The sequence below is a fragment of the Aeromicrobium jepli genome, assembly GCF_047246605.1.
Lineage (GTDB): Bacteria > Actinomycetota > Actinomycetes > Propionibacteriales > Nocardioidaceae > Aeromicrobium.
Genome location: NZ_JBFOKO010000003.1, coordinates 113,141 through 166,148, shown reverse-complemented (window position 1 = coordinate 166,148; position 53,008 = coordinate 113,141). Strand labels below are relative to the sequence as shown.

Below are 53,008 nucleotides of genomic sequence, written 5' to 3'. Positions count from 1 at the left end.
CCATCCGCGACTCGCAATTGCACTCGAACACCCACTACGAGCAGGATCCGAACTGGGGCGGCAAACCGTCACACGACGACAACATCCAGATCACCGCTGGGACGAACATCACGGTCACCGGAACCGTCCTGTCCGGGTCGCACAGCGCCGCGATCATGATGGGTCAGGACCACGGGGTCATCTCGAAAGTGAACATCTCCGCCAACACGATCGGCGGCGGGGCGTGCTCGGTGAACATTGCTGAGAAGGGTCGCGGCCCGCTGCAGGGAGTCAGCCTCACGGGGAACCGGTTCCTGCCAACCCAGACGAAGCATCTCGGGTGCGGGGTCATCACCGAACGGACGACCACACCGGTCCTGCGCTCGAACACGTGGCTTGACGGTTCCGAAGTCAACGTACGCCGCGGTTGAACCCGCATACCCTCCATTCATGGGTATCGACAAGAACGGCAAGAGCGTCAACGCCAGCAAGGGTGTGCAGGGGTTCCACGAGACGAAGCGCAGCGAACCGACCGCAGGTCTCACCTCGGGCACAGATCCGGCAACCGAGCGTCGAGTCGTGTCGCTCGGGTACCTCGATACACGTCTCGAGGAGACGTTCGGCCAGTTCTACAACCAGACGCCCGGAGCGGACCCGACCGATCGTGACCGCGGTGAACGCCACGCGCTGGAGACACTTCGAGGCGAGATCGAACCCGTTTGGGGATCCCCTGAGTTCGCGCTCGGGCGGCTCAAGTTCCTCGCTTCGGACGACTACAAGACTCAGCGCACCTCCGGTGGTCAGTCCGACATCGACGACGACGAGTTCGTTGCCGGGATGAAGGCCGTGCACACCGAGTTCACCGCGTTCTGCCGCGATCACGACCTGATCGACCCACCGAAGCCACTCATCGAGAACCCGGCCGTGCACGAGTTCAACGACCCCGAGTTCGCGTACGCCGAGACGCAAACCCGCGACGACATCAAGGACGGCGACCTGCTCGTCATCAAGAACCACGACGGCACCAGTACGGTCGGGTTCCTGTGCGAAGCGTGGCCCATTGCCGTGCACGGCCCGACCGGTGGCCTGCATTCGTTCAAGAACGACGACCGTGAAGCGTTCCTTGCCGAGAAGCCGGAGTACGCGCGGGTACTCGATGAGGTAGACCGCCTCAACAACGGCATCTGATCGACAGCAGCGCCACCTGCGGGCTTGAGCAGGTGAGCGAACCACCATCTGAGAGCGAACACTTCCCCATGAACCGAATCGGCCGTCTTGCCGTTGTCGTCCTGTCCACCCTCACGATCGTTACCCTGCTCGGTGTCCCCGCGCAGGCGGCCACACCGAAGCCGAAGGCGAAGGCCGACAAGGTCACCATCGTGGCCGGGTCGTCGAAGAAGGTCGCCGTCGTGAAGAACGACAAGGTGGCAGCGAAGTCGAAGGCGAAGGTGCGACTGGTCGGCAAGCGACCCTCGGGTGTGTCCGCGCGAGTGTCGAAGCAGACCGTCGTCGTGAAGGTGTCCGCGAACGCGAAGCCGGGACGTAAGGCGTTCGTCTATCAGGTCATCGACTCGAAGAAGCGCAAGGCCAAGGCGAAGGTGTACGTCACCGTCAAGGCCAAGCCGGTCGTGAAGAAGCCCGCCCCGACCGCGGGCACGCTCACCTACTGGATCAACACTCTGCCGGTCACCGCGGAGAACCGCACCGGCTACGACCGCGACCAGTGGAAGCACTGGATCGACGCGGACAAGAACGGCTGCGACACCCGCCGTGAGGTGCTCATCGTCGAGGCTGTCGTCAAGCCGACGGTCGGCGCGAAGTGCGCCCTGTCCGGTGGCAAGTGGATTTCGCACTACGACGGCGCCGAGACGACCAACCCGTCGACGTTCGACATCGACCACATGGTTCCGCTGGCCGAGGCGCACGACTCCGGCGGCCACGCGTGGAACGCGGACCGCAAGCAGGCGTACGCGAACGATCTCGGCTACGACGCGTCCCTCGTCGCGGTGTCGGCGTCCTCGAACCGTTCCAAGGGTGACAAGGATCCGGCCGAGTGGCTTCCGCCGCTGTCGGTGTGCCGGTACGTGACCGAGTGGGTGTCGGTGAAGTACCGGTGGGGTCTGACCATCGACACGACCGAGAAGGCCGCACTCGTCCGGCAGGCTGCCCCGTGCCCTCAGAACACCAAGTCGATCTCGATGCCGCGCAAGGCGTGATCACGTACGGTCGACACGGCGAAGGGGCCACACCAGATCTCCCTCTGGTGTGACCCCTTCGTTTTCGCGCCTGTGAGGCGTTCACGCGTCAGGACGCTGCGACGGCCTCTTCGGGCGTGCTGGTGGCGTCAGCGGCCGATTCTGTGGCGCTGGGAGCCGGATCTGGGGTCGTCTCCACGGCGGGAGTGACCTTCGGCGCGTCAGACGTCTTGGCTGCCGGGACGGAGGCCTTCTTCGCCGGTGCCGACGACTTCACGGGGGCCTTCTTCGCGGTGGTCTTCTTCGCCGACGACGAGGACGTGGAAGCCTTCTTCGCCGTGGTCTTCTTCGCGGGAGCCTTCTTCACGCTCGACGCCGATACCGGCTTGGACTGGCCCGCCTCGTAGATGTCGATCAGTTCCTGCGCGAGCACGCCACGCTCAGGCACCTCATGGCCGTTCTCGCGGAGCCACTTGCGCACCTCGACGAGGTTCCTCTTCTTCCCGGTCGCCTTCTTCGCCGCGGCCCTCTTCACCGGCGAGGATGCGCCCGAACCCGGACGCTGACGGGCGCTGTCGAGGATCCGGCCCATGTACTCCTCGATCTTCGTCCGGTTCTCCGGCGAGACCAGCACTTCGGCTTCCTTGCCGTTGAACCGAACCTTCCACGGACGGGTGTTGTCCGGCAACTCCTTCCCATCGAAGTCGTCGAACTTCTTCTCGACCATCTTGTAGGCCACGTGGTTTCCTTCCGATTCTGTCACCACCCGGGGAAATGGGTGTGACATGAAACGCTATCGGTATATCGGAAATGATCAAGGCCGTCGAGAAGATCGGTCAGTAGTAGCCATCCGGTGAGTGCAGCCCTTGGTCATGGTGGTAGTAGCGGAACATCCGGTAGCGGGCGTCGCTGTCCCACGACGTACCGATCGGCTGAATGCGCACCCAATACGTGTCGTAGTAGTCGGCGTTCTGACCGCCGACCGGGTTGTTGTACTGGTCGAGTTGCTTGCGCGGGAAACGCACGAGAAGTTCCGGGTCGGACACGTACCGGTCGGCTCCCCACTTCTTGTTCTTGTCGGTCGTGAACACCGAGATCCGGTACTTCGTTGCGCCTTCAACGCCGGTCCATCGGAAGGTCACATCCGCGTACCCGGTGGTCGTCTTGGAGTCGTTCTTCTCGATCGTGTAGGTGAGCGAGTTCGGGTTGTACATCGGCAGAGGGGGACGCTGATTGTCGAAGGTGACGTTCCCCCAACATCCGATGGACCAGTGCTCGTACTGCAAGGTCGTGTACTGCGGGTCGCCGGACCTCCCGTCGACGTGCGGGAGAACACGAATCGAGTACTGGCCGTAATACGAGGTGTCCTGACCGGCGATGGGGTTACCCCACTGGGTCTTGGGTCGAGGCATCGGGAACGAGACGGTGGTCCCGACGACGGTCGTCTTGAATGACTCCTTGGCGCCGCCGGGCTGCAGCGGGGTGAGGTGTACGTCGTACTTGGTTGCCCCGGCCACCGGTGACCATTCGAAGGTGAGGTTCACGCGGGTGGCGCCGCTGGAATTCGCGTCGTTGACGATCTTCGAACCGTCCTTGCAAGCGAGCCCGGACACGACCGGGGAACGCACGAACGCGGTCGGGTTCACGATCTCGGCAACCGACGGCGCAGGCGGATCCTCGTCGTCTGTCTCGGTCTCATCACCGACACCGGACGGAGGTTCAACCGTGGCGGGCGGCTGGGTCGGCGCTGGTGCTGGCGGATCGTCGTCGGTCTCCGTGTTGTCGCCGACACCTTGAAGCGGGTCGCACGGCTGAACGGGCCCGAACCCGGAACGACACAAGCCGCCCTTCACACTGCTGTAGGACGCGTACGCGAGCGCGCTCTCGGGGTCTTCACCGCGGTACACCGACACGATCACTTCACCGTCGTACGTGTTGAACCCGGTCACCTTGGAATGGTTGGAGACGGTACCGACCTCGCGGCCGTCAAGGGTGACATCTTCGTCGTCTTGAACGACCAATCCGGTCGTCACGGTGCCGTCGGCGACCTCACGCTGGAGGGCGTCACCGATCTGCTTGGCGTCCACGCGCACGGTCGTCAGGTAGGTCTTCTCGCGCCAGTGGGAGTACTGGGATGCGCCGATGGTGGCGAGGCACCCGGCAATGAGCATGACGGCGAGCACCTCGATCAGGGCGAACCCCCAGTCGCTGCGTCCGTTCCGTGTGCTCATCTCGTGACTTCCCGCGTTCTCCCGCCGTGCCTTGTTGGCTACGCCTTGGTGTTCATATGCGGCGAGATTCCGGGTAAATCAAGGTGTCGGACTGGGTTGCCGCATAGAGGTATGCGTCACACCATGAACGCTTGGAGGTACCCGATGAACCCCGGAGTTGCGCTGTTCGCGCTGCTGCTGATGATCCCGCCGGTCGCGTTCATGGTGTGGCCGTTGGCTGCGCTCGTGAAGATGATGTCCGCGCGTGGCACCCGTCAGCGGTACGTGGCGTCCACGTTCGAGCGGGCGTTCCGGTACCCGTACTTGATCGGGCAGTTGGTGCTCGCTGGTCTGGAAGCGAAGGACCACGACTGGGCGGGCATGGGCTTGACGGTCGTCGCGGTCGCGTTGGCGGCGATCATCATCAACCAGTTCGGTTCCGACGATGACGACTTCTGGACGGGGATGAAGAAGAAGTTGCAGAAGCGGCTCCCTCAGTTCAACTTCGCGCCCGGCGCCGCGTAGGGAGTGCGCGCGGACTCTATCGCGGGAGTCTCACAGTGATGAAAGAGTCCCGATAGAGTCCCCGGCCGTTCGCGGCAGTGGCCTTCGTTTCGCCGCATGGATCCCTTAGACTGCAACACTCCCCCAACCAGAGAGGTCAACGACCATGTTCCGCATGGAGTTCCACGCCTCCGAAGGAGGCGCTGACGCAGAAGCGTTCGCGTCCGAACTCGCGCATGGTGTGGCCCGGCACGCCGGGCTCACCGTCACCCGTGCCGGTCGCGTCATCTGCGCGACCACCGAACATCGTCTTTGACCCTGCCGTCGTTCGGCAGTTGAAGGGTTTGGCTGGAGCCCATCGAATCCAGCGCGTCCCCGCTAACGAGAAACGCGGACGCAGGCATTCCTCCCTTGTCGTGGTTGCCGTCATCGAGAACACCGACACGCAGGTGCGTCTCGACAAGCGTGACGTCAAGGTGGACACGTTCCGGGCTTCCGGTGCGGGTGGTCAACATCGGAACAAGACCGATTCGGCTGTCCGGCTCACCCACGTCCCGACCGGGACCGTGGTCACCGCGACCGAGGAACGCTCCCAGCATCAGAACCGGGAGGTGGCTTGGCGGCGGCTGCGTGAACGGCTCGAGGACACCGCGGCGGCGGCCGGGGCTGAGCAGGTCAACGGAACCCGTCAGGCCGTGTTCGATGAGGGTCGCTCGTGGTTGTGGTGCGGGTGGCGTGACGAAGTGAAGAACCCGGCTGGACGAACCACTTCGATGCGTCGTGCTCTCGCCGGGCGCCTGTCACCGGTGCTCGTGTGATCAGGGTCTCGCCGCATTTTCATGGGTATGGAGATCGTTGAGAATGCCCCGTCCGTGACCGACCGGCAGGCCCCGACCGGTGAGTCGATGTGTGACCCGATCTTCGAAGCGTCCTACCCGTACCAGTCGTACTTCGGCACCCGGTATCACCGGCTCGGACTGTTCGACAACCCCGACTTGGCGTACCAATGCCTGCTCGAAGAGGGGCACCGCACCGACGGCGAGATCCACGCGATCGCGTACGTGTTCGGTGCGGGCTCCTCGGGTAGCCGCATGGTGTTCGAGCAGAAGGACAAGGTGTACGGCGCCCGGGTGAACCCGACGACCGACGAGACCGACCACGGTTGGTTGGACTTGCGGGACGTGTCCGCTGACCCGGACTACCTGCGGCTCCTCCAGTTGAGGGACCAGTTCTCGAAGTTCCTCATGTGGCGTCAGCATCACGAACGGCAGAAGTCCTACCACGCGTCACGCATGCCGAGCATCGAACCGTTCGCGCGGTTCTACGAGGCGCGCGGCGAGGCGGATCCCGTGGAAGGTCGTGGCGGGTCGAAGTCGTACGGCGGTTTCGAGACACCCGAGCAAGCGATCGCGGCCGCGCAGGGAACAGGTCTGGGTGGCTGCCCGGGGTTCGTGGTGATGGTCGAGTTGATCGAGCATCGCGGTGAGGTTCTCGAAGCGCGCACCGGCCTGTGGGGGCAACGTAAGCGTCTCGACGGGCCCGGCTACGAGTTCGGGTACTCCGACTACCGCGACTTCTACGACCGTGACGACTGGCGTGAGTTCACGACCCTGTCGGAGCAGTTCGCCGGTCGTTGATGTGGTGGGCGGCTGGGCTGTTGTGGGTGACCGTCGCCACCCTGTGGCTGGTGCGTGTCTCGTCCGGCGCCCCACACCAGTTGGTCGTCTGGTTCTTTACCGCGTGCGCGCTCTGGTTCACGTTCTCCACCGTCACCGAGATGCGTCTGCAGTCGACCCTCGGTGACGCTGCCTCGAAGGTCGCTGGTCGTGACGTTCACGTCCACTGCAAGCAGGAGTACCTCGGCCAGTTCGCGACAGGGAACCGCACCGGGTACGTGCCTTACTCCCCCACTGACCCGTTCGGCACGGGACAGGACGTGTTCCTTCGTCAGTCCGTCTGCGATTCGCTGTCCAGCGCGATGAGCGACTGGGACTCGTCACCAGAGGTGGCGGCGGCGGTGCAGGTGCTGACCCATGAGGCGATGCACGTCAAGGGTGAGAAGAACGAAGCGACGGCCGAGTGTTCAGCGATGCAGTACATGGGGGCGGTGGCTGAGGCGTTGGGCGCCGACCCGGAGACCGCGAGTTCCCTGTCGGTCGTCTACCACCAGATGATGTACGACAGGATGCCGACCGAGTACCGGTCGGGTGAATGCGTCCCGGGCGGCGGAATGGACCTGCGGCTCGGAGACGGGCCGTGGTGATCAGGAACGCGGGAGCGGATCGTCGCCTCGTGTGAGCGCACGCTGATACTCGCGGGCGTCCTGCAGGTCGATGCGTCGCACGATGCGGGCGGCCGGGACGCGCCCCTCCTGCAGTCTCCAGTTCTGCCCGCAGTTCGCGAGCATCGACCTCCACTGGACGATGGGGCCCTCGGGTTCGATCTCGTACACGTACACGGGGTCGTCAGTGGACTCGTTCGCCCAGAACAACGCCGTGTCCGCCTCGGAGGTGATCGATACGGCGTCCTCGGCCGACTCGGTGAAGTTCGCTTCAGAGCGACCGGGCTCGAGCATGTCACCGTCAGCGAGTTCATGTCTGGAACCGTGGAAGAGGCGCCCACCGTACACGTCCCCATACGTGAACTGACGACCTTCAACGGTCACCTTACGGGATCGCCAATCCTCCTGTGTGACCATCGGGTCGGCTTCGGGGCGACGTTTGGCGATGAACGAGCCACGGTTCGTTCCGGGTTTCGATGCACCGCGTGCCTGCTGTCCCATACCCCAAGGTGTGCGGTTCGCAGACGCGCCCTGCGACAGATCGAGCCGAGAGTCCCTGAGGGCTTGAAACGGGCATGACTGCACTCACTGCTGTTGACGACGTTCGTGACCTCGTGACCCTCGAACGGATCTCCGAGGTCCGTCCCATCCCCGGCGCCGACGCCATCGAGCAGGCCATCGTCAAGGGTTGGTCCATCGTGATCAAGAAGGGCGAGTTCGGTGTCGGTGACGCCGTGGTCTACTTCGAGGTCGACTCGATGCTCCCGCTGGACGACGACCGGTTCGCGTTCCTCGCCCCGCGCGGCACGAAGACCGTCGACGGTCGCGACTACCACCGGCTCAAGACGGCTCGCCTTCGCGGTGTCTACTCGCAGGGCCTCGTGATCGGGCTCGACCAGTTCCCCGAGATCCTCGACGTCCTCCTGCCGACCGACGAGCACGGCAGCATGCTGACGCTCGTCGACGAGCCGAAGCCGGACCTCGCCGCCCTGCTCGGCGTGTTCAAGTACGAGCCGCCCATGCCGGACAACCTCTCGTTCATCGGTGAGTTCCCGACCCACATCGTGTCCAAGACCGACAGCGAGCGCGCCCAGAACCTCGCCAACGACTGGGACAAGATCCTCGCCGCGGGACCGTGGGACGCGACCGAGAAGGTCGACGGCACCAGCGCCACGTTCATCATCGACGCTGACGGCTCACGCCGGATCGCGGGACGGAACTGGGAGATCGACCCGACCGCCCAGAACGTGTACACGCGCGCCGCCGCGCTCTCGGGCATCTACGACCAGATGGAGCCCGGTGACGTCGTACAGGCCGAGATCGTCGGCCCCGGTGTCCAGAAGAACGGCCTCGACCTGCCGGACCTGACCGTCGTCGTGTTCACGATCAAGCGCGACGGGCGCCTCCTGCCCCGCGACGAGTGGTTCATCGAGCAGTCCGACCGGCTCCGTGTCGCGAACCTGTACCTGACGATCGAGCCGCTCGCGACTGCCGAGCAGACCATCAACGCGATCGACGGGATCAAGTCCCTCATCAACCCGAAGCGCCTCGCCGAGGGTGTCGTGTTCCACCACCGGGAGGGTCGCGAGTTCGACTTCCTCGGCTACCGGTCCACGTTCAAGGTCATCAGCAACAAGTGGCTGTTGAAGAACGAGTGAGTTGAGGTCGGCGTGTTTCCCTCACATGAGGGTCGAAGCGCCGATATCCTGCCCGGTGAAACGGTCGCAAGTGCGTGGGGAAGCGCATCTTGCGGCCGTTTCTTCATGCCCGGGTGGTGGGTGAAAGAACTGTCTCAAATAGCGAAATCTGATCGGGCGATGGCGGGGTCCGGGGCTTAGTTCAGGTGCAGGGAACGCCCCGGTATCCCAGCGAAAATCAGCTATCAGGAGTTCACATGAACGTCGTCGCCGCCCGCTACTTCATCCTCTCGCTCGTGTTCCTGTCCGCCGTCGCTCTCATCTCCATGATGGGGATGCGTGTCGCGGTCGCTTCGGCCGCCGACACGCAGGTCACGTCGGTCTCGAACACGACGTGCTCGTTCACTCCGGACGTCGAGAACATCGCCTACCAGTCCGAGGCGCTGGGTGTCTCCCTGACCGCCGGTGAGGCCTCCACCATCTACGATGCGCTGTTCGAGGCTGGTGACGCGTCGGTCGCGATGAACGTCCAGACGACCGAGGGTGTGAAGAACGTCGTCGTGGTGTCGAGCCACGGCGCAATCCAGATGTTCGACGCGAACACTGGTGACCCGCTCCCGCAGCAGATGCGCATGATTCACACCTGCTGAACCCGCTCGCGGTTTCTTATGGGGTCCGGTCCTTTTGGGGTCGGGCCCCATAACTTTCTGCGACGTTTCTTATGGGTCTAGCCCTCCGGCCGGGTTGGACCATAACTGGCAGGGGCTGTGACTGGCGAGTCGTCGCATCTGACGGGTATGGCACGCGCAGAAACGCAGGGACATGGCCGCGGCTAGGAACGCCTCCGCGAAACCGAAGCGATCGCCCGCGAAGGGCAAGTCGACCGGCAAGAAGTCCGCCGTGAAGTCACCGGCGAAGAAGGCCCCGGCCAAGCCAGCACCCAAGAAGACTGCCGTCGCGAAGGGCAAGACGACCGGCAAGACGACGGCCGCGAAGGGCAAGACGACCGGCAAGAAGACGACCGCGAAGAAACCCTCCCCGGCCGCCAAGACGAAGGCTCCTGCGAAGAAGACCGTCGCGACCAAGCAGGTGAAGACCCCCGTCAGCGGGAAGAAGACCGCCGTCAAGGCGACCCGGGCACCCGCGAAGAAGACCCCACCGAAAGCCACCAGCAAGCAGGTCGCGAAGAACACCACGACCCGCAAGTCGGCATCCAAGACCCGGAACCCGAACGGGAAGTTGGTCGCGCCAACCGTCTCGTGCCAGCGAGAAGAGGCATGGTCGGCGTTCTGGATCAACGTCAAGCCCGTCCACGGCGCCACCGCTTACGAGATGCAGATCGCCCGCGACACCGCGTTCACCGACATCATCGACACCCGCTTCATCAAGCGCGCCAACCAGCGGGCATGGTTCGGTGACCTCGACGACGGACAGACGTACTTCTACCGGGTTCGCGCCCACGCCGGACCCAAGCAGGGCCCGTGGTCGCGAGTCGGGAAGCGAACCCTGTCGTTCTACGGGATCCAGACCCCAGCATCGGACGTCGAAGCCGCCGGGCACCCCAACCACGTCGACGTCACATGGACGGCCGCCGAATCCCGCACCAAGCATCCACTCACCTACCGGGTCGTCATGTCCACGGACCGCGACGGCAAGAAACCGACCGCTGAGCAGACCACCACAGGCACCAGCGTCCGGTTCACCGACGTCGATCAGGGCCGCCGCTACTTCTTCCGCGTGTACGCCTCCAACCGAGGGATGCGCGAACGAGGAGATGACGTCCCCAAGATGGAGCGCGCCGAAGCGCAAGTCATCCCGATCGACTCAGCGAAACTCATGCGGGTCACGAACACCAGCCCACGCGGGTTCACCGTCGGCTGGCCCGTCCGCGCATCCAACGCCGGACACTGGATCGAAGTGTGCGAACACGAGTTCCGTGCCGAGTTCGCGACCGCGCTCGCTGTCCCCTACCGCGGGTACAAGGGCTCGACGAAGATGACGATCAACGACCTCGAGCCGAACACCGAGTACTGGCTGCGAGCCATCAACCCGGACGGCACGAACGGGCAACAGGTCAAGATCGTCACCGAACCGGCCAAGTCGAAGTTGCGTCTGGGCACCTACAACGTCCGCTACATCCAGTTGGACGGCCCCCGGTCGGAGCATTCGTGGGGGAAGCGTCGCGAGCACGTCGCCAAGATCATCGGCGAGAACTTCGACATCCTCGGCGTGCAGGAAGCCGCATCATGGGCGTCATCTCGGACGTACCGCAAGCGCAGCCAGATCGACGACCTCCTGTACCTCCTGCAGGACGCTGGCCCATACGAACGGTTCGAGGCCGTTGGCGAGAGGTCACCGGGTGCGCATGTCGTCTACCGGACCGACAAGGTCAAGACCCTCGGTGAAGGTGAGCATCTGCGTTGGAAGGTCGGAACCGAGAACCGCGGGCAAGCGATGATCGCGATGATGCAGACGATCGAAGGCTCGCAGCCGTTCTGTTTCGTGTCGGTGCACCTGTCCCCGTTCGTCGAACACCACGAGCGACTCGAGCACACCGCCGAGTTGGCTGAGGCAATCCGGCGGGTCAACAGACACAACACCCCGGTGGTCGTGGTGGGTGACATGAACTCCCACGACGGTCGCACCGAGGAGACGCCGCGCGAGTACCTGACTGACACGTCCCGGTCCGGTCTCACGCTCGTGGACGCCGAGGACTGGTCGCCGGGTCGGGAACGGACGATGATCCATTCGTCGAACACGAAATGGCTCGCCAAGGTGACCGACCATTCGGGGTTCAAGATCGACTACGTGCTCACCGACGAAAGGATCGCGGTGACGGACTGGTCGTACGTCGTCACATGGACCAAGGGCGGCAAGATTCGCCAGCCGTTGGCGTCGGACCATCACGCGATCGTCGTGCAAGCGACCCTGTAGCGGCCGAGACTGTGGCGGGGTTTTGGCCGCATACCTACAGGCATGAGCATCGACAAGAACGGCAACACGGTCAACGTCACCCCCGGCAAGCAGGGATTCCAAGAGGTCAAGCACCCCGAACCGTCCACCCTGTCCCTGAACGACGCCATCGAGTCGGTCGCCGACCTGAACGACGGCGACGTCGTGTGGGACGCCGAGAATGACCGCCATCGGACCGTCAAGTTCATCGACTCGGGCCCAGAGTCCACGCACATCGAATGGGAAGACGGCGAGATCGAACTCCTCGACAACGACCACCGGTTCCCCGTCGTCACCGACCAGATGGCGTCCGCGTCATGACCGGAGACCGGCTTTCCGTCCTGCAGCGCATGGCCAGCGACCCCGACAGCATCGTCGCGGACATGTTCGCCATCACCGACAGTGTCCGGCCGAGCGAACTCGAACCCGGCGACACGGTGTTCAACCCGCACACCGAGACGACCCACACCGTCGTCACTGTCGAAGGAGACGACATGGTGACCATCGTCCACTACCTCGACGGGTTGGTTCTCCCCTACTACGGTTCCGCGCTCGTCGAACGTCTACCGTTCTGATCGGGCCAGATGACCGGGAAGGCTTGAACAGGCATGGGACGTAGGTACACGAACGCCGACGAGATGCTGATCTCTGCCGCGCAGAAGATCTCCGTGCGTGAGCACGCAGGCGTGTTCGACAAGAACGGCGACCCGTACTACTGGCATCCCCTCGCCGTCGCCACGCTCGCTCGCAACGCCGGTGAGGACGCCGAAGTCGTCGCCCTGTGCTTCCTGCACGACGTCGTGGAGGACACCGACCGCACCCTCGACGACATCCGACTCGAACTCGAGCCGATCGCCGCCGAGACCGGCCACAACCTCGACGGCATCATCGACGGGCTCGACGCGATCACCCACCGCAAGAACGAGCCCCGAGTGAAGTACTGGGGCCGGGTCCGCGACCACCGCTACTCCCGAGCCGCGAAGCAGTACGACATCATCCACAACACGTGGCCTGAGCGACTCGCTCGCCTCGAACCTGAGGACAAGGCCCGCAAGGAGTCCAAGTACGGCGACGCACAGGACTTCCTCGGGTACGCGAGGACCGTGTGAGCCCTTTCTCCCGGCACACCACCGCGTTCCCGAAGGTGTTAACTGCCTGCTGCACCGTCGCGTTCATCGCAGCGGGCGTCGCAGGGTTCCTCTACGCCACCTGACATGCTAGCGCGGGGCGAGTAGGCCCACACACCATCTCGACATGACGAAGAACGGCAAGATGGACAACCGCGGCCACAACGCCATCAAGGGCAAGCAAGGGTTCCAGCCCGTCCGGAACCCCGAGCCGACGTCGCGAGACCTTCCCTCGGCCGACACCGCCGACACCGCCGACCCGTCCTGCGCGGAATGCGGATCCCCGATGATCCTCGATGAGAACGAGGTCTCCCACCACGTCGACGAAGACGGACGTATCGACTACGGCGCGGACGCCGACCACGTCGCTATCGACGACACCGGCTACGACCCCGTCGGTGGGGAGCCCGCACCCGACCCAGTCATCGACATGTGGCGCGAGACCCCCGGTAACGTCATCATGTTCGAGCCGATGCCGCCCGGTACCCCGCCTGAGTGGAAGGGCGCTTACGTGATGAGCGCCAACGGGACACCGTTCAACGTACGGTTCATTCCGGCCGGGTCGAAGGAGTACAACTTCGCGACCGGCGAGTACACCCGCGACGCGGACCATGATGTCATCGCGTTCTTCGACGCCCGTTACGGGTTCACGCCGCACGGTCAGCACGTCTCCACCTACCGAGCCGAAGACCTCATCGAAGGTGACCGCGGTGTCGGCCTGAACCTTCACGGCGGGATCGACGACTGGACCCTCGACGCCGAATCCACCGACGGGATCAAAGGTTGGGCGGGGCTCGTCTCCGAGAACAAGTAGCCCCTGCCTCGACGGCCCCGACACCCGCCACCGGGTTCGGGGCCGTCCCCCATGTCACGGCGACGCCCGACCGCGAAACAATGCGTTTGGCCGCGACGCAGGGTGCGTCTGGCCGCCACACACCTTCGGGCATGTTCAAGTTCAAGAAGCGGAACACCGGCGGCACCCGAGCCGACCTCAACGTCCAGAAGGGCAAGCAAGGCTTCCAACCCACCCCGCCCAAGGCTGAGGCCGCCCTGCGCCCACTTCCCGAGATGGACAGCGCCCCGGCCCCGTACAACCCCATCGGTGTCCCGTCCATCGGGCACTCGAACGTCACGCCGTCCGGCCCAGTAGATGACGCGCTGGTCGAGAAGTTGGCTGGCGAGTTGCACGAGGCAGAACTGGACTTCGCCGCCGAGTACATCCACGATCACGACATGCCCGTCGAATCCGTCACCTTCGCGGTCCTCGGCGTCAAGGACAACCACTTCGTTCCCGCGCATCAACTCGACGACGAGTGCGAGATGCAGGTCGTCATCAACCACATCCAAGGCCTCGACTCTGACGACGAGGCCCAGTTCTCCGACGAGGACTGGGACGACTACGCCTCCAAGATCGGCGGCGTGATCAGCGAACCCACCCTGCGAACCCTCGCCAAGACGCAAACCCAGACCGTCCTCAACCCGACCCCTCGCTACGGGCACGAGCGCGAGGACAAGGCGCTCGACCTGTACGCCGACTGGGAACGCGCCACCCGCGGCCTGCCCGTCGAACGCTGAGAAGGAGACCCCGTGAACAGTCAGCCACGCAAGGGTGAGGTCGGGCAGCCGACCACCAACAAGGGCCACTTCGCCCAGACCGCCAAGAGCGCCCCCGCGACGACGAACCTGCCCGTCGAGGCGGACGGGTACACCGAAATGGACGTCGCTGTCACCGACGTGTTGCCGCGCGACCTGATCCTCGACCCGGAAGACAACACCTTCCGTACCGTCGCCAGCGTGGACACCCTCGTCGACGACGTGACTGTCCACGTGTTCAACGACGACACCGCCGACAACACCCGGCCGCAACTCTGGCACGCTTCCGACACCGTATTCGTGCGGCGCCCCACCACCCCAGAACTCGCGTGGGACGCCCCAGACGGGTACATCGACGAACACCTCGAAGCCTCAGCGGTCCCCGACGGCGCGTACGTCCTCGACGAAGACACCAACGACTACGTCAAGGTCAACGGTGACGCGTTCACCGACTACGGCACCGGGAACACGTACCTGTCCCTCGGCCCCGACGAGCGACTGGTGCAGTTCAAGTCCGACGCGACCGTGTCCGTCCGACGAACCAAGACCGAAGCCGAAACCCTCCGTGACGAGGCCGCCGCGAAGGAACGCGAGAAGCACGACTCGTTCGAACGATCCGACACCGACGGCGCCGTCTCCCAGTGGGCGTCCGGTATCTCAGCCGACCGTCTCCGACTCGAAGCGCAGGTCGTCGAACAGGGTGGCGTGCACGAGTTCCGTGCCCTGTTCGACCTCGAGGGGAACCTCGTTCCCGCCAAGAACGTCCAGACACGTTACGGGTACGCGTGGGCGATCCTGTCCGACCCCGACGACCCGAACAGTGACGTCACCGCGTGGGTGAACGAATCGAAGGCACGCAAGGGCGCTCAGCGTCGCAAGACGATGGAGAAGAAGGGCTACCGCGAAGGCATCGTGAAGGCGCCCGCGAAGGTCATGACCGGCGGATCGGGAACCGGCCTGTCCGGAGCCTTGACAGTGTCGAACTACATCGGACGCGCAGACGGCGGGTTCTCCCGCGACGTCGAGATCGTGTCAACCGACGACCCGGGTAAGGACTACTGATGGCAGGCAAGCAGGGACACAACGCAGCATCGGGGCCCGGTGAGGTCGGGTTCCAGCCCGTCGCCCGCCCCGAACCGAACAGCGACGTCAGCGTGCTCGACATGAGCCGCGCCGCGGCCGACATGCTCACGTTCGCCGACCGTCAGATCCACTGGTTGGAAGACATCAAGGACCGCGAGAACCCCGACACCAACGTCTACAACACGATGACCGCCGAGTCGTACGGCTACCACCAGTTCCAGCAGGCCATCGAATCTGGGTACTCCGTTCGTGACGCGATCGACGTCCTCGACCAGCACGGCGGCGAGATCGCCGAAGAACTCGTCGAGATGGCCTCCCAGCCAGAGCAGCAGCGAGTCCGCCCGCTCATGAAGGACGTCTGGTGGGATACCGGGCAGGACGCAGCGATCGGCAACGCGGTCATCGGCCTGCGGTACGCCTCGGACCGGCTCAAGGAGCAGGCCAAGGAGACCGACATCATCGACCGGCTCACCGTCGAATCCGTGACCGAGCAGTACGGCGACATCACGAACGGCCTTCCCATGCCGGTCGCGCGGGAACTCGCCAAGGACACCGGCCAGCCGGTCCTCATCGAGCACACCGGCTCCCGCTACTCCGGGAACCAGATCGCCGGAGCGACCATCGCCCGCTTCCGGTTCGCGATGCCCAACGGTGTCGTCCGCACGAGCGAGGTCGCGTTCAACGTGTACGCAGCCGACGGTTACACCGTGGATGAGCCTCGCTACGAGGCGCACAAGAACATCCGGTTCGCCGACCACACGCCCGAGCACACTCCCACGACAATGGATCTGGTCGGGCCGACCGGGCACACTCAGTACGAAGGTCGCGTCGGTGACGTGTTCACCAGCCGCGACGACGCATGGGAGTTCATCGACGTCGCCGCCAAGACGGTCACCGCAACCGACGCCCACCCGTCCCGTCACACGACCGGCAACTGAGGAACGACATGACCCACATCAGCGACGCCGCCGAGGCACGACAGCGGGCAGCACGACGCCCCAACGGCCAGTTCGGCGAGCAGCACAAGCCTGAACCCTCGCCGTTGTCGAAGGCCCAAGCGAAACGGCTCGCGCAAGAGGAACGTCGCAAGTCGCAACCGTTCATCCCGACCCGTCAGTTCATCGAGACGATCGAGGGCATCGAGTACGCTCACGTCGACGGCAGCAACGGCCCCTTCTACATCCGAATGGACGCCATCACCGACGAGACTGTCGAGGCGTACCGGACCGGCCAGTGCCTCGCGTTCGCAATCGAAGCGCACCGTCGCACCGGGTGGCCCATCGTCGCTCGCATCTGGACCGCCATCGAGTACGACGAAGCGGTCAACTACCCGATCCACTTCTACGTCCGCTCTCCGGACGGCCGCCTCCTAGACGTCGGCGGGTACAACGACGAGGACGTCGTGCGCGAGGACTTGGCTGCGGAGGAACAGTTCAAGGAGTTCACCGACCCGAACATCGCCCACGAGTTGTTCCACCGCGACATGCAAGAGCAGGACTACTCGACCGCCCACCACATCGTCCCCGCCGCACTCGTACGCGCTGACTCCATCGACTGCGGAGAGTTCGATCCCCTCGAGGAGTGGACCTTCACCGCGTAACATTCGGTCACACCCTTCGAAGGAGACCGAATGAGCGACTGGCCGACGCTGTCCGACCTGCTGGACGAGATCGCCGACGACATCAAGGCCGAACTCGCCAACAAGCCTGAGGTGAAGGACATCGACCCCGAGTCGTTCGATGTGAAGAACCTGCCGATCCAAGCGCGTCGCTGGCATCGCCTCACCGACATCGTCGCCGTCGTCGTGGACCTCAAGGGTTCCACCCGGTTGAGCACGGGCAAAGAACACGCCGCGAACACCGCGTCTGTGTACGAGGCCGCCACGGACAACGCCGTCCGGGTGTTCAACCAGTTCAAGGCCGACTTCATCCAGATTCAAGGGGACGGCGTGCTCGCCATCTTCTGGGGCGACCGGCGCTACGAGCGTGCACTCTGCGCGGGCATCACCGTGAAGACGTTCGGCCTGACACTCGGGCAGAGGATCGCGAACAAGTGGCCGACCATCGAGACCGGTTACAAGGTCGGGATCTCCAGCGGCCGTGTACTCGTGAAGCGCATCGGCACCCCGCGCAACCCTGCCGAGCAGGAGCCCGTCTGGGCCGGGAAGCCCGTCAACTTCGCGACGAAGGCTGCGCAGCACGCGAACCTCGGGGAACTGATCGTGACCGCTTCGGTGTGGGCCGAGATCGAGAAGAACGACTACCTCGTCACCTCGTGCGGTCATGGAGACGGCAAGATCACCGAACCGACGGCCCTGTGGACCGACGTGTCTATCGACACCATCGCCGACGAGGTCCAGTCGAAGGGCCAGAAGTTGAAGTCCGCGTGGTGCGGTTGGCATGGGGACGAGTTCTGCCAGAAGATCCTCGAAGGTGAAACCACACGTGAGGAAGCCGAGGACGTCACACTCGAACACGCGACCAAGGCGCGGCAGTTCCTCGGAGCACAGTTCGAGGAACTGATCGAGATGAAGAAGAAGCAGAAGCGCCGGTGGCCACGATGAGCGTAGACACAGAAGATGCATGGAGACTTCTCGACAACGCGGCCGGATGGTTGCGCCACGCCGAAGCGAAACTGACCGCTGCGCTGGGATTCCTTGGATTGCTCGCCGCTGGCCTGTTCGCCGTCGTCAGAATAATGGAACCATCACCGTGCGCGTTCATCGCGGCGGCCCTCGCATCGATCTGTCTCGTGGTGTCCGGTTACTACACCGTCGACGGACTACTGCCGAGACGGGCGGCCGTGAACAACAACGACAGCACAGTCTTCTACGCCCACATCGCATCGAGGGCCAACGCCTCCCGATACCTGAGCGACATCGACGCTCCAACGCATGACCTACGCCGAGAGGTGCTACGTCAGGTGTACAACGTCTCGAAGGTCGCCGACAAGAAGTACGACTCCTGCGTCAACGCCTACAAGTGGCTGGTTGGTGCGTCCATTCTCACCGTCGCGCTCGCCGCTCTCATCTCGATCGACGTGCTTTGACCAACGAATCCAGCGCCGCGATCGTTCTCCAAGTGGACTGCCTCGTCGGAAACGCCATCGAGTTCCACCCTCACGGCGAAACAGACCGTTACCTCACCGACCGAACCAGATACCACCTGTGCGAAACCGTCATCGAGATCGCTCGGTCCCTACGAGCCGACGACACCCACCCGTGTGAACACCTGTTCACCCGCGAGCACTTCCCCGAGCAGGTGTACAGGCAGCCGAGTAGATGGTGGGCCCGGTTCGCGAGTGAAGCGGAACTGCTGACCCGGGACCTAGCCTCCGGGCGCCTCTACTGCGCGACAAACACAGCCCGCCGCGTCATCACGATGACCGCCGTTTGGTATCTCGCCCGTGAGGCTGAAGACCCGTTCATGGATGAGAAGTTCGACGAGTCGTGCCCCACTCAACTTGCGGCGCAGGAGCATGACCACGACTTCCTGACAGCACTGCTCGACATTGTGCCGGTCGATGAACTGGACTCGCTCAAGCGAGGCGTGTTCGGTCCGCCAGACGACTGGTTCTTCCCCTCCGCACCATGAGAGATTGCTGCCCTGATCGAGTCCTGAGACGTTGCGGGCTTGCGCAGGCCCGGTCATCACGATTCGCCTGACGCTCCACATCGTCGCCGCATGTTCCCCCGCATGATCACCAAGCAGATAACAAAGGTCCGAAGAGACAGTGACGGCGACATCACTGATGTGTTCGCGTCCTCGGCCCGCCACAAGGACTGGGAGAGCATCTCCTACGCCATCAGAGCGATCGAGTTGCGGCTCGCCACGTACTTCGTCGTCGAAGACGGCACCCGGGCCGAGGTGTACGCACTACCCCGCGAGAACCCGCGCTACCTGACAACCAGCCCAGACGGGACCACCAGCAACAATCTGGACTGTCTCCCCTCCGCCTGACCCCCGCACACCCTCATGTCATGGCACAGATGACATCGACAGGCGTGGAAGACCGTCGCGACCCTCTCTACCGCAAGAAGCACGCAGGCGTCCCCGGCAACGGCGGCCAGACCGCTGAGCACGAGCGCACCGAGACCGGCAAGTCCGTCCTGAACACCACACTGGCCGACCTTGGCGCCGACGACGCGGCCAAGCGTGCGTTCGCCGAAGCCGCCATGAACGCGACCAGCCCGCTCGACCTCATCGACCGTCGAGTCGAAGCCGTCCAGACGTACATCGCCGACAAGTACGACGGACAGGTCACCAGCGTGTCCTTCGTGTCCGACGGCGACCGGCTCATGGTCATGTCCGCGTCCGACGCCAACGAGGCCCCCGTCGAGACCGAGATGCTCGACGCCATCGAAGCAGACCTCAACGACGTCATCCCGACATCCGCCATGCCGACGTTCTCCGAAGGGATGACGCTGTTCGCGGGTAAGACCGTCGAGACCGAGTTCGACCGTTACCCCGCGATCGGTGACGAGTCTCTCGCCGAGTTCACGGATCGGATCGTCGCGAAGTGGTCCGTCGGCCAGCACCCCGACAACCTCCCCGAGGTCGCCGCGGCAGCACGCGAATACGCGTACGACACGTACAACTCCGAGTTGAACGAACACGCTCTCTCCGGCGGTGAGATCACCCCGGCGATGCTCGACGGGCTCAACGAGCCGAACACCCGCTACTTCACCCAGCACTACCCGGTCACCATCCCTGACGCGCCCGAATCCCTCGCCGCAGACATCCCGGGTGTCACACGCCCTGTCGAGACGTGGAGCGAACTGACCTCCAAGCCGTCCCAAGACCGTATTGACGGTCAGGGACGCACGGCCGAGCGTCGTTGGCTCCTGCACGAGCAGGACGGCAAGAAGGTGTACGCCGAAGTGTCGGTTCGTCACATGACCTCCATCCCCGGTGACTACTCCGGTCGCAAGGTCTCCGCGATGGCGTCGCACTTCAACGTGTACACCGAGGAACCTCACGGCATGTTCGTGTCCAAGGTCAGCCACCCGCTGCAGGACGGTGTACGTCTCGACGTCACCCCGATCGGCCGGTACAACGCCAAGCGACTCGGCGAGGATCTCGACATCGCTGAGGAGATGGTGAAGAACCATTTCGACTCCGGACAGATCCGCCAGATCATGTCGAACGCTCACGCGAAGGCCGAAGCGATCACCTTCGGTCTCGAGGATTGACCTTCTGATCGGATGCAGGTGCGCTCCATGACTTACGAGTCATGTGAGCGCACTTCTGCTTCAGGATGACCTCGATCTTTTCCTCCTCCGGTTCGGTCACATGCCGAAGATCGACCTGAGGGTCACCGACCTGACCCGCTGGCACATCCACCAGTGCGACCCGTACGCCTTCACCAGCGGCCCCGTGAGCGAGTTCCACGGCGAGACGACCCTCTGGCCCGAAACGCCCCTGTTCGTCCGCCAGCGGCACCTGTGGCCTTCTCAGGTGGAGCGTTACGCCGCCATGATGAGCCTCGGCGACACGATCGCCGCCGTGCAGGTGACCGACGTAGAACCCGGAGGCCTCTGGCACATCAACGGCTTGCATCGGATGGTCGCCGCACGACTCCTCGGGCGCACCCTGACGGCCGAGATCTGGCGGTGACAGGCATGTGCGAGTACACCCGCCTCGACCCGCGTGTGTCAGTACGGGCAGATCCGAGAATCTGGCAGTACCGACACCTCGCTGTCCGCGAACGAGGACAAACCTCATGTGTCCTCGAGCGAGGACACGTCCCGATCTCGCGCCGACACCTCGCATAGAAGAGGTGTGCACTACTACGCCTTCTGGTCTGTCGTCGGCGGGCTCATCTACCTGCAGATGAGCGCCGTAGCGGCCGTCATGTACGAGAACCACCGTGTGACCGCGGAAGACCTCACCCTGACCGAACGGCAGCGTCAGGTCGGGCTCGTGAAACGGACCCTTTGGTTCAGCATCCTGCCCATCACCGCATCAGTCAGTATCGCCCGCGCCGGAAGGAGCAACCGATGAACAGAACAACTTCCTCGCCCACTCGAACGGAAGTCCTGTGGGTCGTCCTCGCGATCGTGTGCGCGGCGTGCACGGTCGTCTTCTGTGTCACGTGGCTCGTCGGCGAGACCCTGCTCGTGCAGGTCGGCATGTCTCTCGCCATGACCGGCTTGATGATGTTGAACTGGAACATCGAGCGCCGGGCCCGCCTTTCGACCGATGTCGCACGATGACCTCATCCGCGAACCACCCGTGGGTTGAGTTCTGGATTCTGCGTGTTCTTGAACTCACCGCGAACGCATTCGACAACCGTACCCGCGGCGAGGGGTCGACCGGCGGGAGAGGAGATTGGGACTCCTACTTGGAGCGAGAGTTTGCCATGCCGATCCTCGCTTCTGCGGCTGCTATAGAGAGCCTCCTCAACGAGGCAGATGAGGTCACTGGCTTTCGGGCCCCGAAGTCCTGCGCTTGCCGAGGATCACATGGCGCTTCATGCCACAGGTCCGACCGATCGGAACATCGGGTACTTCGTCATTTCGAGGATGTCGATCAGATCACGTATCGACAGATTGAGACCATCAGGAAGGCACGTAACGCGATGGTTCACTCATCCGGTGGCAACAGTCTGCGCGCCTATCAAGACCTGATCCACAACAAGGAACTCCTCGTCGAACTTCTTTCCCCAATCATGAATCTCCTGCGAGCCTTCGTGAACCATCCCGATGACGTTGTAGCCGCCCGGTTTTTCGGCATTTATCGAAGGGTGAACGAGCAGATCAGAGCAGACAACCGAATCCGGGTAAGGGAGGAAACGACCGACGTTGGACCCGAGTTATCCTTCGGGCGAGTCTGAGCCGCAGCAGCGAGGGAAACTCGAGGCTAGCGGGTGCCCTTGCGGCCGAGTCCGGCTGCGTACCGTTCGGCGTACTCACGGCCCTCGGGGGTGTCCAACTGGTCCTGCCGGGGTGGGGTCATGGCGCCGTCCATGAAGACCGTCCGGAGTACGAGGTTGGGGCCTCGGTGGTCGGCGGTGATGCAGATGCCGTTCCCGGTGAGGCGCCACTGGTCGGGGTACTTGGAGTTCGGGCCCGACTGGTAGACCCGCTCGGGTTCCTTGAGAGTTTCGAGTACGTCGTCCGGGTCGATCCGCAGAGCGTTCATCTTTTCGATGAAGTGTTGTGTCGGGGCGGCCCGGAGGTGCTTGATCCGGTCGTACGGGTCAGCGGTGAGCGCGTCATCTCGCTTGGTCGTCTCAGCGTGACGGCGTGGAGCGAACCGTGTCGGATGCCCGGGCAGGCGGGCGTCACGGTTGCGTAGTTGCTGCGGAGTCGGGGCCATATGTGTTGGGTGTGCGGGGCGCAGGTCAGAAGTTCGGGAGTTCGTCGAGGTTGTTCCCGCGACGCCGGTCGGCGTGCGTGCGCAGGTAACGGCCGTGACGGGAGTTCACCACGGAGACGGCCGAGGAACCGTCGACGCCGGGCCCTTGCACGCGGTACTCGAACGACGGGGCCACCGAGGTCATGTCGTCGATGACCTTCTCGACGGGTTCACGCCACAGGCCCTCGTTGCCGACCTCGATGATGTTGTCCCGCTCGTCCTTGGTCACGTGGGTGATGACTCGCAGTTCCGTCATGGTGCTCCCTCGAAGTCGTTTGGGCGTCCGTGTTGTCTTGCCCTGTCTCCTGTTCACATGCGGCGAGCCCTACCGGACATGCGAGAGGGCCCGAACCAGAACGACGTCCAGTACGGGCCCTCTCGGGGTTGTTGACGGTTACGGCTTGGGGGCATCGCTGGCCGGTGCGTCCTCGGCGGGCTTCTTCCCGTCGACCGCGTCGGAGCACTCCTTGACCGCGATGGCGAACTCGTCACCGGTGAGGACGGCCGCTGCTTCGGCAGCCGTCGCGTCGAGGGTCTTCTGCTGCGCGAGGATCTGGGCACCCCGGGCCTTGTTGTTCGCCTGACCGGCCTTGAACGTCGGTACGATCAACTTGGAGTAGTCGCCAGTGACCTTGCTCATCGACGCGCCAGCACCAGCGACACTGGCCGCGAACTCGTCCATCATCCCGCACGCCTCAGGCGCCACGGTGACCGTCTTCGTCTCGGTGACCGTCTCGACGGTGGGTTCGTTCAGGAACCCGGCGCCGAGGAACCCGACCGCGAGCGTACCGATGGCGACAGCGGGCAGCAGCAACTTCGCCAGCAGTCCGGATCCGTCCTCGTCGTCGTCATCCTCCGAGGCAGATGCGGGGGCGGGTGCGGTTCCAGCGACGACCGGGCCGGTTCCCATGACGGCTTCGGCAGCGTCACGGTGAGGGTCACCGGCGGGCTGACGCTCCACGGGCGCGACGGGAACAGCAGACGCGAACGGGTCGAACGTCGGCGCGTTGCCCGCCTCGGCGGACAGGTCCGGGTAGGACGACTCATCGACCGGGGCTGGGGGTCGCGGGGTCGGCCGGAACGCCTCGTCGAACGGGTCCGCGTCGGACACGGGCGGAGGTGGCGTCGGTGTCGGACGCGGGGGCACGGACTGACCTTCGAACGGGTCCACCGCGGGACGGTACGGCTCGTTCTCGGGCAGGTAGGAGTCAGACATGAGGGGTTCCTTCTCAGTTAGGTACTCCACCTCATATGCGTCGAAACCAGCCCCACATCACGACCACGTTCGAGGACGAGGACGTGATTCAGGGGGCGGGCGTGACGTCGGTGTCGGGCTTGGGTTGGGTCTTCCCGATGGCGGTGATGCATGCGTCCACGTCGGCGGATGCGGCGTCCGCGACGGCCGCCTTCTTGGCTGCGTCGAGGGTCGCCTGTTCCTTGAGGATCTGGGCGCCGCGGGCCTTGTCGTTCGATTGACCGGCCTTGAACGTGGGACGGATCAGAGCCGAGTAGTCGTCCACGACAGCGCCGAGGTCAGTGACCGAGTTCTGGATCTGCACGAGCGCCAACCCGAGACCGAGGCATTCCTTCGGTGATTCGATGACGGTCCGGATCTCCGGCTCGACCACCGGTGCAGGCTCGTCCTTCGGCGCGAAGTACATCGTTCCGCCCAGACCAGCACCGACACCCACGGCGAGAACTGCGGCCGCCCACAGGAAGTTCCCGACCGGCCGGAAGCGGGAACGCTTCGATTCCGGTTCGCGCACCGGTGCGGCGGGCGGCTCGGGAGACGACGGGATGGTGCCGAACGGGGACGGCGGGGGCAGGTCGGTCATGGGTTCCTCACACGAAAGGGGTAACTTCTCCTATGCGTGAGGCGCGGCCCACATCCGCTGTCAGGCGACCCGCAACGTCACCCGGATCGGGCAGTGGTCCGACCCCATCGGGCCCGCGTACTTGGAACCGCGACGCGGCTGGATGTTCGCCCACGCGACGACACCAATCCGGTCACCCTTGCGAACCCACACCTTGTCCACGTGATCGCCGTACGTGTACGACTTCACGGGGGTGAGACGACCGTTCGCGCCGCTGTTGTAGTTCGGGCGCGAGAGACTCTTGGCTTGGTCGTACGCATCCACGTACCCAGAAGCACCCATCACCCGGGCTGGCGTGTCTTGGGCGTACCCGCGGGACTTGTTCGAGTTGAAGTCACCGAGGTACACGACCCGCGCTTTGTTCGTGTTGACGGCGTTCACCTTGGCGATCAGGTTCCGGGTCTCGACCTTGCGGCGGGCGTCGAACTTCGCGCCCTTCTCCGGGGTGACGTGCGCTGACACGAAGATGATGTGCTTGCCGGTGCGCTTGTCCCGCAGTTCAGACCACGTTGCCTTGCGACCGTTGCCGATGTCGATGGTCTGGGCGCGGGTGGTCGTTTCGGTCGCGACGCCACCTTCGGCGGCCGGGTCGGGGAACGTGACCGTGTCGATGACCTGCTCGAACCGGCTGGTTCGGTACAGCAGGCTCGACGTCCGGTAGTAGCCGTTGTCGGGGACGGCCGAGTAGATGGAGCGAACGTCATCGGTGACGGTGGACCAGCCAGAGGACTCCTGCAGCGCTACGACGTCGGCGCCGGACCCGAGGATGGTGCGGGTGACGATGGGGCGTCGGGTCGCCCAGTTCTTCATCCCAGCCTTGCGGGCGTCAGCGGACTTGTCGCACGCCTTGGAGCAGATGTTGTAGGTGAGCGCGGTGACGTTCACTCCGGTCTTCGGGACGGCGATCGCGGCGGCGGGCTTGCAGGTGCGAGCGCTGGTGGCGAGATGCTTGCCCTTGCGGTTGTAGGCGCGCACCTTGAAGCAGTACTCGGTTCCGGCTCGCAGACCCTTCACGGTGACCTTGTTGGTGCGCGCGCCGACCGTCTTCCTGCCCTTGGTGAAAGCGTAGTTCGATGCGCGCTCCACCTTGTACTTGGTTGCGCCCTTGTACTTCGGCCACGACAGCGTGACCGTACTGGACGTGACACCGACCGCCTGCACGAGACCGACCCGTGGGGCGGCGTGAGCGGGCGTCGGGGTCGCGAGAACGAACGAGGTGACGGCAGAGGTCAGGAGGGTGGCGGCGAGCGCTCGTGTGCGTGAAGGCATCTTGTTGTTGAACATGCGGCGGCGCTCGAATCTTCCTTGGTGGCTTGTACCCTCTGTTCAAGCCCGCGTGAGCATACCTCGCCGATCAGGTGGTGTAGCGGAGAAGTTCGCGGTGAACCGTCATGAGGTCGGTGCGGGTGATGTTCACGCTTCCGCCGCCGTTCGTGGCAGCGATGATGGCCTTCTCGATGATGTCGAGCGCGTTGTTCGCGGTGACGTCCTCGACGGTCCATGCACCGTTCTCGAGGTAGGTGACTTCGACGGGCCAGTCGCCGACGCCTCGACGTACCGCGATCTGGTTCATGGCGGCCACACCGTCGAGGGTGGCCGTGGCGCCGCACATGCCAGTGTCGATACACCAGACGCCTTCGATGGCATCGTGGGTGACTCCGTGGCGGACCGTGCTGTTCCCGTCGGGGATGTCGGTGCACGCCGAGCAGGGGCGCAGGACGACGCACTGACGGTCGTGTCCGTCGATGGTCATGTCGGCGAGGTGCTTGCCGAGACCGGTGACGTGCAGGGTGTGCGTCATCATGTGTCCTTCGTCGGTGCTGATCGGTGCTGGTTCACCATAGTCAAGCCCGGACGGGTGCCACGGGTCGATCAGGTGCGCGGGTGCAGTTCGGTGCCGTCTTCGGTGTAGACGCGTAGAGTCTCGTCCTTGACGGTGACCGTGAACCGTCCGGTCTGGCCGTCGCGGGTGCCGGTGAACTTCTGGCTGGTCTCGTGGTGGATGTTGGGGATGCCGGACAGCCAGACGACCCCGGAGACGTCCTCGGCGGGGGTGACGCCGTAGGTGGCGAGGACACCGGTGAGGTACTCGTGGGCGGCGAAGGCTCGACGTGTCACGTCCTCCAGTTCGACGATCGTGCCGAGGTTTCGCAGGTGCAGGGTGACACGCACGTACGCGACGAGCACGACGAGCGCGAGCGCCCCGAGCAGCCATCGTGCGGGGCCATCCAGCAGGAGCGCGGACGCGAGGGCGGTCGAGAATGTGACGAGGTAGGCGACCATAACGGCGACTTGGAGACGTCCGTAGGTCTTCTTCCGGGCGTCGAGGTCAATGACGTCAGGTTGAACCCGATCGATGATGGTCACGACGCCTCCTCCGTGGTGGCGCGGGTGATCGCGAGCCAGCGGTAGCCGGTTCCCCACTGGCAGGAGTTCTCGCGGAACGTCGAATGCGGTTCGGTGAAGATGTCGAGTCCGGGATGGTCGTTCTGGATGTGCTGGGCCCACGTGATCGCTTCACCGATCGTGTCGGCGGTCGTCTCGTAGAACGTGTGCTGGCCGAGGCAGAACTCGGCCTTCCACGGCCCGGGTCCGGTGGGGAGCCGGTCAGCGTCGTCCTTCACTGCCACCTCGGCCGCGGTCTCGAGGGTGGGGATCTCGTTGAACTGGAGGTCGAACAGGCGGAACTGGTTGTTCTCTCGGATGGCCTTGAACTGACGTTCGGTGCCGTTGCGGGTGCCGGTGAACGTCGCGACCGAGTTGTCGGCAGAGACCAGTCCGTCGAGCGAGTCGTCGGTCGTGACGCCGTACTTGGCGAGCAGGCTTGTTACGTCGAGGTGGTCCCGGTTGATGTACATGATGGTGGGTTCCGTTCTCGTTCAGGCCGCGGCTGGGGCGGGGGTGATCTCGCGGGAGTTCTGGTCGAAGATCCGCAACTCGAAGCCTTGACGGACGGCCTTGAGGAGGACGTTGGAGCCGTTGTGGGTGCCGAGGAAGTCGACGGTGCGCAGGGCAGATGAGGCGGGCTTGCGGATCAGAGCGGCGACCTCATCGATCTCCCCACCGACACCGATCGACGCGAGCAGGTCTCGCGTGTAGGTCTGGACTGACTCACGCATGGCGTTCTCGGCCTCGACCCGAATGGTTCGCTCCTCGCGGCCTGCGGAGTCTCCGGCGTGCAACAGCAGGAAAGTCACGACGGCCAAGACCGCCCCCGACCGCGATGGCGGCAGGCACTGAGATGTGGCCGCCGAAGGCGAGACCGAACAGAACGGATCCACCCATCAGGAACAGGGCCGCGCCGACCGAGTGGCAGAGGAAGGCTCGGGTGTCCAGCCGCATGATGCGGTCGTTCTTGTCGGTCAGGTCGGGTGCCCGCCAGTTGATCTGCACGAGGGGGTCAGTCCTTGACGGTGGTGAGGGTGACGTAGGAGATGTCGCCGTCGTCGTACGTGTACTGGATGAGGCCGCTGGTGCCGTCCGTGTAGGTGACGATGAACTGGTTGGAGCCGGGCTTGTCGTACTTCGACGGGCCCCTGCCTCGGATGAACCCCTTGGCGGTCTTCACGTTCTCGACGCTCTTGAGGTGGTCGATGAACTGTGCGGTGTACGAGTCGTTGACCGCGTTGTCCATGTCGTCGGTGGCCGCGATGAGGAACGCGAACACCCCGGACACGAACATCAGGAACGCGCCGACGAACAGCGGCATGCAGAAGTGGTCGAAGAACGCGCGGAGCCAGTCCTCACGGTCGTAGAGGTACCCGGTAGCGAAGACGAGAAGGGCGACTCCGATGAGCACGAGTCCGACGTGCACTGACGTCAGGGACCAGAAGGAGATGTCCGGGGTAACCGGGGTGAACGTGGCGGTGGAGATCATGGTTCAGAGTCCTTCCGCGGCCGTGACGGGCAGGAACCGGTACGTGACCTTCTTGCCGTCGAACTTGTAGAGAACGAGCCCCTCGGAACCGTCCTCGTAGGTGATGAAGATCTGGTTGGTTCCCGGCAGGGAGTTCGCATCGATCCTCTTGACCTTGCCCTCGAGCCCGTTCACGTTTGCGGTCTCAGCGAGGTGCTTCTCGAATTCGCTGGTGTAATGCTCGGTCTGCGCGTCCGACTGCGCGTCCTGTGCGAATGCGGCGGTGCCAGCACCGATAACGGTAGACGCGAGGGCTGTCACCACGTACCAGCCGATGTACCGGTTCGCGAACTTGGCGTACTCCGACTGGCTGGGTGCGACGATCCCTGACGCGATGAGCGCGATGGCGAACGCCACGAGGGCGATTCCGAGGTGCGCGTACCAGACGTCGAAGAAGGAGATGCCGGGGTCGGTCGGGGTGAAGGTGCCGGAGGCGAACATGCGTGGTCCTTGCAGGTGGTCTGTCAGTACGGCGTGGTCAAGCCCGCGGGCGGGCTCGTTTCGATCGGCCCGCTCCTCGCCGCGCGTTCACGCAGGGCCGGTGCGGTTCAGGATGCGTAGCGCGTCTGTTTCAGGCGGCGATCTTGGTGAGGATGCGGGCTGCTTGGCCGACGTCACCGAACTCGGGCAGGTCGATCTCGACGATGGCGAGGGTGGACTGGCCGGTCTCGGTGGTGAACTCGTACGGAAACACGGCGCGGGCGAGGCCGGACCCGTTCATGATGCGCTTGCACCCGTCGCAGGGGGCGTCGGTGCAGTAGATGGTGGCGCCTCGCCGGTCGGCGGGCTGGGAGAACATGATGGCGTTCGCTTCGGCGTGGTTCGCGATGCACGCACCGGCACCGGTGTCGTAGGAGGACAGGGGTGCGACCTCGGTCTTGGACATGCGGCCTCGAGGGCAGGCACCGGCGGTGAGGCAGCCGGGCTGACCGGGAGGGGCGCCGTTGTAGCCGGTGCCGACGATGCGCCGGAACTCGTCGATGATGACCGCACCGACTCGACGGCGGGTGCAGTCGGCTCGGAACGCGGTCGCGCGCGCCATCAGGATCCCGTACTCGTCGAGGGTGGACCGGTCGCGGGCGTCGCTAGCGGCGAGGAGTGCCTCCAACTGGTCGAACGCCGCCCATGCGGCAGCGAACTGGTTGGACGGGGCGAGGGACGGAATGTTCACGACCGCTTCTATGCCCGTCCCGGCTGGGACATCGGTCGAGGAACGCCGCACCGACAGACCACAGCATCGCCTTGACGTGGTTGAACACGACCGGCGTCGGCGGTGTGGCTGGGACGGTCGAGAGAAGACCAGCGGTGAGAGCGGTATCGCAGCGGGGATCGAGGCGTGGGTTCGTGGAGGAGTCCACACCCGTCAAATGCGGAGAAACGGACCCCTACTCGATGTCCTCGTCAGGCCAGAACCCGCCGAAGTTCTGGGTGTAGTACTTGCCGGACGCCGTGAACCCGACACCGATGTGCGTGACGCGCGGGTCAAGCATCGCCGCCCGATGGCCGGGGCTGGCGAACCACGCGGCCACCACCTCGTCGGGTGAATGACCCATCGCGATGTTCTCACGAGCGAAGTCGTAGCCGAGAGCCCTGATCTGATCGTTGTAGGTCTTGCTGTGCTGGAAGTCGCGCGTGCGCGCCATGTGATCAGACCAGTCCTGCGCGATCTTCGAGATGCGCGAGTCAATCGTCACCGGGTTGAGCCCCTGACTGACCCGGAAGGCGTTCGTGTCCTTGACGATCTGTGCCTGTGCTCTCTCGACTGTCCACGGAATGTCCCTCGGGTCGGGCTTCGTCTTGACTCGAACCGTGCGGGAGTAGGCGATACGGATCTTCTTGTTCGCGTGAACCTTGACGCGGTAGAGGCTGTTCTTCGAGTTCGTCTGGAAGTGGAGCGTGTACGTGCGCTTCTTGGTGACCTTCCCCTTCTTGATGTCCTTCCAGCCCTTGGTGGTCTTGCGCTGCACGGAGACCTTCGCGCCGACGGCCTTCTTGGTGTTGACCTTCCCCTTGAAGGTCGACGTCGACCACTGGATGACGGTCGCTTTCGGGGTCGAGAGGGACACCTTCGGTGTGACCTTCTTCGGTGCAGCGGTCGCGGGGCTGACGACGCCGAGCATGAGGGCGGCGGTGAGCAGCCCCGTCACGAGGGCGATGAGTTTACGGGGCATGCGGTTCCTTCCGGTCACAGCACTATCTTCTATGCGATGAAGGTCTGAGGGATGGTTTCGTCGATCTCGTCGCTGCGAGTTGCCTACGCCGATCATTGGGAGGCGGCGCGGATCGAGTCCATCTTCGACTTAGCCTTCTGCACCTCTTCGGCGAGCCACTCGAGGGTCTCACTGTTCGGCATGTCCGGGTCCATGACGTCGTTCAAGCCCATCTGGATGGTCTTGATGGTGTCGATACGGAACCGCTCGGCGAGGGCGAGCCGCGCGGTGTTGGCCGGGTTGGACGGACCGACGTCGACGAGAGTGTTGAGCAGTTCGTACGCCGCCCAGAGGATCTTCCGTTCGGTATTGTTGAGCGCCATCAGACGAGTCCCAGCCGGGCAGCGAACTCGTCGGGGGTGATGGTCTCGACGCCGAGGTCGTCGGCCTTCTTCGCCTTCGAGGAGGTGGGGTCGGCGCACACGAGGAGGCTGGTGTTCTTCGAGACGGAACCGGACGCCTTGCCGCCGTTCGCTTCGATGAGTTCGTTCATCTCGTTGCGGCTCTTGCCGTCGAGCGGGCCGGTCATCTTGCCGGTCACCACCACCGACATGCCCGTGAGAGCCGAACCACCCGCGGAAGCGTTGTCGTCGCTGTCCGGGGCTGGGGTGCCCATGCCGAGCGCGATGAGTCGTTCGATGGTCGGGCGAAGCATCTCGATCTCCCAACGAATCGTCTCAGCGCGACCGACACCGACACCCTCTACGTCCAGCAGGTCGATGGTCGTGGCGTCAGCGAACGCGGACAGCGAACCGAAGTGAGTGGCGAGACGACGGCTCATCGTGCGTCCGGTCATGCGAATGCCGAGCGAGGTGATGACCCGGTTGAGGGCGGCGCCCTTGGCCTTGTCGATCTCGGCCATGATCTTGCCCGCGTTCGTGGCACCGAGGCGGCGGATACCGCCCGTGGTCGTCTCGCCGAGCGCGAGGTCGGCCAACTGGTCGGCGGTCAGGTCAAACAGGTCGGCGACCGTGGTGACGAGTTCGGTCTCCACGAGTGCGGTGACGATCGCGGTGGACATGCCCTCGATGTCGAGCGCGTCACGGGACACCGCGTATTCGATGCGACCCTGCACGGAGCACTCCGGCGACGTGCAGCGCCACAGTTCGGTGGTCTTGTCGAACTCGCCGCCGCACTGCGGGCACACCTCGGGAGCGGTCCACGGCTGGCTGTCGGCGGGGCGCAGGGTTAGGTCCGGGGACTCGACTCGCGGGATGACGTCGTTGGCGCGCAGCACCTTCACCGTGTCACCGATGCGGATGTCCTGCTCGGTCAGCCAGCCGACGTTGTGCAGGCTCGCGTACGTGATCGTGGTGCCGGACACCTCGGTCGGGTCCACCTTGGCACGCAGTGCGAGACGACCCGTGCGTCCGATGGTCAGTTCGATGTCACGAACGACCGTAGTGGAGGACTCGGCCTCGTACTTGTACGCGACGGCGTACCGCGGGACACGCGAACCGATGCCGAGCCGGTCCCGGTCGGTGTCCTCGTTCGCGGTGATGACGATGCCGTCTGTCGGGTAGTTGACCGTCGCGCGGGCCTCACCGAACAGGGCGATGGTCTTCTCGGCGCCGCCGACACCCATGAGCATGGCCTGCTGGCGGGCGAGGATGTGGACGGTGTTGAAGCCCATGTTGAAGAGGTGCTCCATGCGGCCGACGTGGTTGGTCGAGCCGAGGTTCTTAGCGTCGTACGCGGCGAACGACAGAGGCATCCGCGTGTCACCCTTGCGCAGCACTCCGGCGACGGCGTTACGGGAGTTCTTGAACGGCTCCTCACCGTCGGCGATACGCACCGACTGGGCGACCTCGAAGTCCTCGGTGGTCATGTAGACCTCGCCACGGACCTCGAAGTCGCGGTCCCAACGCACGTCCTTGGGCATACCCACGATGTTCACGTCGCTGGTGATGTCCTCGCCCGTGGAGCCGTCACCGCGGGTGACCATCTGGACGAGACGGCCGTTCTTGTAGACGACGCGAACGGCGAGACCGTCCATCTTCGGCTCGAACACGACGCTGTTGATGCCTCCGGCGGACTCGATGAACTTCTCCACGTCCGCGAGCGTCTTGACCTTGCCGAGCGACAGCATCCGCTCCGGGTGGGAGACGTCGCCACCCTTGGACGTTCCGGCGGCGACCAGACCGAACAGGCCGTCGGTGATCTGGTTGGACCAGCCGGGGTTCTCGGCGAGCGCGATCTCGACCTGTCCGAGCAGGTTGTCGTACTCGGCGTCCGTCATCAGTTCGGTGGTGCCGTTGTAGTAGGCGTCAGCGGCCTCGAAGAGACGGTCGGCGGCGGCGTTGAAGTCGGTCCGGTTCATGGTTGCGCTCATACTAGATACAAGCCCGCAGCAGCCACGAACTCGATCGTTTCGAGGCGCGTTTTGGCCCGCGATTCGTGCCCCGTTTAGAGGTTGCGCGATCTAGCGACCCGGTTCGCGACCTCGACGACGTTCGGGTTCGGGTGGGTGCGGAGCCGTCGCGTGGTTTCGGGGTTGGCGTTCTCGTGAGCGAGCGCGACCTCGATCGTGGTGCGGCCGAGTGCCGTGCGGTACGTGTGGTCCGAGACGCTCTGCGGGTCGGAGGGGTCGAGGCGTCGTTCCTGCTGGTCCAGCAGTTCGATCTGCTTGCCGATGACGCGTTCAAGCGCTGTCGTCGGGGTCTTCTTGTTGAAGATGAGCGCGGCACGGATCGAGTCGGTGACCGGCGGGATCCGGTCGAGGAGTTCGGGGGTGGCGTTCATGTTCTTCGGGATCTGCGTCATCGCTTGTTCGTGAGCGAAGGCCGTGTTGGGGTTGTCGATGTTGATGGCGTCCGCGATCAGGTTGAGCGCCTCGGGACTCTTCGCGCAGTCGACCGCGAGACCGAACGCCCATTCTGCTCGCGTGCTGCCGAGGTCGATCTTGTTCTGGAGGATCCACGCTCGATCCTCGTCGGTCGCGACCGGGTTCGTCAGGATGTAGCGGTAGTGGGCGGTGACCTGCGCCTTGGTGAGCGACTCGAGGACGGTCCGGTAGTCGTCGTGGCTGATGACCGGGGACTGGGCGACGTCGACGCTGGTGACGCGGCCCTTGCGGTACTCGTCGATCACCCAATCACGAGATGGGAGGTTCGAGCGGGTGAGAGCGGCGAGGACGATCGGGTTCTGCTCGTGCTGCAGCAGATGGTCGACCGCCTCCCACGCCATCATGTTGTCGAAGTAGCCCTCGGACGCGAACGCCACGGCGTTCTCGCGGATCAGGTAGTCGTCATGCTGGACGATCGCCATCCACTGCTCAGCAGGGATTCGCTCGTCGAGCATCAGGTCCATCAGGTTCTCGTGGGTCACCGGTCGGACGGGGCTGACCAGCGGCCGGGTCGCCTCCTTGCGCTTGACCGTGGCGAACTGGCCGCCGTTCGCGTCCTTCGGGGTGCCGGGAACGTCCTTGACCCGCTTGAACCATCGCTTCATGCGATGACGGTGTGTGGCTCCCGCACACCTGACGGTCATGACCGAACTCGTGACGACCCCCGTGTCCGACAAGATCTGGGACGCATTCGAGGCGCTCTCGGACCCCGATGGTTTCATTCCGGCGAACCGGCTCGCGTACCTCGGCATCAACGTGCCCGAGAGTCGCCCCTCCGGCTCCATCTACTACTCGCCCACGTCGTCACGCAAGATCCTTCGGTCGGCTGAACCGGTCCTTGTGCAGCCGGTGCGGGTGTCGGTGTCGCTCGTGCGGGAACGGTTCACCGAACTCTTGGACGGTGAGCGCGCCGATGGCCTCTCGGCCGCTTGTCTCGACCTGTACCCCGGCGGTGTTTTCATCTTGTCCGGCACCCCGCGCGTCGTCGCGTCACGGCTCCTCGGGCTCGACATTCCGACACGAATCTGGTCGCACGCCTCGATCTCGCGCCGTTCCGTCGCATAGAATCTGCGATCCCGAGACCAAGCGGCGTCAGTTTCGCCGCATATGAGAAAGCATGAGCATGTCCGTCAAGTTCGCCGAGCAGTACCCGGTTCACGCCGCGACCGCGGCGACCCGACCCAACCTCTCGGTCGGCACCGATACGAACCACTGGGGCGTTCCCCGGACCTGACGTACATCTTCACGTTAGAACCCGGCCACACGTCTCCGTGGCCGGGTTCTTTCGTATGCGCCCACTGATCGTCTCGGGCGCCCAATCCACCTTGTATCCAACTGAATCGTTACCCAACGAGACCCCGCTAGAAAGGGCGGAACACGAAATGACTGTCCTGACAGGAGACGTGCTGGTGCTCAACGCCAGTTACGAACCGATGAAGACCGTGTCAATGAAGCACGCGATCAAGATGATCGTGCGTGAGGTCGCTGTCATCGAGGAGGCGCTGGATTCGGCGATCTCCGGTTTCGTGCTCCCCAAGGTTCTGCGGCTCGTGAAGTACGTGAACATGACGTGGCGGTACAACCGCGAGGCCGTCTGCTCGAAGCGCGCCGTGCTGGTCCGCGACCGGTACAAGTGCGGCTACTGCGGTGGGAAGGCCAACACGATGGACCACATCATGCCTCGGTCGAGGGGTGGTCTGGTCACGTGGGAGAACTCCATCTCCGCGTGCTTGAAGTGCAACAGCAAGAAGGCCAACCGGACCCCCGAGGAGGCTCGGATGCCGCTGCTGTTCGCTCCGACCGTCCCGACCGTCATCGAGATCGCGACACGAAGGCGTGACCGCGCCTTCTAACCCCAAGTGCAACCCCAGAACATCAACCATCGAACCGAGGAGGTTCACATGTCGAAGACCCTGCACCCGGCCCACGCTGCACGACTCGAGGCGAAGAACCGCGAGGCGATCAAGCGGACCGCGCGTGTCGCCGAACTCGTCCGAACGGGCGTGGACAGCGACAACCCGGCGTTCCAGAAGGCGTGGGCGTCCCTGTCCGAAGCGGACCGTCAGGTGTTGCTGAACGTGAGCAAGACGAACTGACGTATCGCCCCGTCACACATAGAAGGCCCCCGGTGTTCGCCGGGGGCCTTCGTCATTCCTGCTCGATGCTCACATCCAGTCGATGCGAGTGATCTGGAAGCGCAGCGACTGGTCGTCGTCCTGAGCGGCCGACGCGGACGCCGTCGCGAAACCGAACAGGCTCGCGGCGACAAGGGCGACAACAGCAAACTTCTTCTTCATGGGTTCCTCTTCCGAGATTGGGGTGGGCCGATCACTGGCTGACATGCTCAGTGTCGTATGCCGACCCGTCATCGGGGAAGAAACGCGGGCTCGACCTCGGTAGCGTACCCCCTCAAGTTCCGTCACCCTTGCGGACCTTACGTGGCCCGTGGATGGGGTTCGTGATTGTAGTGACAGGGCAGATTCTCGTTACCTGCCAGTACAGAACGCTAGGCGGAGAGAGCCGGATCACACAGGCAACGACAGGCTCGAACGTCCCGGGATCCACGAAGGGCCCCGGCGAACCGGAGCCCTTCGAGTCGGTCAACCCTCACGGGTCGAGGCTGGTCACATCCAGTCGATGGCTGCCTGCGCCGGAGCGGATGCGAGGACGAGTGCGATGGTTCCGGCAGCGACGAACGCCGCCGAGGTGATCTTGCGCTTCATAGGGCCTCCCGAAGGGTTGTAGGGCGGCTGTTCCGCCCTTGCCTACTCCTATGCGGCGACCCGACGTGAGACACCGATCTGTGTCCTGTGACAGCCCGGACTCGCATAGAGAACGGCATGGGACATCACGGCATCCGGTTCATGCTCGACGACCAGCATCCCGCCGTACGCTCCGACTTGTCCGACCGTGACCAGATGCACAAGACCGTCATGAGCCTGTTCGCTGACCATCAAGGTGAGCAGCCGCGCAACGAACTGGACGTGCTGTGGCGAACTGACGAGATGTTCGACGGGACGAAGTTCCTGTTCGTCACCGCTGCGACGAGCCCCGATCCCTCTCCCCTACCGGACGGGTACACCCTCGGTGCGGTCGAACGGTACGACTACGGCAAGCACATCGACTCGTTCAACACCGGCGACCGCATCTACTTCAAGGTGACCGCCAACCCCACCAAGACCAAGACGGTCGACAGGAAGACCAAACGCATCGCCCTCGACGAACACTCCGCGGCCGACTGGTTCCGGGAGCGGCAATCCGACCTCGGCTTGGAGACGTCAAACCTGATCGTGTCCGCGAACCCGCTCGAGAAGGTCAAGCGGCTCAACCGGCGCCGCAACGACTTCACCCTCGCCGCCACCGAGTTCGAAGGGAACGCCACCGTCACCGACCTCGACGCGTTCACCCGCACCCTCACCGCCGGGTTCGGCCGCGGGAAGGCATACGGTCTCGGGCTCATGTTCGCCACCCACAGCAACGCGTGACCGTACACCACAGGTCCATGAACGACATGCGTGGTCACAACGCCGTCAAGGGCAAGCAAGGGTTCCAGCCCGTCGCACCGAAGCCCGAACCGACGTCTGGGCTCGAGGGCGAGACCCTCCCGGAAGGGCTCATCTTCGACCGTCGCGGTGACCTGATCTCCCCAAACGCGTGCCGGTTGTGCCAGTTCACCGAGGTCTACCACCCGCGGTTGTGGATCGATGGTCACGGATCCCACGGATTCATCGCCCCGGACGACGCTCTGCGGCTCGAACGCATGAAGGCCCGACGCGCCGCCCGCGCCTGAATGTCGTCACGTCTCGTCGCATAGAAGTCCTCGTTGGAACGACCCGCGTTGTTCCCCGCTGAGGTGGGGGTGAACCGAGGATATGAACGTGCAAGTGCCAACACCCATCCCCGCTCCGGTGGGGGCAACCAACACCGAATGATGGAGCACTCGTGCAGCAGTATCAGGATCTCGTCCGCCACATCCGAGACAACGGCGTCGTGAAGTCCGACCGCACCGGCGTCGGCACCACCAGCGTGTTCGGCTACCAGATGCGGTTCGACCTCGCGGACGGGTTCCCGATGGTGACCACGAAGCGCGTCCCGTTCAAGAGCATGGCCGCCGAACTCGTGTGGTTCCTGTCCGGTTCGACGAACAACGACGACCTGAACGCGCTCGGCTCGACCATCTGGGACGAGTGGGCCGACCCGGAGACCGGCGACCTCGGCCCCATCTACGGACTGCAGTGGCGTTCGTGGCCGAACTACGACGGCACCTACACCGACCAGATCGCTGACGTCATCGAGCAGATCAAGACGAACCCCGACAGCCGTCGCCTCGTCGTCTCATCGTGGAACGTCGCGATGCTCGACGACATGGCGCTGAACCCGTGCCACGCCCTCTTCCAGTTCTACGTCACCAACGGGCGTCTCTCGTGCCAGTTGTACCAGCGGTCCGCAGACGTGTTCCTCGGCGTCCCGTTCAACATCGCGTCCTACGCGCTGCTCACCCAGATGGTCGCGCAGGTCTGCGACCTCGAGCCCGGCGAGTTCATCCACACGATGGGTGACGCGCACCTGTACCTGAACCACGCCGAGCAGGTCGAGGAACTCCTCTCCCGTGAGCCGAAGACCCTCCCGACACTCTGGCTGGACCCGGCCGTTAAGAACATCGACGACTTCACCATCGACTCGTTCCGTCTCGACGGCTACGACCCCCACCCCACCATCAAGGCACCGGTCGCCGTCTGATGACTGCTCTGTTCATCATCGGTGGCCACGCCGGAACCGGGAAGACCACGTACGGGCACAGGCTCGCCATCAAGACCGGCGCCGTCCTCCTCGACAAGGACACCCTGTCGCTGCCGTTCGTGAACGTGCTGTGTGAGCAGTTGACCGGAGACCCGGACGACCGTCACACCGACACGTACCGGGAACTGGTTCGCCCGTTGGAGTACCAGACACTCATGGCCGCCGCATGGACGAACCTCACCGTGTCGTCGGCTGGCGTGATCGTGGTCGCCCCGTTCATCGAAGAGTTGAACGACCCGACATGGGTTGCCGGGCTCCAAGCCCAGTGCGACGCCCGCCGGATCGGTCTCGCGAAGGTCTGGATGCACTGCCCCGAGGACGTACTCCGCGACCGGCTCATCCGCCGCGGCGCGAAGCGTGACCACCACAAGATCGCCAACTGGAACCGCTGGTACTCCGACGCGGACCCGTCGACCGCCCCCGAAGGCTGCATCGCGTTGAACTCCGCACCCCGCAAGAAGCCAGCCCCGGTGTTCATCCCGTGACCGTCATCATCGCCGTCGCCGTCGGTGCGAACGGTGTCATCGGCCGAGAGAACCAGATGCCGTGGCCTCGCACCGGGGACATGCGCCAGTTCAAGGCGCTCACCCTCGGGCATCCCGTCATCATGGGCCGGTCGACCTACGAGTCGATCGGTAAGCCGTTGCCCGGCCGCACCAGCATCGTCCTCACCCGACAGGCCGACTGGGATCCCGGCCACGACGATGTGGTCGTCGCAGCGAACTTCGGCGAGGCTCTCGTGCGCGCCTACGCCGTCAACCCGGACGTGTTCATCATCGGTGGCGCCGCCGTGTACTCCGAGGCGCGCGCCCGCGACCTCGTGGACGTCATGGTCGTCACGCACGTGCCGCTCTCACCGGACGGCGACGCGTTCTTCGAGCCGATTCAGGCATCCCACTGGACTGAGGTGGATCGGGCGGCCCACTTCGGGACACCGAACTACGAGATCGCGACCTACGTGCGAGCCTGAGTTGTGAGCGTGCCTGCCGGGCCGAGCACACCTTCACGGCGACCCTTCCAGAGCACCCACAGGATCAGGACCATGCCGGGTGCGACGAACGTGTTCGGTAGGACGCCCCACCAGTTCTCGATGGACGCGTTGTAGATGATCCACAGGGTCGCGTTCGAGAACATCATCATGATGGTCGCGGCGCTGACACCGGCGAGCGCGGCCGGGTTGTTGCGGGCCTTCCATGCGACCACGATCTGGGGTAGGAACGCGAACGTGGACAGCAGGGCGGCCGTACCGCCGATGAGTTGGAAGACGATACTCATGAAGTCTCCGTGGCGACGAACGCCGGGTTGAGGGGCAGCAGTCCGGCACGACGGGCCCGCCACAAGACGATGATGATGAGGCTGAGACCCGGGATGAGGAACGCGTTCGGGACGAGCCCCCACCAGTTGTGGATCGCGCCGTTGTAGAACGTCCACAGCGCCGTGTTGAAGAACATCAACGCCATGCTGGAAGCGGACAGGCCCGACAGGGCAGCCGGGTCGTTACGGGCCTGCCACGCACGGAACACCTGCGGGAGAAACGCGACTGAGGACAAGATGGCAGCGAGCGCACCGACGAGTTGAACGATGAGGGTCAAGAGGGGTTTCCGTATCGGCGCGGCAGAGAAGATGACCCTTGAGACATGCGGCGAGCGACGCCACACACCTCGCTGTCATGAGTACACGAGACGTCAACGTTGAAAAGGGCAAGCAGGGCTTCCAGCCTCGCGCGCCGAAGCCCGAAACCAGCAAGGGACTCCCAACCGAACCGCACGACGCGAAGTTCGGCCCGCACGCCGACACGGTCAAGTCCATCTGGACGGACTACCACGCCGACGAACTCGACATCGACAAGATCGACCAGTACTACCGCGAGATCTCCAAGACCCACGTCCGTTCCAAGGATGACGACGGGTACGACCCGTCGAGCCGGTTCGCCGCCACCAGCGAGGTCAACGAGGTATTCGCCGAGTACCTGTTCGATCGGTACCCCAACGGGTCCACCGGGTCCAAGGCGGAGAAGAAGTTCCTGTTCGAGCACGCGTGGGAACGTGGACATTCGGACGGCATCCGCGCCGTGGAGAACGAGTACATCGACATGATCGATTTCCTCGACGGACTCCACAAGGCCCGCCAGACCCACACTCCCTGACCGTCAGGTGACCTCGGCCTCGATCTTCGGCATCCGAGCCGTCTCCTCGAACATCGGGCCCTCGTACGGGGCGATGCTCGCCTGCATGACCTCGGGGATCCGGTAACGGCGGTCCAAACGAGCCGCGTGCGCAACCAGCATGAGTGTCAGGGCAGTACCCGGAACGACGATGATGTTCGGGACGATCCCCCACACGTTCGCGATCGACACGTTGTAGTACGTCCACATGAGCGACGACACGAGCACCATGAAGGTCGTCGGGACGTTGATGCCTGCGAGGGCGCCGAAGTTGCCGCGCTTCGCCCACGCTTGGATGGTTTGGGGAACGAACTGGACGGTCGAGATGATCGCCGCGAGAGCACCGACGATCGTCACGGTGACTGGCATGAAACTGCTACTCCTAAGTCGGGTGGGGACATAGGAGGACATGCGACAAGCGCAAGACGAAACCCCCGAAACTTGAACGTTTTCGGGGGTTTCGTGATCAAACTCACTCAGACGGTGGTGTTCAGCGGGCCTTCCAGTTCGGCCGGTTGATGACCTGTGCCTCGAACTTCGGGGCCTCGCGGTTCAAGTTCAGCATGAACCAGCCGGAGATCTCGTTGTTGCCTGCGAGGTTCGGGTGAGTGCCGTCCACGGTCATCTTCTGCGGCAGGATGCCAACGTTCACCCAGTACAGGCCTGCCTTCTTCACCTCGTCGGCGTAGATGAACGCCACCCGGTCGCGGTCGGCTCGAATGGCGGGCCCGCGCGGGTACATGAACGCGATCTGTGTGGTCGGGAGCCCGGCGGCCTTCGCCTCGGTCTTCAACAGCGCGATGTAGTCGCGGACCTTGGCGCGGATGAGTTCGTTGGAGTTCTTCGCGGTCGTGCCGACCTTCACGGTCTTGTAGGAGACCTTGTTCACGGTCTTCGTGACGGTCTTGGTTACCGTCTTACCCTTGACCTCCACCTTGACCTTGGTCTTCTGCCGCACCTTCGTGACGACCTTGACCTTCTTGTTCACGGTGGTGCAGCGACGCCAGTCGTTCGCGCCGACCTCCACGATGAGCGCGTCGAACTTCTTCTTCCGCAGGGCATTGCGGGTACGGACGCCGTGGTTCGTGAGCGGGTTCTTGTCCATCAACTTGCAATGCTCGACACCACCCCGTGCGATGATGCCGGTTCCGGCTTCGGCTGAGGTGAGCATGGTCGCGTTGAGCCGCTGCCCGACCATCGACCACCAGCCTTGGTTCGCGTGCCCGGGGATGTTGTTGTAGCGGGCGGTGATGGAGTCACCGACAACCATGATGGTGGGTTTGGCGGCCGGTGCGGCACCGTCAGACACGGTGGTGGCCGAGGTGGTGGCTGCGATGGCTGGGCTGGCGGCGGTGAGGCTCGCTCCGAGCGCCGCCACGGCAGTCATGGACAGGACGGCACGCGCGAAGCGAGTCAAAGTGTTCACGCCTAGAGGTATGCGGCGAGAAGCCCGTCACGTAACCACATGATTCGGCTGCCATCCGAGTTCAGATGCGGCCTGAACCCACCCCGCACACCATCTGGCATGACCCTTCGTAACCGTGACACCAACGGCAGCAACGGCCGCCCCTCCAGTAGCCACCCGACCCAGTTCGCCGAGAAGGCCCTCGCCGAGTCGAGCACGGGGATCGCTGTCGCCGACGACACCTATTGGGGTGACACCACGAACATCCGTGCGGGTTCACGCACGCCGTGGGGTTCGGCGCAGGTCGCTGAACATGTCGCCGACGGCATCACTGTCGTTCACTGCGGCGGTCACGGCGGCATCAAGTTGAGCCCCGAACGGAACAAGGCCGTTCCCGCGCCGCTGCGTCAGAAGTCCGGCTGGTACGAGGAGGACTGCGAAGCGCAGATCGTCGGCTGGGTTCACCCCGAAGCGTTCGGCCACTACCTCGACTCCGACGACGAGCGCCGCGACTACTTCGAGGCCAGCATCAAGAACTGGTACCCCGACGAGTACGCCAAGGCGACCGGCAACCCGGTCACCGTCGAGGAGTCGTCCGTCCTGCGTGAACGGATGCAGCGCGAGAACATCTCCGCATTCCGCGCCCAGCACGGCAACGACTTCATCACCACGAACGTCGTTCGCGACACCCTCGACGACGACTGGCTCCCCGACGGCTACCGTCTCGCGGCCGCCAAGCGTGACGCCACCGGCGAGGAGCGGTACTTCCTGCTTCCCGAGCACGAGGCCGTCAAGGACAGCATGATGCAGCGGGACGTCCTCATCGACCCGAAGCGTCACCTCGACGTCACCGACGTGGTGAACACCCAGATCGACGCGAAGTGGCCGTTCGCTCGGGAAGAGGACATGCCCGTCATCAACGACCTCGGCATCTCCTACGACCACCTCACCCCGGCCGCGGCGGACCGTGCTCGCAAGGAACTTGACCAGCGGTTCCGATTCGACGACGGCAACGGAGGCAAGGTGGTCGAGACGTTCGGCGAGCACCTCGCCCGTGTCGGCGTGAAGTCCAAGTCCGTCCATCACGCCGGTGAGGGCAAGTCCGACATGACCGTCACACTCGCCGACGGTTCCCACTACGGCGTCAAGAAGGCAGCGTTCGACGCTCTCACCGGAGTGCCTGACGTCACCCGCCGCACCACCCGTGAGGCGATCGCGTTCAGTGCGTCAGCGGCCCGGATGAACAAGATGAACCGGTGGGCTGACCCGGACAAGTACGACAAGGCCTCCGCGAAGCACGAGGCCCTGCACGCCGAGTACCGCAAGGTGCTCGCGGAAACCGACGAGGAAGCCAAGGTCTGGCAGGACCAAATGCGTGCTGCCCGCAAGGCTGCGTTCGACCGTCTCATCGCTGAGCGCGGCATCGAGATCTGACCCGGGTTCCACCGATCCGGGCGGCGGGCTGCAGATATGCTTGACGGCTCATGAACACTCACGAAGCGAACATGGTGTTCGTCGCCATGCAGCAGTTCGCCCGCCCGGTCATCAGGCAGTACTTCAACGCGGACTCTTGCATCGCGTCCACCCGCGTCGGGATCAACGTGCTCCGCCACTTCGGCATCGGCGCGAAACCTCTCGCGTTGAGTGTGCTCGTCATCAACGCCGAAGGCTCCCGCCTCATGAGGGACGAAGGTGTCGAAGCGTTCCAGCGTGCCATCCGCGCTTCCCAGCCGGAGGACGAAGGTGGCCCGTGGTCCATCGGCGTCGGCGCTCAACGCAGCCCGCTCGACATCGCACTCGACGCATGGCAAGGACATCTCATCGTCGAGATCCCTCAGTTCCGCACGTTCATGGACCTGTCGATCGATCAGGCGAACCGGCCGTTGAAGAACATCGACCTGACACCCCACTACTTCACGCTCGAACCCGGCGACCCGTGGCTCGAGGGCACCGAACCGGTCATGGAGATGTTCGCCGCCGACGGAACGACGCTCGTGCTGGATCGCAGGGCGCCGGACCCGGAGGGGTTCCGCAAGTCCACGAACTGGACCGGGAACAACGGCCTATCGGCGGCGCTGGCCGAATGCACGGACGAGATCATCGCTGAGGTGGAGAAGTTCTTCATCGAGGCCGGTCGCGTCTACGGTCAACCCTGACGTCTACTTCAACGGGTATTCGGGGTCCATTCGGTCCCAGTCCCGCACGAACGTGTACTCCGACTTCGACACGTACACCTGACCTCCCGGCAGGAGCGGGAGATGGTCGGCGAACGCTGCCGCTCCTGACTCGCTGAACTCGCCTGTCGTGTACATCTCGATACCCCCGTGACGTTGGCGGGCGATCTCGATGGCCCGGGCGCCGTACCCCTTGCCTCGTTGGTCGGGTCGAACTTCGATGTCACAGGCGGCGAGACCGTAAGGGTGCTCGGACGGGTGGAAGCGGTAGTGCAGCATCACGACGGGGGTGTCGTCGATGAGAAGCCACTGGTGATGGACGCGTGAGTCTGGTCCGCGCCACCCGGGGGCGGAACGGTCCACAATCTCTGTGTGGTCGTCGATACGGAGGCGTTCCTCGAACGGCGTGTACCGCGAACCTGACGTGTAGACCGGTCCCGCTGGGGCGCTCTGGTCGTCGTTCACGAGAGCGACGGTACTCGGCTCGACCCTCGGAACGGTCACGAACCGGCCACTGTTGCCGCGCGGATGTTTCACCTTGTCGAAGGTCATGCCCGGGAGGTATGCGGTCCGGTGCCGATACGACTTTTCGCTCCAGTTCCGGGAAACCGACACGCGCCGTCTCAACATGCGGGACAACTCCGAAAACTTCCTGACGACCCTCACACCCAGTCCTGTGTACGGAACAACAGGAGGAGACACCCCCATGAACACCACCGACACTGGCCTGCGAGAGATCCTGAGCATCGAAGACCTCGCCGCGGAGTTGCAGATCCCCAAGCGGACCATCTACAACTGGCGGGCCGAGTCCCCGAAGAAGGGGCCCAAGGGGTTTAAGGTGGGGAAGCACCTGAGGTTTCACCGCGCCGATGTGGATAAGTGGTACGAGTCGTTGATGTGAGAGAGGCGAGAGACCCCGGCCCATCACACGACTACGACCACTGAGAGAGCGACTCAATGGCGCGACCACAGACACCCCTGAACGCTTGGGGCAAGATCAGCGTTGACAGGAGCCCCGGCGGCTGGACGGCGCGCGGCATCTACCGGGACTTCACCGGCAAGAAGCACGACTGGTCCTCCACCGCACCCACCAAGACTGAGGCTGAGCAGTCCCTTCGAGCCAAGTCCGATGCCTTCGTCGTGGGCAGTGGGGACACCTTCCACTCGGAGATGACCGTCGAAGCCCTCTTCCACGCTTGGATCGACGACAAGAAGAAGAACGAAGGACTCGGCAAGCACGCCGCCGACGACTACGAGCAGGTGTGGCGCCTCCACCTGTGCGAACGGTTCGGACGCCTGTCGTTGCGTGAGGTGACCACCGGCGCCGTCCACGACCACATCAACTCCCTGTCGAAGTCGAACTCCCGACGCGGGCGAGTCGTCCTCAACGGCATGTTCGACCTCGCCGAACGACTCGACGCCATCCAACGGAACCCTGTCCGGGCGACGAAGCGGAAGAAGGAACGAGCCAAGGCCGTTCAGGCGCTGTCTCTGGAACAGATCGACCGCGTCCGCTCGGTGATCTACAAGCACGACAAGACCCGCCGCGGACCCAAGTCCGGGTACACCCTGTCGGACTTCTTCGACATCATGATCGGCACCGGGCTGCGACCCGGCGAGTTACTCACCCTCCAATGGAGCGACATCAACCTCCGCTACAAGGGCAGCAAGGTGACCATCTCGGTGACCGGCACGCTCCAGCATCGCGACGGGAAGCAGAAGGGTCCACTCGTCAAGAGCGAGTACCCCAAGACCGACGCGGGCATCCGTACGTTCATCGCTCCCGGATACGTCGCGACCATCCTTCGGCGCCTGCACCGGAACCGCTCCATCACCCCGACGAACGCTGTCTTCCACACGCGCTCGGGCGGGTTCGTGTCCCTCAACAACATCGACCGCGCACTACGCAACATCCGAGAGGATCTTGACCTCGAATGGATGACCGCGCACACCCTCCGAAAGACCGCCGCGACACACATCACCGAGGAACTCGGTGAGGAGCAGGCAGCACGCGTTCTCGGTCACAACGACCAAGCGGTCACCCGCAAGTACTACATCGACAAGACCCGCTTCACCGGCGACGCGACACCTGCGCTGGAAAGGCTCGGACCTGACTACCGGGCGAGCCACCTGCGGGTCGCGTCCGAAGGTGAGGAAGTCACCGGCTGAAACCGTCCGTCCGCAGGCCGAGTGTGAGTGCGTCAGAGATGTCTCTGGCAACCCACACTCGGCCTCTCTTCTTTCCAGTGACCTCCGTCAGCAGGCCGAGACCCTCGAGTGTCTCGATGGCTGCACGAGAGGACGTCGCCGGGACACCCAGAACGGTCGACGCGGTGAGCACCGTGGTTGCCGGGATGGTGAACAGGGCGTCGATGAGACGGGTCGCCGCGGAGTCCGCCCGGGACATGTTCACACTCCTCATCCGGTCGTGTACAGCGGCCAGTTCATCGACCACTTGGCAACCCCACTGGGAGGCTCGGGAAACGGCTGTCGAGAACACCTGAACGATCGGCTCGACCTCACCGTCACGAAACGCCATCAGGGCGTCGTAGTAGGACCGCTTCATCGTGTCGATGAAAGGCGAGATCGGAAGCACCGTCCGCTGGCTGACTCCGGCGCTCGCCAGCATCGCGTGAACGAGTGCACGACCGGTCCGTCCGTTGCCATCGGAGAACGGGTGGATCGCCTCGTACTGGGCGTGCGCGAGAGCGACATGCAGCAGTGGCGGGATGTCGTATCGGCCGGTGAACGCCACAAGGTCTTCAAGCGCGTCCGGCACCCTTTCGGGCTTCGGTGGAACGAACACCGCAGCGCGGGGCCCGGACCAGCCCCCGCCGATCCATGAGACGGATTCACGAACGAACCCGGCACGCGGATCGACACCATCCATCAGGGCCGAGTGGAACGTCCGAAAGGTCTCGAACGTGATGTCGTCACGCGTCCAGAATGCCATCTCGGTGAGGGTCCGGTTCTGGTGCACGAGCAGGGTTGCGTCGGTGAACTTTCGGGTCGCGCGAGCGACGAGCAGTTCCTCGACGGTGGCGTGGATGTTCTCGATTCGAGATGACCCGATGGCCTCGACGGTCGCCATGAGCCCGAGGGCGTCGGCGCCGAGTTTCGCGTGCGCGTACTCGTCGAACCGAGAAGCCGAAGAGGTGGCCGAATCGAGTGCGGTGAAAGCGGCGAGGGAGACGTTCGGGGTCGCCCCGGCGATGGGCGGCATGACTGCCGTGGAGATGGACTCGCGTCCCTTGTACGGGTGCTCCCACGAGTACTTCTCCGTCTTCACCTTCGGCCATTTTGAGGTCGTCAACGGTATGTCACCTAACTGAGAATGCCCTACATCGTTACGCAGACATATGCGACTAAACCTGCACAACGGGAACGACATGCCAAGTCTTGCGACATGACGATCTCGATCGCGAGAAGCGGGTCGCAAAGCGGCAAGGAGAGTCACGCGACCACCCACAAAACACCCACAAAACCCCGGCGTCGAGCACCCACAAAACCCTGCACTTGAACCACCCACAAAACCCCCACCGGCACCCATAGAACCCGAGTCGAGCGCCCACAAAACCCATGCCGTCGCCGCCACATTCGCTGCAAACACTGGCCAAAAAGCACCCACAGAACTCACTGCGAGCACCCACAAAACCCCGGCTGCGAGCACCCATAAAACCCTGCAGGATCGGTAGCCGGTGACAGCCCGCCCTCAACCCCTCAGAGGGCATCGAAGTAACGACCGGAGAGGACCGGAGCGATCGCTCAGAACAGCCTTCAACTCATGTCGTTGCACGCTTGGTGTTGATCGTTTCGTGGGTGTTTTCTGGGGATACGGCCCTTCTGGACCAATTTCCACCCTCGAAAAACCCTGCAACCCCAGCAAAAACTGCTGAATTGAACCTGCGACCCCTTGTTGCAGGTTCAATTCCCAGAAAGACGCCCGATCTGCCCTGCAATGACAGGCATTCTTCCCTGCAATGCCAACAAGAACGGCTCATCCCAAAACTCATGTCCGTTCCGGTTCGATACCCGTTGAGGGCCAACTACACTGGGTGTTTCGTGGGTGTTTTACGGAGTTTTGTGGGTGTAAAGTGGGGATGGTTCAATTTCTGAACAGACCGATCTGCCACCCCGCCGGAGCACGCAACGAGCACCCGCGCGGCGACCACAAGAGTGCCCCAGTCAGGCCGCCACAACCCTCATCGCGGTTGGTTCAATTTCGCCCCATCCAGTGACGGGCCGTTGGTTCAATTTGTGGACGTCCGCACTGCAACCCCGGCGCCGACCGGGTGCCCAGTACACCGGCTGGACTTGGTCAGTTTCGTGCACGTAGACCGCCACGACGATGGGTCAATTTCAGTCCGCAGGCAAGGCGCCCCGGCTGGTTCAATTTCAGGCCCGCGAATCAGGTCGAAGAGTCCCTCGCCAGAGCACCCTCGAGGACCGGAGCGAACCGGGGCGCCAACGACTTCGAGAACGTCTTGGTGAAGTGCAGCGTGTCACGGAACACGACCCGACGATCCGCGACGGGGACGCACTCGCCGTCCTTGCAGTACGCGTTCATCGTCGGGATGTACGCCACGTTCGGAAGCACCTTCGCAACCTCGTCAGTGGTCCGCAAACCAGCCGATGACCACGAGCACTTCTTCACGCTCAAACGCTTCGACAGGCACTCGGGAACCTTGAACGGGGCAATCACCGACGACTGCACCAGAGCGGTCTTGATGCCCGCCTTCTGGAACCGGCGGAGGCTCGACGCCATACCCCGGGTCGCGTCTGCGACGTTACGGGCCGAAGCAGTTCCGTCGGTGCCGACCATCTTGGTGAGGCTGTTCTCCGAAGCGCCGATGATCACCAGATCGGGGCGCTCGTCGAGCACCACGTCGATGACGTCTTCACGCCATGTCGCGCACTCGGTCCAGAACTCGTCGGGATGCTCGGGCCGGTACCGGTTGATGTCGGCGATGGTGCAGGCCGACTTCGCGAGCACAGTGATGGCCCACTCTCCGCGGGCGGCCTTTTCGACGGCCGGGAAGACAGCCGAGGAGATGGAGTCACCGATGATGAAGACGCGATTCGTGGAGGTCTTGTTGCCGAACGTGCACGCTTTCACGTCCGACACATTCGGGTCCGGGTACGCGATCTGGCATCCGGCCGTACGCATGTCCTTTTCGTCCTTCGGTGCGGTCGCCAGAGCGGGCTTCACGTCGGTCACCGAATCGTCGAAGACGGGCTTGTTCGGGGCGGCTGGCTTGGACCCGATCTGGTCGAGCGTGGCGTGCCTCGTGGTGTCCAATTCAGAGGACCGAATCTGGGTCGAGATCTGGACGGTCACGAACACCATCGAAGCGGCCATCGCGACCGACACGATCGGGCGTGTCATGACCCGTAGTCCGTTGCTGTTCCGGATGGGGTTCTCGACCCCGTGGAAGGTCACCACCGAAGCCGCGACGGAAGCCGCCACGAGGGCCAGTCCGGTGGTCAGCGAATCACTGCCGGTGATGTGCCAACCGAGGGCGAGGAACGGCCAATGCCACAGGTACAACGAGTAGGAGATGTCGCCGACGTAGGTGACCGGGCGCAGCGACAGAAAACGCCCCAGCAGACTCGTCCCGGACCCGGCAGCAATCAGCGCGAGGGTCGCTACCGTGGGGGCCAGCGCGAGCACCGACGGATAGGTGAGACCAAGCGCACCGGACTCACTCAACCCGAACAGCGAAACGGTCAGCAGGACGACTCCGGCGCCGCCGAGGACCGTCGAGGTGCGGGCCGTCAAAGTACGTCCGGTCATGGCGATCGCGAGGAGTCCCCCGGCGGCCAACTGCCACGCCCGGGCGCCGGTGTCGTAGTACGCCGACGCGGGGTTCGTGAACGACAACCACACGCAGTAGGACAGCGACACGATGGCGACGAGGGTGAGGAATGCACCGGCAAGGAATCGCGGGTTCGGGCGGCCCTTGCGGAACGCGACCCATCCGATGACGGCGAGGAGAACAGGAGCGAGGAGGTAGAACTGCTCCTCCACGGCGAGAGACCAGAAATGACGGAACGCCGATGGTGTCCCGTCAGCGTTCATGTAGTCGTCCCCAGCGAACGCGTAGTTCCAGTTCGCGGAGAACAATGCCGACCACATCGCGTCGGTGGCGAGAGCCTTCCTGTCGAAGTACGACAAGACGGTCGAACCGACAGCGAGAGTAGCGACGAGCACCAGCGCGGACGCGGGAACGAGACGTCGCGCCCGCTTGGCCCAGAACTGCCCGAAGTCGATTCGTCCACGGGTGGTCAACTCGTTGACGAGCAGCCCGATGATGAGGAACCCGGACAGGACGAAGAACACGTCCACACCGACGAACCCACCGGGGATGGGTACTCCTGCGTGGTAGAGGACGACCACGAGGACCGCGACGGCTCTCAATCCCTGCAGGTCCAGTCGTTTCGGGGTGTGGGCGGCGTTGTTCGACACGTGTGGCTCTATGCGTCCCGGGACGACAACACCGGCGCCACCACGAGGGTGACGCCGGTGTCAGACGGTACGTACTCCGGTCAGCGGGGCGCTTCGACACCACCTCGCGCGAGCAAAGCCTGACGCATCTGCACCAGTTCCTTCCACGCCTGCTTCTCGTCCAGTTCGGAATCCGGGTCGCCGACCGCCTTGGCGTACTTCTCCAGCGCCCGCGTGAACTCGTAACGGAGCGAACGATGCTCCTTGGTCTCGCGGCGGGGCGGCTGGTAGGTCAGCAGGGACGCGTCATGCACGACGACCGGCGGGTCCATGCTCTCGAGCCGGGTGACGCTCTCGGTGTCGCCACGGTCAGCCGCAACGTCGACGGCGTGAGCGCGCGCCTCCTCGAACTCGTCGAGACGGTACCGGTTGCCGTTCGTGCGGTCGGGGCTACCGATGGACAGGGACGTGCCGCCGTGGTTGTGGCCCATCCCGAAGGTCTGCGCGTAGAAGACCGGCTCGCTGGCCTCGGACCACTGGATGTCGTCGATGAACAACAGGTTGTCGAACACCTCGACCTCATCAACCCAGTTGCTCAGGTCGGCCTCATGCGGGACCGGGCCCTCGACGTACACCGTCCGCGCGGGCACCTTGTAGGTCGTCGACGTCACCGGGTTCTTGCTGTACGCGACCGGCTCGGGGTGAACCGTCCAGAACTTCCCCTCGAAGTACCGGTATTCGCGGTCGTCGATGGTGAACGCGACGGGCGCGTCCTCCGGGCGAACCGCACGGACACGGACCTTCGTCTCGAACGTCTGACGGTCCCAGTTACCTCGGCCGCCGCGTGGGCCAAGACGTTCAGCGGAGACGATCACGGAGGCCGGGTACTCGAGGTAGAAGAACGGTGCATCATTCATACCTGTTTAAGCCCGGAACCGCGGCCAACTTCGATCTACGGGAAGGGCAGATGACCCCACCGATGTGCGGGTCTTGACATCCTCCCCGCCCTGAAGGACGGGGATTCCTCGGGCCGTCATGCGGCGGCCTTGGGTTGGTTCCTGCGGCCACCAAACTGGTGGTGGGCTTGTGCAGGCGATCCCCCGATGTCCTCGGGTTCTGGGCTCAACTGGGCTCCTCGGTGGAGGATGTTGAGTGCTGCGTTGATGTCCGCGTGGTTCGTGTGACCGCATCGGGTGCAGGTGAAGACCGCTTGGCTCTCGCGGTTCTCTCTGCTGATGTGGCTGCACTGGCGGCAGGTTTGGCTGGTGTAAGCGGCCGGGACCGTGACAACGGCGGTCTTGTGTCCGAGGCGGGTGGCGAACTCGGACCAGCGGGACGCGTGGATCGCCCGGTTCAGGGCTGCCTTCGCCTTGGCCCGGTTCGGCAGGAACACCCCCGCGTTGTCGGGGTCGGGTTTGGGTTTGGGGCGCCGGACCATGTTCGAGACCGTCAGGTTCTCGAGGACCACCAGATCGTAGGTGCGGGCAAGACGGGTGGTTTCCTGTTCGATCCAGTTGGTGCGACGGTCGTCCAACTTACGTCGCAGGCCCGCGAGCCGGTCCAGAGTCTTGGCGCGGTTCGCCGCCTCGGTGTGGATGTTGCGTCCGGCCTTCTTCGCCGCGCGGGTCTGACGGGCCAGTTGTTGTTCGAGGGCCATGAAACGGGCTCGTTCACCGGGTGTCCAGTCGGGCATGTGCGCGAACTCGCCGTCGCTGGTGGCGTAGGTGTTCGCCACGCCCCGGTCGATACCGACCACGGCCCCGGTCCCGGCGACGATCTTGTCCGGGACGCTGGTGGTGAGGCTGACGTGCCAACGGCCGTTCTTCAACGACACCCGCGCGGACGTCGCGGTCTGGATGTAGTGCCAGCCTCGGGTGATGCGGAACTTCACTGGCCCGGCCTTCGGGACCACGATCTGGGCCCACCGGCGGTTGAGTCGTTTCATCCGCACATCGCGAACCACGAACGAGCCAGCGCGGTCGTCCCGCCGCTTGAACGTCGGCCGGTCGGCTCGTCCGGCGAAGAAGTTGGAGTAGGCGCGATCCAGATCCCGCAGAGCGCCCTGTTGCACGATGGTGGACCCGGCACCGAGCCAGTCCAACTCCCCACGCAGAACCGTGAGTTCACGCATCTGTGTGGTGACGTTGACCCGGGGCGCGTTCAAGTCCGGGGACCGGTCATGCTTGGACCGAACCCACCGCTGCCGCTGGTCCAAACCGAGGTTGTACAGGAACCGGGCATGGTCAGCGTGCATAC

At 64.1% G+C, this 53,008-nt stretch carries 70 protein-coding genes and 1 pseudogene (2 of these 71 cut by a window edge); 42 read left to right on the top strand and 29 right to left on the bottom strand.

Annotation, left to right across the window (positions count from 1 at the left end; translation table 11 throughout):
- From AB3M81_RS07590 to AB3M81_RS07580, 3 genes are all read left to right on the top strand, one after another.
- Window positions 1-410 carry the 3' portion of a hypothetical protein gene (locus AB3M81_RS07590; RefSeq protein ID WP_412903324.1) on the top strand. Its footprint begins 289 nt before the window's first position, so only the last 410 of its 699 coding nucleotides appear in the window; its start codon lies off the left edge, out of view; its stop codon occupies window positions 408-410.
- On the top strand, window positions 376-1,167 hold the full coding sequence (locus tag AB3M81_RS07585; protein ID WP_412903323.1) for a hypothetical protein: 792 nt from the start codon (window positions 376-378) through the stop codon (window positions 1,165-1,167). The genes AB3M81_RS07590 and AB3M81_RS07585 overlap by 35 nt, the downstream gene beginning before the upstream one ends.
- A gap of 68 nt (window positions 1,168-1,235) precedes the next feature.
- A complete protein-coding gene (locus AB3M81_RS07580; protein ID WP_412903322.1) occupies window positions 1,236-2,195 on the top strand; it encodes an HNH endonuclease family protein in 960 nt (319 codons plus the stop codon).
- An 88-nt stretch (window positions 2,196-2,283) separates the two neighbouring features.
- Here the strand turns inward: AB3M81_RS07580 and AB3M81_RS07575 are convergent, their stop codons facing one another.
- Together AB3M81_RS07575 and AB3M81_RS07570 are read right to left on the bottom strand one after the other, a co-directional pair.
- Window positions 2,284-2,913: an Lsr2 family DNA-binding protein gene (locus tag AB3M81_RS07575; RefSeq protein WP_412903321.1), complete on the bottom strand. Its 630-nt coding sequence runs from the start codon at window positions 2,911-2,913 to the stop codon at window positions 2,284-2,286.
- A 97-nt stretch (window positions 2,914-3,010) separates the two neighbouring features.
- Window positions 3,011-4,405 carry a pilus assembly FimT family protein gene (locus AB3M81_RS07570; protein WP_412903320.1) on the bottom strand — a complete coding sequence of 465 codons (1,395 nt, stop codon included), beginning with the start codon at window positions 4,403-4,405 and terminating at the stop codon, window positions 3,011-3,013.
- A 123-nt stretch (window positions 4,406-4,528) separates the two neighbouring features.
- Here AB3M81_RS07570 and AB3M81_RS07565 point away from each other — a divergent pair, with 123 nt between their 5' ends.
- From AB3M81_RS07565 to AB3M81_RS07540, 6 genes and pseudogenes are all read left to right on the top strand, one after another.
- Window positions 4,529-4,909, top strand: coding sequence for a hypothetical protein (locus AB3M81_RS07565; protein ID WP_412903319.1), 381 nt, complete (start codon window positions 4,529-4,531; stop codon window positions 4,907-4,909).
- A gap of 145 nt (window positions 4,910-5,054) precedes the next feature.
- On the top strand, window positions 5,055-5,204 hold the full coding sequence (locus tag AB3M81_RS07560) for a hypothetical protein (protein WP_412903598.1): 150 nt from the start codon (window positions 5,055-5,057) through the stop codon (window positions 5,202-5,204).
- A pseudogene (locus AB3M81_RS07555) lies at window positions 5,161-5,298 on the top strand (PCRF domain-containing protein); the annotation flags it as partial. The gene AB3M81_RS07560 and the pseudogene AB3M81_RS07555, both read left to right, overlap by 44 nt.
- Window positions 5,299-5,304: 6 nt before the next feature.
- Complete coding sequence (locus tag AB3M81_RS07550) at window positions 5,305-5,706, top strand: peptide chain release factor-like protein (RefSeq protein WP_412903596.1); 402 nt, start codon at window positions 5,305-5,307, stop codon at window positions 5,704-5,706.
- 54 nt (window positions 5,707-5,760) lie between these two features.
- Window positions 5,761-6,525, top strand: coding sequence for a hypothetical protein (locus AB3M81_RS07545; RefSeq protein ID WP_412903318.1), 765 nt, complete (start codon window positions 5,761-5,763; stop codon window positions 6,523-6,525).
- A 26-nt stretch (window positions 6,526-6,551) separates the two neighbouring features.
- A complete protein-coding gene (locus tag AB3M81_RS07540) occupies window positions 6,552-7,151 on the top strand; it encodes a hypothetical protein (RefSeq protein ID WP_412903317.1) in 600 nt (199 codons plus the stop codon).
- Here the strand turns inward: AB3M81_RS07540 and AB3M81_RS07535 are convergent, their stop codons facing one another.
- Window positions 7,152-7,670: an NAD(+)--rifampin ADP-ribosyltransferase gene (locus tag AB3M81_RS07535; protein ID WP_412903316.1), complete on the bottom strand. Its 519-nt coding sequence runs from the start codon at window positions 7,668-7,670 to the stop codon at window positions 7,152-7,154.
- A 74-nt stretch (window positions 7,671-7,744) separates the two neighbouring features.
- Here AB3M81_RS07535 and AB3M81_RS07530 point away from each other — a divergent pair, with 74 nt between their 5' ends.
- From AB3M81_RS07530 to AB3M81_RS07435, 20 genes are all read left to right on the top strand, one after another.
- Window positions 7,745-8,827: an RNA ligase (ATP) gene (locus tag AB3M81_RS07530; RefSeq protein WP_412903315.1), complete on the top strand. Its 1,083-nt coding sequence runs from the start codon at window positions 7,745-7,747 to the stop codon at window positions 8,825-8,827.
- Between the two features lie 236 nt (window positions 8,828-9,063).
- Entirely contained in the window at window positions 9,064-9,456 is a 393-nt protein-coding gene (locus AB3M81_RS07525; RefSeq protein ID WP_412903314.1) for a hypothetical protein, read from the top strand.
- 250 nt (window positions 9,457-9,706) lie between these two features.
- Window positions 9,707-11,740 (top strand): endonuclease/exonuclease/phosphatase family protein, encoded by a 2,034-nt coding sequence (locus AB3M81_RS07520; RefSeq protein WP_412903313.1) that lies wholly within the window; start codon window positions 9,707-9,709, stop codon window positions 11,738-11,740.
- A 42-nt stretch (window positions 11,741-11,782) separates the two neighbouring features.
- Window positions 11,783-12,079, top strand: a complete 297-nt coding sequence (locus tag AB3M81_RS07515; protein WP_412903312.1) for a hypothetical protein — start codon at window positions 11,783-11,785, stop codon at window positions 12,077-12,079.
- On the top strand, window positions 12,076-12,333 hold the full coding sequence (locus AB3M81_RS07510) for a hypothetical protein (protein ID WP_412903311.1): 258 nt from the start codon (window positions 12,076-12,078) through the stop codon (window positions 12,331-12,333). The genes AB3M81_RS07515 and AB3M81_RS07510 overlap by 4 nt, the downstream gene beginning before the upstream one ends.
- A 33-nt stretch (window positions 12,334-12,366) precedes the next feature.
- On the top strand, window positions 12,367-12,867 hold the full coding sequence (locus tag AB3M81_RS07505; RefSeq protein WP_412903310.1) for an HD domain-containing protein: 501 nt from the start codon (window positions 12,367-12,369) through the stop codon (window positions 12,865-12,867).
- Between the two features lie 304 nt (window positions 12,868-13,171).
- Window positions 13,172-13,699, top strand: a complete 528-nt coding sequence (locus AB3M81_RS07500; protein ID WP_412903309.1) for a hypothetical protein — start codon at window positions 13,172-13,174, stop codon at window positions 13,697-13,699.
- A gap of 131 nt (window positions 13,700-13,830) precedes the next feature.
- Window positions 13,831-14,460, top strand: a complete 630-nt coding sequence (locus tag AB3M81_RS07495; RefSeq protein WP_412903308.1) for a hypothetical protein — start codon at window positions 13,831-13,833, stop codon at window positions 14,458-14,460.
- Between the two features lie 12 nt (window positions 14,461-14,472).
- A complete protein-coding gene (locus tag AB3M81_RS07490) occupies window positions 14,473-15,540 on the top strand; it encodes a hypothetical protein (RefSeq protein WP_412903307.1) in 1,068 nt (355 codons plus the stop codon).
- The gene (locus AB3M81_RS07485; protein ID WP_412903306.1) at window positions 15,540-16,499 is read left to right on the top strand and encodes a hypothetical protein; all 960 of its coding nucleotides are present in this window, start codon (window positions 15,540-15,542) and stop codon (window positions 16,497-16,499) included. Before AB3M81_RS07490 ends, AB3M81_RS07485 begins: the two co-directional genes overlap by 1 nt.
- Window positions 16,500-16,507: 8 nt before the next feature.
- Entirely contained in the window at window positions 16,508-17,161 is a 654-nt protein-coding gene (locus tag AB3M81_RS07480; RefSeq protein ID WP_412903305.1) for a hypothetical protein, read from the top strand.
- Window positions 17,162-17,191: 30 nt separating this feature from the next.
- Window positions 17,192-18,124 (top strand): hypothetical protein, encoded by a 933-nt coding sequence (locus AB3M81_RS07475; protein WP_412903304.1) that lies wholly within the window; start codon window positions 17,192-17,194, stop codon window positions 18,122-18,124.
- On the top strand, window positions 18,121-18,609 hold the full coding sequence (locus AB3M81_RS07470) for a Pycsar system effector family protein (protein ID WP_412903595.1): 489 nt from the start codon (window positions 18,121-18,123) through the stop codon (window positions 18,607-18,609). Before AB3M81_RS07475 ends, AB3M81_RS07470 begins: the two co-directional genes overlap by 4 nt.
- A complete protein-coding gene (locus AB3M81_RS07465; RefSeq protein ID WP_412903303.1) occupies window positions 18,606-19,154 on the top strand; it encodes a hypothetical protein in 549 nt (182 codons plus the stop codon). The genes AB3M81_RS07470 and AB3M81_RS07465 overlap by 4 nt, the downstream gene beginning before the upstream one ends.
- 102 nt (window positions 19,155-19,256) lie before the next feature.
- Window positions 19,257-19,520, top strand: coding sequence for a DUF3892 domain-containing protein (locus AB3M81_RS07460; RefSeq protein ID WP_412903302.1), 264 nt, complete (start codon window positions 19,257-19,259; stop codon window positions 19,518-19,520).
- 20 nt (window positions 19,521-19,540) lie between these two features.
- Window positions 19,541-20,752, top strand: a complete 1,212-nt coding sequence (locus tag AB3M81_RS07455) for a hypothetical protein (RefSeq protein ID WP_412903301.1) — start codon at window positions 19,541-19,543, stop codon at window positions 20,750-20,752.
- 43 nt (window positions 20,753-20,795) lie between these two features.
- Window positions 20,796-21,176: a hypothetical protein gene (locus AB3M81_RS07450; RefSeq protein WP_412903300.1), complete on the top strand. Its 381-nt coding sequence runs from the start codon at window positions 20,796-20,798 to the stop codon at window positions 21,174-21,176.
- Window positions 21,177-21,341: 165 nt separating this feature from the next.
- Window positions 21,342-21,563, top strand: a complete 222-nt coding sequence (locus AB3M81_RS07445) for a hypothetical protein (RefSeq protein WP_412903299.1) — start codon at window positions 21,342-21,344, stop codon at window positions 21,561-21,563.
- On the top strand, window positions 21,560-21,775 hold the full coding sequence (locus tag AB3M81_RS07440; protein WP_412903298.1) for a hypothetical protein: 216 nt from the start codon (window positions 21,560-21,562) through the stop codon (window positions 21,773-21,775). Before AB3M81_RS07445 ends, AB3M81_RS07440 begins: the two co-directional genes overlap by 4 nt.
- Window positions 21,772-22,395 (top strand): hypothetical protein, encoded by a 624-nt coding sequence (locus AB3M81_RS07435; RefSeq protein ID WP_412903297.1) that lies wholly within the window; start codon window positions 21,772-21,774, stop codon window positions 22,393-22,395. Before AB3M81_RS07440 ends, AB3M81_RS07435 begins: the two co-directional genes overlap by 4 nt.
- A gap of 26 nt (window positions 22,396-22,421) precedes the next feature.
- On the opposite strand, the gene AB3M81_RS07430 is transcribed toward AB3M81_RS07435, so the two are convergent.
- From AB3M81_RS07430 to AB3M81_RS07355, 16 genes are all read right to left on the bottom strand, one after another.
- Window positions 22,422-22,703, bottom strand: a complete 282-nt coding sequence (locus AB3M81_RS07430) for a hypothetical protein (protein WP_412903296.1) — start codon at window positions 22,701-22,703, stop codon at window positions 22,422-22,424.
- A gap of 202 nt (window positions 22,704-22,905) precedes the next feature.
- Entirely contained in the window at window positions 22,906-23,175 is a 270-nt protein-coding gene (locus AB3M81_RS07425) for a DUF3892 domain-containing protein (RefSeq protein ID WP_412903295.1), read from the bottom strand.
- Window positions 23,176-23,313: 138 nt separating this feature from the next.
- Entirely contained in the window at window positions 23,314-24,135 is an 822-nt protein-coding gene (locus AB3M81_RS07420; protein WP_412903294.1) for a hypothetical protein, read from the bottom strand.
- Between the two features lie 88 nt (window positions 24,136-24,223).
- Window positions 24,224-24,754, bottom strand: coding sequence for a hypothetical protein (locus tag AB3M81_RS07415; RefSeq protein WP_412903293.1), 531 nt, complete (start codon window positions 24,752-24,754; stop codon window positions 24,224-24,226).
- A 60-nt stretch (window positions 24,755-24,814) separates the two neighbouring features.
- Window positions 24,815-26,062: a fibronectin type III domain-containing protein gene (locus AB3M81_RS07410; RefSeq protein WP_412903292.1), complete on the bottom strand. Its 1,248-nt coding sequence runs from the start codon at window positions 26,060-26,062 to the stop codon at window positions 24,815-24,817.
- Between the two features lie 85 nt (window positions 26,063-26,147).
- A complete protein-coding gene (locus AB3M81_RS07405; protein WP_412903291.1) occupies window positions 26,148-26,594 on the bottom strand; it encodes a hypothetical protein in 447 nt (148 codons plus the stop codon).
- Window positions 26,595-26,665: 71 nt separating this feature from the next.
- On the bottom strand, window positions 26,666-27,160 hold the full coding sequence (locus tag AB3M81_RS07400) for a hypothetical protein (RefSeq protein WP_412903290.1): 495 nt from the start codon (window positions 27,158-27,160) through the stop codon (window positions 26,666-26,668).
- The gene (locus AB3M81_RS07395; RefSeq protein WP_412903289.1) at window positions 27,157-27,651 is read right to left on the bottom strand and encodes a hypothetical protein; all 495 of its coding nucleotides are present in this window, start codon (window positions 27,649-27,651) and stop codon (window positions 27,157-27,159) included. The genes AB3M81_RS07400 and AB3M81_RS07395 overlap by 4 nt, the downstream gene beginning before the upstream one ends.
- 21 nt (window positions 27,652-27,672) lie before the next feature.
- Complete coding sequence (locus AB3M81_RS07390; protein WP_412903288.1) at window positions 27,673-27,990, bottom strand: hypothetical protein; 318 nt, start codon at window positions 27,988-27,990, stop codon at window positions 27,673-27,675.
- 203 nt (window positions 27,991-28,193) lie between these two features.
- Window positions 28,194-28,670: a hypothetical protein gene (locus tag AB3M81_RS07385; RefSeq protein WP_412903287.1), complete on the bottom strand. Its 477-nt coding sequence runs from the start codon at window positions 28,668-28,670 to the stop codon at window positions 28,194-28,196.
- Between the two features lie 3 nt (window positions 28,671-28,673).
- Entirely contained in the window at window positions 28,674-29,150 is a 477-nt protein-coding gene (locus AB3M81_RS07380; protein ID WP_412903286.1) for a hypothetical protein, read from the bottom strand.
- 130 nt (window positions 29,151-29,280) lie between these two features.
- Window positions 29,281-29,880, bottom strand: coding sequence for a deoxycytidylate deaminase (locus AB3M81_RS07375; RefSeq protein WP_412903285.1), 600 nt, complete (start codon window positions 29,878-29,880; stop codon window positions 29,281-29,283).
- A gap of 214 nt (window positions 29,881-30,094) precedes the next feature.
- Entirely contained in the window at window positions 30,095-30,880 is a 786-nt protein-coding gene (locus AB3M81_RS07370) for a CAP domain-containing protein (protein WP_412903284.1), read from the bottom strand.
- A gap of 92 nt (window positions 30,881-30,972) precedes the next feature.
- Complete coding sequence (locus tag AB3M81_RS07365; protein WP_412903283.1) at window positions 30,973-31,242, bottom strand: hypothetical protein; 270 nt, start codon at window positions 31,240-31,242, stop codon at window positions 30,973-30,975.
- A complete protein-coding gene (gene ligA, locus AB3M81_RS07360) occupies window positions 31,242-33,239 on the bottom strand; it encodes an NAD-dependent DNA ligase LigA (protein ID WP_412903282.1) in 1,998 nt (665 codons plus the stop codon). Before ligA ends, AB3M81_RS07365 begins: the two co-directional genes overlap by 1 nt.
- An 86-nt stretch (window positions 33,240-33,325) precedes the next feature.
- On the bottom strand, window positions 33,326-34,369 hold the full coding sequence (locus AB3M81_RS07355; RefSeq protein ID WP_412903281.1) for a hypothetical protein: 1,044 nt from the start codon (window positions 34,367-34,369) through the stop codon (window positions 33,326-33,328).
- 37 nt (window positions 34,370-34,406) lie between these two features.
- Between AB3M81_RS07355 and AB3M81_RS07350 the strand changes: the two genes are divergently transcribed.
- The 3 genes from AB3M81_RS07350 (at window position 34,407) to AB3M81_RS07340 (ending at window position 35,860) form a co-directional block, all read left to right on the top strand.
- A complete protein-coding gene (locus AB3M81_RS07350) occupies window positions 34,407-34,829 on the top strand; it encodes a hypothetical protein (RefSeq protein WP_412903280.1) in 423 nt (140 codons plus the stop codon).
- Window positions 34,830-35,146: 317 nt separating this feature from the next.
- Window positions 35,147-35,617, top strand: coding sequence for an HNH endonuclease (locus AB3M81_RS07345; RefSeq protein WP_412903279.1), 471 nt, complete (start codon window positions 35,147-35,149; stop codon window positions 35,615-35,617).
- A gap of 48 nt (window positions 35,618-35,665) precedes the next feature.
- A complete protein-coding gene (locus AB3M81_RS07340) occupies window positions 35,666-35,860 on the top strand; it encodes a hypothetical protein (RefSeq protein ID WP_412903278.1) in 195 nt (64 codons plus the stop codon).
- A gap of 69 nt (window positions 35,861-35,929) precedes the next feature.
- Here AB3M81_RS07340 and AB3M81_RS07335 read toward each other — a convergent pair whose 3' ends face one another.
- Entirely contained in the window at window positions 35,930-36,061 is a 132-nt protein-coding gene (locus tag AB3M81_RS07335) for a hypothetical protein (RefSeq protein WP_412903277.1), read from the bottom strand.
- A gap of 543 nt (window positions 36,062-36,604) precedes the next feature.
- Between AB3M81_RS07335 and cas6e the strand changes: the two genes are divergently transcribed.
- From cas6e to AB3M81_RS07310, 5 genes are all read left to right on the top strand, one after another.
- On the top strand, window positions 36,605-37,249 hold the full coding sequence (gene cas6e / locus AB3M81_RS07330; RefSeq protein ID WP_412903276.1) for a type I-E CRISPR-associated protein Cas6/Cse3/CasE: 645 nt from the start codon (window positions 36,605-36,607) through the stop codon (window positions 37,247-37,249).
- A gap of 17 nt (window positions 37,250-37,266) precedes the next feature.
- On the top strand, window positions 37,267-37,554 hold the full coding sequence (locus AB3M81_RS07325; protein WP_412903275.1) for a hypothetical protein: 288 nt from the start codon (window positions 37,267-37,269) through the stop codon (window positions 37,552-37,554).
- A gap of 152 nt (window positions 37,555-37,706) precedes the next feature.
- On the top strand, window positions 37,707-38,504 hold the full coding sequence (locus AB3M81_RS07320) for a thymidylate synthase (protein WP_412903274.1): 798 nt from the start codon (window positions 37,707-37,709) through the stop codon (window positions 38,502-38,504).
- On the top strand, window positions 38,504-39,049 hold the full coding sequence (locus AB3M81_RS07315; protein ID WP_412903273.1) for a P-loop nucleotide/nucleoside kinase family protein: 546 nt from the start codon (window positions 38,504-38,506) through the stop codon (window positions 39,047-39,049). The genes AB3M81_RS07320 and AB3M81_RS07315 overlap by 1 nt, the downstream gene beginning before the upstream one ends.
- On the top strand, window positions 39,046-39,534 hold the full coding sequence (locus AB3M81_RS07310; RefSeq protein ID WP_412903272.1) for a dihydrofolate reductase: 489 nt from the start codon (window positions 39,046-39,048) through the stop codon (window positions 39,532-39,534). Before AB3M81_RS07315 ends, AB3M81_RS07310 begins: the two co-directional genes overlap by 4 nt.
- Here the strand turns inward: AB3M81_RS07310 and AB3M81_RS07305 are convergent.
- The gene (locus AB3M81_RS07305) at window positions 39,519-39,839 is read right to left on the bottom strand and encodes a hypothetical protein (RefSeq protein ID WP_412903271.1); all 321 of its coding nucleotides are present in this window, start codon (window positions 39,837-39,839) and stop codon (window positions 39,519-39,521) included. The genes AB3M81_RS07310 and AB3M81_RS07305 overlap by 16 nt on opposite strands.
- Window positions 39,836-40,024, bottom strand: coding sequence for a hypothetical protein (locus AB3M81_RS07300; RefSeq protein ID WP_412903270.1), 189 nt, complete (start codon window positions 40,022-40,024; stop codon window positions 39,836-39,838). The genes AB3M81_RS07305 and AB3M81_RS07300 overlap by 4 nt, the downstream gene beginning before the upstream one ends.
- 209 nt (window positions 40,025-40,233) lie before the next feature.
- On the opposite strand from AB3M81_RS07300, the gene AB3M81_RS07295 reads away from it, so the two are divergent.
- Window positions 40,234-40,710, top strand: coding sequence for a hypothetical protein (locus AB3M81_RS07295; protein WP_412903269.1), 477 nt, complete (start codon window positions 40,234-40,236; stop codon window positions 40,708-40,710).
- 3 nt (window positions 40,711-40,713) lie between these two features.
- Here AB3M81_RS07295 and AB3M81_RS07290 read toward each other — a convergent pair whose 3' ends face one another.
- Together AB3M81_RS07290 and AB3M81_RS07285 are read right to left on the bottom strand one after the other, a co-directional pair.
- Window positions 40,714-41,097: a hypothetical protein gene (locus tag AB3M81_RS07290; RefSeq protein WP_412903268.1), complete on the bottom strand. Its 384-nt coding sequence runs from the start codon at window positions 41,095-41,097 to the stop codon at window positions 40,714-40,716.
- Between the two features lie 121 nt (window positions 41,098-41,218).
- The gene (locus AB3M81_RS07285) at window positions 41,219-42,154 is read right to left on the bottom strand and encodes an SGNH/GDSL hydrolase family protein (RefSeq protein WP_412903267.1); all 936 of its coding nucleotides are present in this window, start codon (window positions 42,152-42,154) and stop codon (window positions 41,219-41,221) included.
- A 99-nt stretch (window positions 42,155-42,253) separates the two neighbouring features.
- On the opposite strand from AB3M81_RS07285, the gene AB3M81_RS07280 reads away from it, so the two are divergent.
- On the top strand, window positions 42,254-43,567 hold the full coding sequence (locus AB3M81_RS07280) for a DUF7007 domain-containing protein (protein ID WP_412903266.1): 1,314 nt from the start codon (window positions 42,254-42,256) through the stop codon (window positions 43,565-43,567).
- Between the two features lie 71 nt (window positions 43,568-43,638).
- The gene (locus AB3M81_RS07275; RefSeq protein WP_412903265.1) at window positions 43,639-44,289 is read left to right on the top strand and encodes a hypothetical protein; all 651 of its coding nucleotides are present in this window, start codon (window positions 43,639-43,641) and stop codon (window positions 44,287-44,289) included.
- A gap of 3 nt (window positions 44,290-44,292) precedes the next feature.
- Here AB3M81_RS07275 and AB3M81_RS07270 read toward each other — a convergent pair whose 3' ends face one another.
- Window positions 44,293-44,859: a GNAT family protein gene (locus tag AB3M81_RS07270; RefSeq protein ID WP_412903264.1), complete on the bottom strand. Its 567-nt coding sequence runs from the start codon at window positions 44,857-44,859 to the stop codon at window positions 44,293-44,295.
- Between the two features lie 154 nt (window positions 44,860-45,013).
- On the opposite strand from AB3M81_RS07270, the gene AB3M81_RS07265 reads away from it, so the two are divergent.
- Both AB3M81_RS07265 and AB3M81_RS07260 read left to right on the top strand, forming a co-directional pair.
- Window positions 45,014-45,208, top strand: coding sequence for a helix-turn-helix transcriptional regulator (locus tag AB3M81_RS07265; RefSeq protein ID WP_412903263.1), 195 nt, complete (start codon window positions 45,014-45,016; stop codon window positions 45,206-45,208).
- 410 nt (window positions 45,209-45,618) lie between these two features.
- The gene (locus AB3M81_RS07260) at window positions 45,619-46,476 is read left to right on the top strand and encodes a tyrosine-type recombinase/integrase (RefSeq protein WP_412903262.1); all 858 of its coding nucleotides are present in this window, start codon (window positions 45,619-45,621) and stop codon (window positions 46,474-46,476) included.
- Here the strand turns inward: AB3M81_RS07260 and AB3M81_RS07255 are convergent.
- The 4 genes from AB3M81_RS07255 to AB3M81_RS07240 all read right to left on the bottom strand — a co-directional run.
- Entirely contained in the window at window positions 46,466-47,596 is a 1,131-nt protein-coding gene (locus tag AB3M81_RS07255; protein WP_412903261.1) for a Fic family protein, read from the bottom strand. The two genes, AB3M81_RS07260 and AB3M81_RS07255, sit on opposite strands and share 11 nt — an antisense overlap.
- Before the next feature lie 1,119 nt (window positions 47,597-48,715).
- A complete protein-coding gene (locus AB3M81_RS07250; RefSeq protein WP_412903260.1) occupies window positions 48,716-50,773 on the bottom strand; it encodes an acyltransferase family protein in 2,058 nt (685 codons plus the stop codon).
- Window positions 50,774-50,853: 80 nt separating this feature from the next.
- Window positions 50,854-51,669, bottom strand: a complete 816-nt coding sequence (locus AB3M81_RS07245) for a hypothetical protein (RefSeq protein ID WP_412903259.1) — start codon at window positions 51,667-51,669, stop codon at window positions 50,854-50,856.
- A 116-nt stretch (window positions 51,670-51,785) separates the two neighbouring features.
- On the bottom strand, window positions 51,786-53,008 hold the 3' portion of the coding sequence (locus AB3M81_RS07240) for an RNA-guided endonuclease InsQ/TnpB family protein (RefSeq protein ID WP_412903258.1). The gene runs 52 nt beyond the window's last position; the window shows 1,223 of its 1,275 coding nt (coding positions 53-1,275); its start codon lies off the right edge, out of view — the gene reads right to left on this strand; its stop codon occupies window positions 51,786-51,788.

What these genes read in the sequence shown, in the direction of transcription:
- AB3M81_RS07580 (WP_412903322.1), top strand. Translation starts at nt 1,236, where the DNA reads ATGAACCGAATCGGCCGTCTTGCCGTTGTCGTCCTGTCCACCCTCACG.
- AB3M81_RS07570 (WP_412903320.1), bottom strand. Translation starts at nt 4,405, where the DNA reads ATGAGCACACGGAACGGACGCAGCGACTGGGGGTTCGCCCTGATCGAG.
- AB3M81_RS07565 (WP_412903319.1), top strand. Translation starts at nt 4,529, where the DNA reads ATGAACGCTTGGAGGTACCCGATGAACCCCGGAGTTGCGCTGTTCGCG.
- AB3M81_RS07560 (WP_412903598.1), top strand. Translation starts at nt 5,055, where the DNA reads ATGTTCCGCATGGAGTTCCACGCCTCCGAAGGAGGCGCTGACGCAGAA.
- AB3M81_RS07535 (WP_412903316.1), bottom strand. Translation starts at nt 7,670, where the DNA reads ATGGGACAGCAGGCACGCGGTGCATCGAAACCCGGAACGAACCGTGGC.
- AB3M81_RS07530 (WP_412903315.1), top strand. Translation starts at nt 7,745, where the DNA reads ATGACTGCACTCACTGCTGTTGACGACGTTCGTGACCTCGTGACCCTC.
- AB3M81_RS07525 (WP_412903314.1), top strand. Translation starts at nt 9,064, where the DNA reads ATGAACGTCGTCGCCGCCCGCTACTTCATCCTCTCGCTCGTGTTCCTG.
- AB3M81_RS07515 (WP_412903312.1), top strand. Translation starts at nt 11,783, where the DNA reads ATGAGCATCGACAAGAACGGCAACACGGTCAACGTCACCCCCGGCAAG.
- AB3M81_RS07510 (WP_412903311.1), top strand. Translation starts at nt 12,076, where the DNA reads ATGACCGGAGACCGGCTTTCCGTCCTGCAGCGCATGGCCAGCGACCCC.
- AB3M81_RS07505 (WP_412903310.1), top strand. Translation starts at nt 12,367, where the DNA reads ATGGGACGTAGGTACACGAACGCCGACGAGATGCTGATCTCTGCCGCG.
- AB3M81_RS07500 (WP_412903309.1), top strand. Translation starts at nt 13,172, where the DNA reads ATGATCCTCGATGAGAACGAGGTCTCCCACCACGTCGACGAAGACGGA.
- AB3M81_RS07495 (WP_412903308.1), top strand. Translation starts at nt 13,831, where the DNA reads ATGTTCAAGTTCAAGAAGCGGAACACCGGCGGCACCCGAGCCGACCTC.
- AB3M81_RS07485 (WP_412903306.1), top strand. Translation starts at nt 15,540, where the DNA reads ATGGCAGGCAAGCAGGGACACAACGCAGCATCGGGGCCCGGTGAGGTC.
- AB3M81_RS07480 (WP_412903305.1), top strand. Translation starts at nt 16,508, where the DNA reads ATGACCCACATCAGCGACGCCGCCGAGGCACGACAGCGGGCAGCACGA.
- AB3M81_RS07475 (WP_412903304.1), top strand. Translation starts at nt 17,192, where the DNA reads ATGAGCGACTGGCCGACGCTGTCCGACCTGCTGGACGAGATCGCCGAC.
- AB3M81_RS07470 (WP_412903595.1), top strand. Translation starts at nt 18,121, where the DNA reads ATGAGCGTAGACACAGAAGATGCATGGAGACTTCTCGACAACGCGGCC.
- AB3M81_RS07460 (WP_412903302.1), top strand. Translation starts at nt 19,257, where the DNA reads ATGATCACCAAGCAGATAACAAAGGTCCGAAGAGACAGTGACGGCGAC.
- AB3M81_RS07455 (WP_412903301.1), top strand. Translation starts at nt 19,541, where the DNA reads ATGGCACAGATGACATCGACAGGCGTGGAAGACCGTCGCGACCCTCTC.
- AB3M81_RS07440 (WP_412903298.1), top strand. Translation starts at nt 21,560, where the DNA reads ATGAACAGAACAACTTCCTCGCCCACTCGAACGGAAGTCCTGTGGGTC.
- AB3M81_RS07435 (WP_412903297.1), top strand. Translation starts at nt 21,772, where the DNA reads ATGACCTCATCCGCGAACCACCCGTGGGTTGAGTTCTGGATTCTGCGT.
- AB3M81_RS07430 (WP_412903296.1), bottom strand. Translation starts at nt 22,703, where the DNA reads ATGAACGCTCTGCGGATCGACCCGGACGACGTACTCGAAACTCTCAAG.
- AB3M81_RS07425 (WP_412903295.1), bottom strand. Translation starts at nt 23,175, where the DNA reads ATGACGGAACTGCGAGTCATCACCCACGTGACCAAGGACGAGCGGGAC.
- AB3M81_RS07420 (WP_412903294.1), bottom strand. Translation starts at nt 24,135, where the DNA reads ATGTCTGACTCCTACCTGCCCGAGAACGAGCCGTACCGTCCCGCGGTG.
- AB3M81_RS07415 (WP_412903293.1), bottom strand. Translation starts at nt 24,754, where the DNA reads ATGACCGACCTGCCCCCGCCGTCCCCGTTCGGCACCATCCCGTCGTCT.
- AB3M81_RS07410 (WP_412903292.1), bottom strand. Translation starts at nt 26,062, where the DNA reads ATGCCTTCACGCACACGAGCGCTCGCCGCCACCCTCCTGACCTCTGCC.
- AB3M81_RS07405 (WP_412903291.1), bottom strand. Translation starts at nt 26,594, where the DNA reads ATGACGCACACCCTGCACGTCACCGGTCTCGGCAAGCACCTCGCCGAC.
- AB3M81_RS07395 (WP_412903289.1), bottom strand. Translation starts at nt 27,651, where the DNA reads ATGTACATCAACCGGGACCACCTCGACGTAACAAGCCTGCTCGCCAAG.
- AB3M81_RS07385 (WP_412903287.1), bottom strand. Translation starts at nt 28,670, where the DNA reads ATGATCTCCACCGCCACGTTCACCCCGGTTACCCCGGACATCTCCTTC.
- AB3M81_RS07380 (WP_412903286.1), bottom strand. Translation starts at nt 29,150, where the DNA reads ATGTTCGCCTCCGGCACCTTCACCCCGACCGACCCCGGCATCTCCTTC.
- AB3M81_RS07370 (WP_412903284.1), bottom strand. Translation starts at nt 30,880, where the DNA reads ATGCCCCGTAAACTCATCGCCCTCGTGACGGGGCTGCTCACCGCCGCC.
- AB3M81_RS07365 (WP_412903283.1), bottom strand. Translation starts at nt 31,242, where the DNA reads ATGGCGCTCAACAATACCGAACGGAAGATCCTCTGGGCGGCGTACGAA.
- ligA (WP_412903282.1), bottom strand. Translation starts at nt 33,239, where the DNA reads ATGAACCGGACCGACTTCAACGCCGCCGCCGACCGTCTCTTCGAGGCC.
- AB3M81_RS07355 (WP_412903281.1), bottom strand. Translation starts at nt 34,369, where the DNA reads ATGAAGCGATGGTTCAAGCGGGTCAAGGACGTTCCCGGCACCCCGAAG.
- AB3M81_RS07350 (WP_412903280.1), top strand. Translation starts at nt 34,407, where the DNA reads ATGACCGAACTCGTGACGACCCCCGTGTCCGACAAGATCTGGGACGCA.
- AB3M81_RS07345 (WP_412903279.1), top strand. Translation starts at nt 35,147, where the DNA reads ATGACTGTCCTGACAGGAGACGTGCTGGTGCTCAACGCCAGTTACGAA.
- AB3M81_RS07340 (WP_412903278.1), top strand. Translation starts at nt 35,666, where the DNA reads ATGTCGAAGACCCTGCACCCGGCCCACGCTGCACGACTCGAGGCGAAG.
- AB3M81_RS07335 (WP_412903277.1), bottom strand. Translation starts at nt 36,061, where the DNA reads ATGAAGAAGAAGTTTGCTGTTGTCGCCCTTGTCGCCGCGAGCCTGTTC.
- cas6e (WP_412903276.1), top strand. Translation starts at nt 36,605, where the DNA reads ATGGGACATCACGGCATCCGGTTCATGCTCGACGACCAGCATCCCGCC.
- AB3M81_RS07325 (WP_412903275.1), top strand. Translation starts at nt 37,267, where the DNA reads ATGAACGACATGCGTGGTCACAACGCCGTCAAGGGCAAGCAAGGGTTC.
- AB3M81_RS07315 (WP_412903273.1), top strand. Translation starts at nt 38,504, where the DNA reads ATGACTGCTCTGTTCATCATCGGTGGCCACGCCGGAACCGGGAAGACC.
- AB3M81_RS07305 (WP_412903271.1), bottom strand. Translation starts at nt 39,839, where the DNA reads ATGAGTATCGTCTTCCAACTCATCGGCGGTACGGCCGCCCTGCTGTCC.
- AB3M81_RS07300 (WP_412903270.1), bottom strand. Translation starts at nt 40,024, where the DNA reads ATGGCGTTGATGTTCTTCAACACGGCGCTGTGGACGTTCTACAACGGC.
- AB3M81_RS07295 (WP_412903269.1), top strand. Translation starts at nt 40,234, where the DNA reads ATGAGTACACGAGACGTCAACGTTGAAAAGGGCAAGCAGGGCTTCCAG.
- AB3M81_RS07290 (WP_412903268.1), bottom strand. Translation starts at nt 41,097, where the DNA reads ATGCCAGTCACCGTGACGATCGTCGGTGCTCTCGCGGCGATCATCTCG.
- AB3M81_RS07280 (WP_412903266.1), top strand. Translation starts at nt 42,254, where the DNA reads ATGACCCTTCGTAACCGTGACACCAACGGCAGCAACGGCCGCCCCTCC.
- AB3M81_RS07275 (WP_412903265.1), top strand. Translation starts at nt 43,639, where the DNA reads ATGGTGTTCGTCGCCATGCAGCAGTTCGCCCGCCCGGTCATCAGGCAG.
- AB3M81_RS07270 (WP_412903264.1), bottom strand. Translation starts at nt 44,859, where the DNA reads ATGACCTTCGACAAGGTGAAACATCCGCGCGGCAACAGTGGCCGGTTC.
- AB3M81_RS07265 (WP_412903263.1), top strand. Translation starts at nt 45,014, where the DNA reads ATGAACACCACCGACACTGGCCTGCGAGAGATCCTGAGCATCGAAGAC.
- AB3M81_RS07245 (WP_412903259.1), bottom strand. Translation starts at nt 51,669, where the DNA reads ATGAATGATGCACCGTTCTTCTACCTCGAGTACCCGGCCTCCGTGATC.